The following is a 53,225-nucleotide window of genomic DNA, read 5'->3' as shown; positions in this document are numbered from 1 at the left end:
GCGGCGGCCACCGTCAGGCCCAGTTCGGCGAGTTCCGCGGTGTGTTTCGGCAGGAGCGCCTCGCGCATGACCGAGGCGATGCGCTGTTCCGCCGCGGCCTGCTGGCGCAGCCGTTCCGTCTCGTGCTGGGTCTCCGCCAGACGGCGCCGACTGCGCATCTGGGGTGTCAGGTCGCGTGCCACGAGGTGCAGGCCCCACGGGCGCCCGTCGGTTCCCGCGACGGGCCTGCCGAGCAGGTCCAGGGTGCGTACTTCACCGAAGACACGGAAACGGATGCGCGTCCAGGAGGGTTCCTCGCCGGCGAGGACGGAGGTGATCAGCTCGGCGAGCGCCGGCACTTCACCGGGGAGCACCGCGTCGCAGAGTTCCGTCAGCGACCACGGCATCTGCGGATCGGTGCGGAAGATGCGGTGCAGCCCCTCCGACCAGTCGACGGCGCCGGAGAGCAGATCCCAGTGCCCCCATCCCATCGAGGCGATGTGCTGGGCGTCGAGGGTCAGGATCTCCGTATGACTGCGGGCGGGAACCCAGGTGATCAGCATCTGGCCGTCGCAGGCAGCGGCGTGGTACAGGAGCGGGGCGCGGTGCAGCCGACCGTGCCGCTCCTCCGTGTAGTCCACGGTCAGCCCCTTGAGAGCGCGCCCCGATGTGAACGCCGCGGTCAGCGCCGCCAGCAGTCCGCTCGCCGCGGCCCCGGGACGGGCCTCCAGGAACCGCTGCCCCACCTGGCAGGCCGGCGCTTCGAGCCATTGCGCCGAGCGGACGTGGTTACCGGCGCGGATGACGAAGTCCGTGATCTCGCCGGTCTCGTCCTGGACCGGAGCCAGGAGCGCCGCCGAGACGGGGATGGCCGACAGGCCGGCGTACAGGCCGGCCCAGGGGTCGCCACCGGGCATGTCGCACGGGCGGCCGTCGCCGTCGTCACCGCCCGGGGCCTCACTCGGCCCGGGACCGCCGGAGATGAAGGTCTCCAGGGACCGGTCGCCGAGGGACAGGGCGTGGGCGGGGGAGTTGGCGAGGACCGGGGACATCTCCATCCTGCGCCGTACGTCCGTCCGCAACGCGGCGATCTCGCGTTCGATGAGTGCCTTCAGGCTCTCCACGTCGTCCGGCGGGTCCGGCAGACCGGGCAGGTCGGGCAGGTCGGGCAGGTCGGGCAGGTCGGGCAGGGGGAAGCTCACCAGACCGTCACCGCCCTGCCGCACGGGACGTTCACGATGATGACCTCCCGGTGTCGCACGCCAAGATCCGCCTTCCTCGATCGTAGGTTCCCCCTAGGACACGCGCGAACGCTCACCGCCGTCCTGCCGAGGCCATGACTCGCGAAGGTGGCGAAGGCCCCTGCCGGACGGGACTTCCGTCCCGCGTCACTCGCATTCCCGACGGAAACACCCGGAAGAGGACGATGGCACCCCGCACCGCACCGGACGGCCCGGCCGCTGCCGCGGGAGCACGGAAGGACGAGTATGCGCTGGATCGCGCTGGCCAGAGCTCAACTGAAGCGGGCGACCGACGCGTTGTTCCCTCCCCGCACCTCGTCGGCGCCGGCCTCGGACGGGTTGCTCGTACGGGCACCCGCCGGGGGCGAGTGCTGGAACTGCGTCGAGCGACGGCAGATCAGCTGGCGCATCACGGGGGGCCTCGACTATCCGTGCAATGTCCTGCTGGAGCGCAGGACCGGGCAGGGGCAGTGGTCCCCGGCCGCGGTGCTGGCCTCGCAGGTCGATCCGCGCGCGCTCGGGACGTCCGTCGTGGTGCCGGAGCTGCCCTCGGGGCCGTACCGCGTACGCATCACCTCGCCCGAGCTGCCGTACGACGCCTGCAGTCCGCCCCTGACCATCCGTACGGTCTGGAAAGAGACCTCTGCTCCGGCATCTCACGACACCGTGAGGGAAACACCGCCAGGACCGCGCCTGCCACCGATGCCACCGCCGCCACCGCCACCGCCGGGACCCGACGCCTGCTGAACGGGTGCTGCGCCCGCTCAGCGGGCCCGCGTCCTCTTCCTGCTCCTACGGCGCCGGTGTCTCCTTGAGCTGGTACGGCTCGGGCAGCGAAACCTTGACCGGCTCTTGCGTGGTCCGCGCGATCACGACGACCACGGGCTCGTCCGGGCCCGTATCGAGGAGGCCGAGGCCGAGTTCCGCGCACAGATCGACGCACAGATCGACGCGGTGACCGGCGCCGGGCTGACGCCGTCCCCTCTGGACTGGCACTGCCTGGCCGACGGCGGACGCGACGACATCTTCGACCTGACCGTGGCGCCGGCCGGGGAGTACGGCCTGGCGGTGCGGTCCTGGCTCGGGCCCGGACTCCAGAAGCTGCGACAGCGGGGCCATCCGGTCGTCGGCCACGACTTCCTGGACAGTTTCAGCCTCGGCAGCGACGGCGAGTCCGCCCGGTACGCACAGCCGTCGCGCGACCTGCCGGCCGGGCTCAGCGAGTGGGCGGTGCGTCCCGCCCTGGGCGACGGGGGTCACGGGCGGCCGACCCGGACGGCCGGCGCGTGCGCCGGGCCGACTACGCGTTCCTGACCTCGCCGGAGGCCCGCGGACTCCTCCGGCGGGAAGGGAACGTGGTGACCGACTACCGGGTTGTTCAACAGGTCTGCGCATCCCACGTTCGCGGACCGCCGCCGCCAGTTCGCCGATCACGTCTCGCGTCGACTGCCATCGTTTTTTGCGCGGGTTGGGGTGCGCGCTGGGCCACAGCAGGAAGCCGTCCTCCGTCTTGGCGGTGAGTACGACGTAACCGGCGCCGGCCCGCTCGAACAGGTCGGCCCACGGCTGTGGATCCCAACGGCGGACGGACGACGCGCGGGACGGCTCGACGAAGTCGTCGTAGGGGCGGTTTCCGTAACGCTCCGCGTGGAAGCGGCTCGTCTCGCTCCCGGGTACGGCCACCGTGTTCTGGTACATCTCCGCGTAGGGCAGCGTCCGCCAGATCTGTTCCTGCTGCCACTTGGGCAGGCCGGCTCCGTCGCCCGCGTGGAGATCGCTCAGCAGGTGGACGGGGACGAAGGCGGGGATCGCGGCCGCGTTCCAGTGGATGAAGATGCCGAGCTTGACCTCGTCGGACCAGCCGGGAACCGGCCTCGGGGGCGCGGCCGGGGCAGTCTCCTCCTCCCCCACGGCGCCGGCCTGCGCCTCCTGGGCCCGGGCCGGGCCGAGGACGGCGGGGCCGAACGCACCCGCTGTCGCGGCGCCGAGGAATCTGCGACGGCCGGCCCGGCCCGGAGGCGGCGCTTGCCGCGCGGTACCAAATCCGCCGTCGTACCCGGCGTCATGTCCGGCGTCGTACCCGCCGGTGGAGGGCGAGGCCATGGGTGTTCCCCCGGTCGAGGCAAGGAGCGCGGGTCGCCGACCGCCGGCCGCACAGCAACCAGGACACCCCCACCATGACCCGGGTCGAGCCGCCGGACGCCTATCGCGCCCGATGCCACGCCGGAGATCCGGCCGGCACGCACCGGTGCGCCGCGTCCCTCTCCCCCTTGCAGGAGAACCACTGTTCTCCTAAGCTCCCCGGACAGGGGAGAATGATCGTTCTCTCAAGTGTGGAGGGGAGAGTCATGTCCGACAAGAGGCCGCCGTTCCCGCCGTTCACCACCGAGACCGCCCAGCAGAAGGTCAGAGCGGCCGAGGACGCGTGGAACAGCCGGGACCCCGAGCGGGTGTCCCTCGCCTATACCGAGGACTCCGAGTGGCGCAACCGCGACACGTTCCTCCGGGGACGCGCGGAGATCGTGGAGTTCCTGCGCGGCAAGTGGGAGCGCGAGCAGGACTACCGCCTGCGCAAGGAACTGTGGGCCTTCACGGACAACCGCATAGCCGTCTGTTTCGAGTACGAGTGGCACAACGACGAAGACCAGTGGTTCCGCAGCTACGGCAACGAGAACTGGGAGTTCGACGAGAACGGCCTGATGCGCCGCCGCTACGCGAGCATCGACGACCTCCCCATCTCCGCGGACGAACGACGCATAGCCCTCTGACCCGGCCGGCCCCCGGCCGGGAGCGCCCCCGGCCGGGCAGGGGTCAGCCGGGCCACGTTCCGGTCAGGCGCCGCACGACGGTGGCGCCGCCGCGGTCGACCATCGCCTTGACCGCGGCGAAGATCGCGCCCTGCAGGGTGGCCGCGATCACGATTTCCCGCCAGCCGCGCTCCTCGTCGGTGGCGTCCGGGGCGTCCTCGTCGTGGCCGGCGACTTTCCACACCTGCTTGAAGACCGCGCCGGCGAGGGCACCGCTCATGGCGCCCAGGACCAGGCCGACCGGCTTGTAGGCAATCTTGGACGCTTTCATCAGCACCTCCTGCTGCGTCGCACGACGACGATCATGGCGAGCGCGGCCACACCGACACCGGCGAGCACGAGCAGGTTGCGGGTGGCATGCGCGCCTGCGCCCTCCGGCCGGCCTTCCCGCGCACCGGCCTGCGGGATCTTGTCGTGGATCTTCCGCCCCAGGGTGTGGGCCGTCCCGGTCAGCTGCTCATTGGCGGAGGCGGCCCTGTCGTGCACCAAGCCCTTGGCCTTCGCCGCCTTCTGCCGCGCCTGTGCCTTCACATCGGCCTTGGCGGCCAGCGCTTCGACCGTCCGGCCGAGCTCCTCGCGGGTCCGTTCCACCTGTGCCCGCAGTTCGTCGGGGTCGGGCGTGGAGCCGTTGTCCCGTGCCTCGTCCGTCATCGCCGCGCCCTCTCCCTGATCTCGGCCACGTCGGCCTTGACACTGTGGATGGCCTGCTCGGGAGCGGCGGGCGTGGCCCGGCCGACCTGTTTCTTGCCGACGGCGGCGAGTACGGCCGCCACCACGAGCAGGACGACGGTGACGACCAAGGCGGCGAGCCACAGCGGCCAGACCAGGTCCAGGGCTATGACCGCGGTGGCCGCCACTGCCTGCAGCGCGACGAAACCGAACACACCGGCTCCGCCCAGCAGACCGCCACCGAGCCCGAACCGCTTGCCCTTCTGCTGCATTTCGACCTGTGCCAGCCGCAACTCCTGCCGCATCAGCCGGGAGATCTGCTCCGACGCCTGTTTCACCAGCTCACCGACCGACAGCTCACCGACCGATTCTCCGGTGTCCCTGGGGGGCGGGTAGTCAGCTGACGTGCTCATCGTCGTGACCTGCCTTTCGCTGCTCGGGCTTCCGGGTCCTGTCCACACAAGCGGTAGTTACAAGTGGTAGTTCTTACTGCGCCTACCCGCCAGTCGACAGCTGATCCGGTGATACGGCGATACGGCGATCCAGCCATGCGCCGACCACACGCGCACCCATGGTGTCGGCGCACTCCAACAAGGCACGCGGCAGGCGCGGCGCATGATGCACCAGCACGGCACTGCCCGCACCTGTGGCGGCGCCGGCCACGACGTCGCTGGGGTAATGAGCACCGGTGTGGAGGCGTTCCAGGGCCACCCTCGCGGTGGGAACCGCGGCGGCCGCTCCCCGCCCCGGCGAGGTGAAGGCCACCGCGGCGATGAAGCCAACGGCGGCCCCGGTGGGTCCGGACGGGAAGGAAGAACTGTCCGGCCGGCCCTCGACATCGTCGTGCGGGATCATCTCCACGGGGGCCTGCGCCGGTCGTAGAGCTGCTTGCACACCGCATTCGTGATCAGCTGCGCGGTGAGCATGCCGGCCAGGCCCGCCGCTGCGGCTCTGCGCTCCGAGCGCCCTCCGACGGCGGTCATGGCCAGGGCCGCACCCCACCACAGTCTGGTCTTCTCGGCCGCGGACTCCACGGCCGGCAGCGCCTGCCGCGCCCAGAGCGAGTCCAGGAGGCGATCCGGCTCGTCAGCCGCCGGTCGACGCGACGCGCGTCATCGAGGAGTCGCAGGACCGCCCGCTTGGGCCGCGCGGTACGGACTTTCCGGTTCGCATGCCCCGGTGTGGTCATTCACTGCCCATCTGCTTGCGGTCCTGATCACTCCACTTGCGGGTGTCCCGCGGTTCGACGTAGGGCTCCTCATCGGCGGGGTGACCACCGATGATGGCGCGTTGGCGGAACATTTCCGCATCGAACTCCAGGCCGAGCAGGATCGCCAGGTTCGTGATCCACAGCCACACCAGAAAGATGATCACTCCGGCGAGGGTGCCGTATGTCTTGTTGTACGAACCGAAGTTCGCCACGTACAGCGCGAAACCCGCCGAGGCGATCATCCAGATCACGAGGGCGAGGAAACTGCCGGGGGTGACCCACTTGAAACCGCGGCCCCTGGCGTTCGGCGACGCCCAGTACAGGAGCGCGATCATGATGGTGACCAGCAGGACCAGAACCGGCCACTTGGCGATCGACCAGACGGTCAAGGCGGTGTCTCCGACCCCCAGGGCCGTACCCAACTGCCGGGCGAGTCCGCCGGTGAACACCACGATCAGCGCGCTGACACAGGCAAGGAGCATCAGGATCAGCGTCAGGGCCAGCCGCAACGGCGTGACCTTCCACGCCGGGCGGCCTTCGGGGATGTCGTAGACGGCGTTGGAGCTGCGGATGAAGGCGGCCACGTAGCCGGAGGCCGACCACAGCGCGCCCACCAGGCCGACGATCGCCAGGATGGACCCGGTGCCGCCGCTGGCCTGCAACTGCTCGACCGCGTTGGTGATGATGTCGCGGGCGGCGCCGGGCGTGAGCTTCGTAAGGTTGTCCAGGATGCTCTTCGTCGCCGACTCGCCTGCGATCCCCAGCAACGAGACCAGCACCAGCAGTGCGGGAAACAGGGCCAGGACCCCGTAGTAGGTCAGCGCCGCGGCGCGGTCGGCCAGCTCGTCGTCCTTGAACTCCGCCACCGTGCGGCGCAGGACCGCCCCCCACGACTTCTTGCCCATTCCGGTGGGCCCGTCCGGAGCCTCGTGCTCTGTCCGGGGGTCCGGCCCGGCGCGGTTGCCGGGCTCCGCGTCCGCCCCGGCACCTGTCGGCCGGTTCTGGTCGTCTCCATGCGTGGGCTGCCACTTCGATGCCATGACCTACGAGTAACCCCAAAACTCCTGTTGCGCACCTGGAGCCGAGCATGAGTATTCACAGTTTTAATCGAGATTGTCCCTTGCTGGGGCGTTTCCCCATACTTTCACCGGTTACTCGCGCCACTGACCACAGAGCGAAGCAGGAGGACCGAGATGATTACCCGAGAGCAGATCCCCGCGGTGCTGGACCACCCGGTCTACGACGCGCAGGGAAACAAGATCGGCGATGCCAAGCACGTGTTCCTCGACGATGCCACTCACCAGCCGGACTGGGTCAGCGTCAAGACCGGCCTGTTCGGCACCAGTGAGTCGTTCGTCCCCATCCATGACGCCACCATGGTCGAGGACCACCTGGAGGTCCCGTATCCCAAGGACAGGGTGAAAGACGCCCCCAACGTCGATGTCGACGCCGGCGGCCACCTGTCGGAGGACGAGGAACGCCGCCTGTACGAGCACTACGGCATCGCATGGGACGAAGCGTGGCAGCAGGCCAACCAGCCCGGCCGAGGTGGATGGGCCCACGCCGACCCGGACACCGGGACGGCCACCGGCACCGCCGGGTACGCCGACGCCGGAGCGGCCTCCGGTGACACCCGCGCCCGGCCGTCCGGCGACGAGGCGATGACGCGCTCCGAAGAGGAAATGCACGTCGGCATCGAGCGCCGCGAAGCGGGTCGGGCGCGACTCCGTAAGTACGTGGTGACCGAAGAACAGCAGCAGACCGTCCCCGTGCGTCACGAGGAGGTCCGCGTGGAACGGGAGCCGATCACCGAAGCCAACCGGGACCAGGCCCTGTCCGGGCCGGAGATCTCCGAGGCCGAACACGAGGTCACCCTGCATGAGGAACGGCCCGTCATGGAGACCGAGACGGTACCGGTCGAGCGGGTCCGTCTCACGCCTGAGGAGCACACGACCCAGGAAACGGTCACGGGCAAGGTGCGCAAGGAGCGGATCGAGACCGAAGGCGACGACGAAGGCGACGACCGCCGGCTCTGACCGCTGCGACCGCACATCCACACACGCCCGCCTCTGGGCGCCCCGCCGGGAAAGACCCCGCACCCGCCCGGGCCTGCCGCAGCCCGCGCATGTCCCGGGCGGGCACACCCCTGACGCTTCAGGCCGCCGGGGCGCCGCCGGGACGAGCACATCAGCAGTAGCCCCTTTTCCCGCTCGTGTGCGTCCACGGACGAGCGGCCCCGGGTGCGCCCGAGGGCTCGACGGGACGCGAGGCAGGTCGCGATGTGAGGATGCGGGGACAGGGGGATGCGGCGGCACTGCGCAGAAGAATTCCCTTTGGCTTCCCCCTGTTTCATGATGATGATCCGGGTATGTCACACACCTTCGAGGAACTTGCGTCCGAGGCGGAGGCCGCCTCGGTGGACGGCTGGGACTTCTCCTGGCTGGAGGGCCGGGCTGCCGAGCAACGCCCCTCGTGGGGATACCAGCGCACGATGAGTGAGCACTTGGTCCGCGCGTCCGCCGCCCTCGACATCCAGACCGGCGGCGGGGAGGTCCTCGCCGGCGCGCCGAAACTGCCACCGACCATGGTGGCCACGGAGTCCTGGCCACCCAACGTCGCCAAGGCGACCAGGCTGCTGCATCCGCTCGGCGCAGTGGTGGTGGCCGACGACGACGAACCGCCGCTGCCCTTCGCCGACGCCGCCTTCGACCTGGTGACCAGCCGTCACCCGGTGACGGTGTGGTGGCAGGAGATCGCCCGCGTGCTCCAGGACGGCGGCACGTACCTGGCCCAGCACGTCGGCCACTCCAGCGTCTTCGAGCTGGTCGAGTGCTTCCTCGGGCCGCAGCCCGAGGAAGTCCGCCGCGGCCGCCACCCGGACGACGGACGCCGGGATGCCGAGGCCGCCGGCCTGGAGGTTGTCGACTTGCGGTTCGAGCGGCTGCGGACCGAGTTCTTCGACATCGGCGCGGTGATCTACTTCCTTCGGAAGGTGGTCTGGATGGTTCCCGGCTTCACCGTCGACCAGTACCGCGACCGGCTGCGGGAACTGCACGACAAGATCGAGAGCGAGGGGCCGTTCGTGGCCCACTCGACCCGTTTCCTCATCAAGGCCCGCAAGCCCGCCTGATGGTGCCGGTTACGTCCGATGCGGCGTCCGGCGGCACCAGGACCGGTACAGCACACCGGGCGGGCTCCGGGCCGGCGAGCACACGGCCGGCCTCAGGGCTTTTCTGTCACCCTTGCACCCTTGTCGCAGCTGTCATCCGCCGAACACACCGGCGCTGTGGAGATAGAGAGCCACTACCCCGGCCACGCAGGCAAGGACCACCCAGGAGCTGAAGCCCGTGTGCCTCCCGCTCGGCCGCGGCTTCCCGGACCGCCCGGACCGCCCGGAGCGACCGGCCCTTGAGGGATCCGGCGCTCGCGTCGCCGCATCGGCGGCGGTCTCGGCGAGCAGGCGACGGCAGGTCGCGGCGAGCCCACCCGTCCCGGCGGCAAGGGGCACGATCGCTTCCGAACGCGCCGGGGCCGTGGTGCCGCCGTCGAGGATGCGGCCCGCACGGACGAGGACCTCGCCCCGGCCCCCCGCGGGAGCAAGGCTGATCCAGCGCCGCACGTGCTCACCCCGGATCACTACGCCCCCGGCCCGGTCCCGGTACACGGTGCGTTCCCGCCACAGCACCTCGGCCAACTCATCGGCTATGTCCTTCAGTTGCCCATTCATTCTTCCCCCTTCGCCGCACGGCACTCGATCAAGGACCGCACTCTAGCGGCAGGTACACACCTACGTCCCGGGCCGGCCTTCGGCAGGGCGGGGCCCGGCCACGGTGTCGCCCAGAACCTGCGTGACCTCCTCGACGAGCGACTGCTCGGAGGCATCGCCCTGGAAGAGGCCGCGCGCCTGGTGCACGCCCACCCCACCCATCTCGTACGTGCCTTCAGTGGCGCCTTCGGCATTGCCCCGCACCAGTACGTGCTGTCCCGCCGCGTCGACCTGGCCCGTCGCCTGCTGCTCGACGGGCAGCCGCCGGGCGAGGTGGCGACCGCCGCGGGTTTCTACGACCAGTCCCACCTCACCCGGCACTTCAAGCGGGTCGTGGGCACCACCCCGGGCCGGTACGCCCGTACCGGGACCGCCGGCTGAACACGGGCCGCCCGCACCTGCTGCCGCGCCTGCTCCCCGGCGGCCGTCCCACCGGCCGCGCCGGGCAGGGCGGGTGCTCAGACGGTCATTCGTCCGACGCCGTGGAGGGCGGTTGCGGTCAGGGACAGGTGGGGCCAGTGGGCGACGTCGCGGCGCAGCTGCCGGTCGTGGGAGGCCATCACCACGGCGGCGGACGTGGCTTCCAGGGCGTGTGTGAGTTCGTCGACCAGGGCGACGGACAGGTGGTTGGCCGGTTCGTCCAGCAACAGGGCATGGGGCCGGGAGGCCGGCACCAGGGCCAGGTCCAGGCGGCGCTGTTGCCCCAGGGACAGCTGGCGCACCGGTTTGTCCAGGTCGCGGCGGGCCGGCAGCCCCAGCCCGTCGAGCGCCACCGTCCGGTTCTCGTCGAGGTGTCCGGCCGAGACGAGGGCCGCGAGGTGGGCCTCGTAGACCTCCCGCGCGCGGCGGTGGGCAGGATGCGCCGACTCCTGGCCCAGTAGTGCGATCCGGGCGTCGCGGGCGTGGTGCACCCGCCCCGCGTCCGGCTCCAGCCGTTCGGCCAGCACGGCGAGCAGGGTGGACTTGCCCGCACCGTTGGGCCCGGATACCACCAGCCGGGAGCCGGACTCCAGCGTCACCGTCGCCGGCCGGCGCAGGCGGCCGGCGACGGTGACGCTCTCGGCGCGCACAAGGGTGACCCCGGCACGGGTGGGCAGCTCGGGCATGTCCAGGCTCAGCGGCGGCTCGGGCAGGGACACCTCGTGCCGGGACAGGTCGTCCTGACGCTGGTGCACCGAGCGCACCAGCCCCGCGGCGCGGGTGGCGCGTTGATGTTTTCCGGTGCCTTTGCCGGGGCGCCGGCCGGTCACCAGCCGGCTCTGCGCCGCGGCGAGGCTGTCGGCCAGACGCACGTGTTCGGCCTGCTGCTGGGCGTACTCCTCCTCCCAGCGCAGGCGGCTCGCGCGACGGCCGGCCAGATATCCCTCGTAGCCGTTGCCGTAGACGGCCGGGCGGCCGCCCCGGCTGGGGTCGAGGTCCAGGATCGTGGTGGCGACGTCCCTCAGCAGGGCGCGGTCGTGGCTGACCACCACCACGCCGCCGTCCCACTCCCGCAGACGGCCGGTCAGGTAGTCCAGGCCGGCCTGGTCGAGGTGGTTGGCCGGCTCGTCGAGCAGCAGGAAGTCGTAGGCGGCGCCGAGGAGGCACGCCAGGCGCACCCGGTAGCGCTGCCCGACGGACAGGTGTGCCAGCAGTCGGCTCCGGTCGGTCACCGCGCAGACGCGCAGTGAACTCGCGTCGGCTCTGGCCCCGCTCCCGGAAGAGAGTGCGGGCACCACGTCCGCGATCGCCACCGCCGACGGACGGATCCGGCGGCGCGGCGCATGGCGGGTACCTCGGTTCCTCAAGGTCGAGTCCGCGTTCGGAAGGGTGCGGCTGGACCTGTCCCGGGCGGTCGTCGAGCATCCTGTGGTCGACATCGAGCTGCAACTCGGCACCGGTGGGGCCAGGATCACGGTCCCCCGCGACGCGATCGTCGACATCGAGGATCTGCGCAACGGCTGGAAGGACCCGCTCTACAGGATCCGGCGGCGCTCCCGTCCCGGCGGGCCGAGGATCCGGATCTCGGGGACCATGGGATTCGGACGGCTGAAGGTCCGCCACGCGTGGCGTTGAGGCCCTGTCCGGCACCAGGGCCAGCTGCCCGCACTTCTTCGTCCCCGTTCGACTGTTGATGCTGTGACCCCACGCGCAGGTTCGCCAGTGGGGTCGGGTTGCGGTCTTGAGGGGCCGTCCGTCCCGGCGGATGCGTTTCTCACTGCCGGTTCTCACTGCGGATGCGGGCGCGTTCCCGGCGTTCGACGGCGCGGACGCCGGAGCGCCGGGCCGGCCGGTCGGCCGTACGCCGTGCGGGGCGAACGCAGGCGTTCCGGTCTGTTCCGTCGACGTCTCCTCAGTCATCGAACGAGCCTCAGCCGTGGGCGGACAGCCCATGAGCCCCACAATCCCGTGATCGTCAAGAGGGCAGCTGATCGCAAGAGGACTTCCTGCGGCGCAGCCATGCGCGCAGGCTCCGGGACGTCTCCGGGACGAGAGGAGGCAGGGGGCGGCTGCTCTCCGGGCGCGGCGCGGGGCGGTGTTCGCGGGCCTCGTCCAGGAGCAGTGCGAGGCTCACCCGCTGCCAGAGGATCTCGTCGGGGCCGTCGGCCAGCAGCAGCCGGTCCATGGCCTCGCGCGTGGCGGGTGATTCACCGTGGCGTGCCACCAGCCCTGGCCGGAGTCTGTTGAGGTACGCGCGCTCGTAGGGGTCGTCGACGACCTCCGCGAACTGGACGGGGTCGAGGACGGAACCGGTGATCGCCGCCTGCCCCCAGGGGTCTTCCGTCTGCCGCGTCAGCAGACCGAGGCGCCGGCCCCGCCAGTTGCGGGCACGGCGGTCCTCCCCCGCGTCGAGCAGGGCGCGCATCGCCTGCGGTGACCTGCCGGTGAGCAGACCGGGCTCGCGGTCGGCGAGTTCCTTCAGTTCTTCGGCGAGGTACAGCCAGACGACCGCCCGGTAGCGGTTCAGGTAGAACTTGACGGGAGTGATGTATCCGGTGCGGGCGAGCTTGCCGAACCGGACGGGGCTGATGCCCATCAGCCGCGCACCCTCGGTGGTGCCTACGGTCCGTACCCGCTCACGCAGCGTTTCCCGGTGCAGGCCCGTCGCCCGGAGCCTGTCGATCTCCTCGCGGGCGACTCGGCGGTGGCTTCCGTCCGCGTCCACTGTGGTCCGGATGTGGCCCAGAAGGATCCCAAGGTCCAACTCGCTCCGCTTCAAGCCGAGTTCCCGGGCGGCCCGGGACGCGGACAACGGCCTGCCGGCCTGGGCCACGGCAGCGGTGCGGTGTGCTTCTCGTACGGCCATGATCGTCTCCCCGTGAGATGCGAATACTCTCGGTGACGACCGTAGCCCGGATGGCGCGTTGCCCGCCCAGCCTGTGGACAACTTCCGGGCCGGGCGCGTACGCGCAGGTCAGAGCTCGGTGTCTCTGGCGAGACCCGGCTGCCTCGCGGCAACCCCGAGGTGTTCGCCGACTCGATTGACGAGCAGCGTCATCTCGTACGCGACCTGTCCGATGTCGGCCTCGGCGGCACTCAGCACGCACAGGCAGCTGCCGTCGCCCGCCGCGGTGACGAAGAGGACCCCGTCGTCGAACTCGACCATCGTCTGGCGGACTCTGCCGGCCCGGAAGTGACGGCCCGACCCCTTGGCGAGGCTGTGCAGTCCCGAGGACACCGCGGCCAGATGTTCGGCGTCCTCCCGCGCCAGGCCGGCGCTCGCCCCGGTCACCAGGCCGTCGTTGGACAGCACCAGTGCGTGCCGCACGTGCTCGACCCGGTTCGCCAGGTCGTCCAGAAGCCAGTCGAGTCCTTTGTCCAGCGCCATGCTGCGGCCCTCCCCGTTCATTTGTTCCCCGTTGCCCCTGTTCGGGACAAGCCTTCCCCACTGACGTCATGGCGGCAAGCACGGGTTCCCTTCGGCGCTACGGGGAGCGGGCGCGGTGGGGACGCGGAGTGGTTCAGCCCACGGTGTCGGGCAGCCGGGCAGTGTGCATCCTCCCGGCGTACTCGACGAGGCGTACCGGAACCTCCTTTCCCGAACTCCCGAACCGCGGTCCCCCGCGTCGCACAGCACAACCGGTGTTCCACGGTCGAGATCGAGTGCGCGTGACACTTCGTGTGCGCCCGGACGCGGTGATGATCAGCCAGTTGCGGCGGGAGCGTCCGCTCGCGCCCAGCGCTCGTACGGTGCAGCGCAGCGCGGGGGCGGCGCCGACGGAGGCCATCGCGTACGACAGCACGGGTGTCAGCCAGCCGAAGGCGGCATGGTCCAGGCGTCCCCTGACCCAGGGACGCCTGGACCCGCAGAGGGCGCACGCAGGGAGCGCATTTCGGAAGCTGCCGGAATATGACAGAGATACGTTCCCGAACGACCGGCCCGAGCTCGAACATGCGCACCGCACATGCGTGGGAGTCACCGGAGTTCCGAAGAACCGAGGGCGATGGGAGACGATGTGCGTATGGGCGACGATTACACGCACGTTCAGGATTTCTTCACGGCCCGGGCCGCGGACTGGGACGCCCGCTTCCCGGACGACGGACCGGCCTACGCCGCCGCGGTGGCCCGCCTCGGGCTGCGGGCCGGTGACGCCGTGCTCGACGCCGGCTGCGGCACGGGGCGCGCGCTGCCGTTCCTGCGCGACGCCGTGGGCCCCGAGGGCTCGGTGCTGGGCGCCGATGTGACAGCGGCGATGCTGGAGGCGGCGGTGCGCGCGGGCCGCGATCGCGGCGCGCGGCTGCTGCTCGCCGATGTCGCCCGGCTGCCCGTACGGACAGGAGCCCTGGACGCCGTCTTCGCGGCCGGGCTGATCGCGCACCTCCCCCGCCCCTCGGAGAACCTGCGCGAGCTGGCCAGGACGGTGCGGCCCGGCGGCCTGCTGGCGCTGTTCCACCCCATCGGCCGGGCGGCCCTCGCGGCGCGTCAGGGACGGCAGATCACCCCGGACGACCTGCGGGCCGAGCCGAACCTGCGGCCGCTGCTGGAGCGTTCCGGCTGGCGGTTGACGTCGTACACCGACGAGAGCGACCGGTTCCTGGCGCTGGCCGTCCGCCGGGACTGAGCCAGGGACCCCGCCGCCCCGGCCGGGTCATTCGGCGGTGGCAGCCGGGCTCTCGGTGTGCGCAACCGGGCAGCCGCCTGTGCCGGGCGTCGGGAAAGTCCCCAGGTTCGCGACCGTGTAGCCGCCGGGGTAGCCCTTGATCTCGGGGTTCTGCCGGGCGTAGTGCGGTGTGCTGCGCGGTGGCATCAGGCGGACGGCGCGGGCGCGCAGCCGGAGGGCGCCCCTGACCAGCGCTCGCGCGGCGGGCGCCGGGGGGTCGTAACGGAAGGCCCGCAGGAGCGTGTCGTCGAGAAGGGCGAGGCTCGCGCCGCGCGCCAGCGACGCGAGGGGACGCGGATACCAGGACGCCATGAGGGCGAGGGTCGCGTCCGAGACCTTGCGCGCCCCCTCGTCCCAGCCGAAGTGCTGCGCCTCGTAGATGTCGAGGCAGTGCTCGTACTCCTCGTAGGACTGCGGGATGTCCTTGATGCCCATGTGCCGGCCGAGTGTGCGGTAGTAGGCGGCGGACGCCCGGAGCTCGTGGTCGGACAGCCGGCGCCAGCCGTAGGAGTCGATCCAGCGCTTCGGCATGACGACGAACGTGCACAGCACATAGCGCATGTCGTCGTTGCTGATGTCGTAGCTGCGGTGCATCTGGTTGATGCGGCGGATGGCGGTGCGGCCGTCCTCGGTGTCGAAGCCGTGCTCCACGACGGTGTCCAGGAGCAGCGCGGTGTCGTCGTAGCGCTTCTGCGGACGGTCGGTCAGCTCGGCCGTCTCGGCGAGGAGGCGGCCGATGCCGGGGACCGCGTAGGTGCGGTAGAGGGCCAGCTCCAGAGCGCGTGTGTAGTCCCAGGGGAACTCGTACGTCGCGGTGAGCCGGTAGATCGCCAGGAAGTCCTTCTCCGGATCGAGTCGCCGGATCTCCCGCAGTCGGTCGTAACGCTTCAACGCACCGTCCCCCTTCTGCCGCCCGGGCTCCAACTCTACGTTGGGAGAGCACACATGGATGATTCGTGATCGAACCCCTCGAGAAGAAGGTGGTCCGGATGCTGGACAGACTCCGGAAGCTCTTCGGGCCGCGTCGGGGCGGTGCGCCGCGGGCGCACCCGGAAACGCGGCAGCACAACATCTTCGAGGCCGCTGCGGCCTATGTGTCCGCGTGCGCGGACGACGACGAGCCGCGTATCGATGAGGCGGCGGGCTGGGTATCGCCGGAGGCGCTCTCCTTCGGCGTCAACGAACTGGCCTGCCGCGCGGTCATCGCGCTCGCGCGGGAGCGCGGCGAATCACCGCACACCGTGGCGCGTACGCTTCTCGGCCTCCCGGCGGCCTGACCGGGACGCCCGCGCGGTTCCCGAGCGTGCTCGGTGACGACTGTCCGGCGGCCTGCGCGGCGCTCGGTCTCGAACCGTACGCCGAGGGGTACGGACCGGTGCTCGGCCAGGACGGCACGGGCGCGCGGTGGACCGTCGTGATCGACGACGTGTCGCTGGTGACGGCCGCCGCCGCGTCCGGGGACTGCGGTATGGAGTACGGCCTCTCGCCCGGCGGGCGCACGATCGCCGCCGGCCTGCCGGGCGGGGCGCCTCCCCTCGCGGTGGCCGCCCCCGGTGTACCGGATCCGCACGGCCCCGCTCCCGGGAACAGGGGCGAAGGGCGAGAGCGGGCCGCGCCCTCCCGCACCGCCCGGAACCGGCAGACGGGACCCGCGCAGCGACGTCTCGGCGCCGACGGGATCGCGCTCCAGTGGACGGTCCGGCGCGGGCAGATCGATGAGGAGGAGACGTTCGTCGCTCCCGGTGACAGTGCGTACTCCGGTGTGCGGCGTGCGGCGTACGGTCGAGGAGCTGCACGGCTACGTGGACGCGGAGCCGCCGCCGGGGCGGGTGTGTGCGGCGTTCGCGTCCGGTGCGGCCCGCACCCTGCGTGCCGACGCAGAAGATCTGCCGCGCGGGGTCCGACCCGTCGTACGCCCCTGCCTGTCCCGGTTTACCGGCGGGTACGACGTTGCGCGGTGCCTTGGACACACTGCTGCCGAACGAACGGCTGCGGCCCGCCCTGCCCCGCTACCGCCACCGCTCCGCTTCCACGGCGCTCGTCGCGCGGGTGGAGGGCGGCGGCGCTCCGCCCGCGGACCGGACGACCGCCGGGCCCGCGGGCGGGGTGTGGTCAACTCCTGGGCGCTGAGCTGAGCCGGGCCGCGGCTCAGACACGCTCCAGGGGACGGTGCGGCTCCGCCGGCAGTACGACCTCGATCCGGTCGCCGGGCCGCACCACCCCGCCCGCCCTGACGACGCTCATGATTCCGGCCCTGCGCACGGTGTTGCCCTCTGCGTCCCGGCTGATCACCTGCTTCAGGAGACCGTCCTGGAAGGCGTCGATCTGCACGCAGGGGTTGCGCAGGCCGGTGATCTCGACGACCGCTTCCCCACCGATGTGCAGCAGGGTGCCTCGCGGGAGTCCCAAGAGGCCGATTCCGCTGGTGGTGATGTTCTCGCCGAGCTGGCCGGGCTCGACCGTGAAGCCTTCCTGGAGCAACTCGCCGAAGAGCTCCTCGTGTATGAGGTGCACCTGGCGCAGGTTGGGCTGGGTGGGGTCCTGGGCGACCCGGGAACGGTGCTTGACCGTCGTTCCCGCATGCACATCGCCTTCCACGCCGAGCCCGGCCAGCAGTGTGATGCTGGCGCGGTTCGGCTTGGTGAACGCGTACTCGCCGTTGCTGCTGACCGCCGTGACTGTGCCGCCCATGGTGCGGAACTCCCCTCTTCCGTGCCGGTACTCGGCCCTTCCGGGACCCGGTCCCGGCACAGTCCGGGGCCGGGTCAGCGGCCGATCTCCTTGCGTGAGACCCGGCGCAGCCTGCGGCGCTGCGAGTTGTCCAGCATGAGATACGCCGCAACGGGCACGCCGATCATAACCAGCAGAGCGGGCCAGAACCCGATCACCCAGATCAGGGCGACTCCCACCACCACGCCACCGGTGGCGACCTTCGCGCTCTTCGACATCTCCGACGCCTCCTTCGCGGCTGTTGCCGCTCATGTTCCGGTAACGTGCGCGCCCGCGCCACAGTTCCGCCACGCGACCGTTAAACAGCGCCGCCGGTCCTGTCGGTCCTGTCGGTCCTGTCGGTCCTGAGAGGTTCGCCGACCTCGTGCATGTGCGTCAGCGCCTGCCGGTACGAGTCGATCAGTCCTGTCTCCGTGTACGGCATACCCAGCGCCCGGCAGTGCGCACGCACCAGCGGCTGGACGAGCCGCAGATTCGGGCGCGCCATGCTCGGGAAGAGGTGGTGCTCTATCTGGTAGTTCAGGCCGCCCAGGAACCAGTCGGTGAGTATCCCGCCGCGCACGTTGCGTGAGGTGACCACCTGTCGGCGCAGGTGGCCCCAGCGCTCGCCGCCGGGGTCGGGCATTTCCATCCCCTTGTGGTTGGGCGCGAAGGCCATGCCCAGGTGGAGGCCGAACAGCGCGTGGTGCACCAGCGCGAAGACAACCGCCTTGCCGGGCGACATGACGGTGAACAGAAGCGCGAAGTAGCCGACGAGGTGGGCCACGAGCAGCAGGCCCTCCACCATGCGCTCGCGCACCGGCTGGCGGCGCAGGTACGGGAAACCGTAGATCTTCAGCGCGATACCTTCGAGCAGCAGCATCGGGAAGAACAGGCGCGCCTGGTTGCGGGTGAGCCAGCGGGCGAAACCTTCGCGCTGCTCTGCTTGTTTCTGGGTCCAGACCAGGGCCCCCACGCCGACGTCCGGGTCCTTGTCGATGTGGTTCGGGTTGGCGTGGTGGCGTGCGTGCTTGTCGTTCCACCATGCCTGGTTCATACCGAGCAGCAGATTGCTGTGGACAAGGCTGATCACCAGGCTCACCCTGCGGTTTCCGGTTATCTGGGCGTGTCCGGCGTCGTGACCGACGAAGGCGGTACGGGCCCACAGCACTGTCAGGGGAAGGGCGAGCGGGAGCGTCCACCAGGAGTCACCGATGAGCACGACGCCGGTGACGACAGCGGCCAGGGCGAGCAGGTTGGCCGCGATTCCCAGCGCGTACCAGCCGGCGCGGCGCTCCAGGAGCCCCTGTTCCCTGGCTGTTCGCAGGAGCGGGGCGAAATCGCTCCCGGAGGTGCCTGTCGTGGATTCCGCGACGGCGGCGGCCTGGGGCATGGGGGTCTCCGGTCTGTAGGACCTGGCTCTGACCTCACGAAACTACGCACCGGACCTCTTGACGACCATGGTGTGAGCCCCCCTGTCCCGCTGGTGCGGGCCCCAGCTCACGGCAGTGGTGCTGGGTACACCGCCGGAGGGCGGATGCGGTGCCCGCGGCGGCTTCGGACCCGACTGGTCGAATGCGGGGGATACGGCATCGCTGTGCACCGGCCTCCCGCGGCAACGCTCTCCGAGATCTCCGGACTCACCCGATGCCCGGTGGTCTTCCTGCCCGCGGACCTGGCACGCGTCCGTCGGCAAGGTCGCCTTCTGGCGCTCCGACGGCAGCGGTCCCCCTTCCCTCCCCGGTACCGCCGGTGCACCGACCGTCGCGACGTCACCGACGGCGTCACCCCACGGACCGTACGGGCCCTTGTGCTGCCGGTACGGGACGCTCTGCCGGTACTGACCCGGGCGCGCGTCCGCGCCTGCCCCGCGCCACCGGCCACCCGGCTCCCACGAAGAACCCGGTGGGCGGGGTGGTACTTCCCGGAATCCGGTCCACGGGGCTTCACCGGATGCGTCCGCTCAGGGCGCGAGGCTGTGGTCCACCGGCCTCTCGGGGGGCTGTCCGGCCGCGGCGAGGGCGATGTTGCGGGCCATGCCGCCGAAGACGACGGCGTGGAACGGCGAGACGCTCCACCAGTACGCGTGGCCGAGCAGACCGCGAGGGTGGAACAGAGCCCGCTGGCGGTAGCGGGTGCGGCCGGCCTCGTCCTCGTCGGCGTACATCTCCAGCCAGGCAAGGCCCGGCAGCCGCATCTCCGCCCGCAACCGCAGCAGACGTCCCCGCTCGATCTCCTCGACGCGCCAGAAGTCCAGCGAGTCGCCGACCCGCAGCCGGTGCGCGTCCCGGCGGCCGCGCCGCAGCCCCACCCCGCCGACCAGGCGGTCCGCCCAGCCCCGCACCGCCCACGCGAGGGGGAAGGAGTACCAGCCGTTCTCGCCCCCGATGCCCTCGATCACCCGCCACAGGGCCTGCGGTGTGGCCTCGACAGCCAGTTCCCGCCGGTCGGTGTAGAGGCTGCCGCCGGACCAGTCGGGGTCCGTGGGCAGGGGGTCGCTGGGGGCGCCGGGCACGGACGCGGAGGACCAGCGGGTGGTGACCTGGGCGTCCTGGACCCGCTGGAGCGCCAGAGACAGTGCCGTGTCGACGCCGATCGGGGAGCCCGGCGGATCGGGTACGTAGGAGGCGATGTCGTGTTCGTGGCAGACGACTTCGTGGCGCAGCGATTCGGCGAGCGGCCGGGCGATCGCGTGCGGTACTGGCGTGACCAGGCCGACCCAGTGGCTCGAGAGCCGGGGTGTCAGGACCGGCACGGGGACGATGAGGCGCCGGGGCAGCCCCGCCACCGCCGCGTATCTGCGCATCATGTCGCGGTAGGTGACGACGTCGGTGCCGCCGATGTCGAAGGCACGGTTCACGTCGGCGGGCATGGAGGTGCTGCCGACGAGGTAGCGCAGGACGTCCCGTACGGCGATCGGCTGGATACGGGTACGCACCCAGCTGGGCGTGATCATGACCGGCAGCCGCTCGGTGAGGTAGCGGAGCATCTCGAAGGACGCGGAGCCGGAGCCGATGATGACGGCGGCGCGCAGTACGGTCGTCGCCACCCCGGAGTTCAGCAGGATCTCGCCCACCTCGGCGCGCGAGCGCAGATGCGGCGACAGTTCCCGGTCCGGCACGCCGTGCGGGGTGAGCCCGCCGAGATAGACGATGCGGCGGACGCCCGCGGCGCGGGCCTGCTCGCCGAAGATCCTGGCGGCCAGCCGGTCGGTGCGTTCGAAGCCGGGTCCCGTACCGAGCGCGTGGACCAGGTAGTACGCGACGTCGATGCCGCGCATCGCCTCGCGCACCGACTCCTCGTCGGTGACGTCGCCGCTCACCACTTCGGCACGGCCGGCCCAGGGGTGGTCGCGCAGTCTGCCCGGGGAACGGGCCAGACAGCGCACCTGGTGGCCGGCGGCGAGCAGTTCGGGGACCAGCCGGCCGCCGATGTAACCGGTGGCCCCGGTGACCAGGCACCGAAGAGCGGGTGCGTCGTTCTCGTGTGTCATTGCCTTCCGCCTGTTCAGTGGTCCGTGGATGTGCCGTCGGGCTTCTATAGGCTGTTCGTGTGGCCAGTACAGGTGAGCGGGAGTCCGGTGACGGTGGCATTGCCCCGAGCGGTCCGGCGGATCTTCAGGCGTTCGCGGTTCAGCTGCGCCGCATGAACGGCGAGATCAGCCGTCTTGTCCACGGTTTCGCACTCGGCCAGGGACTGCACGCCACGGACATCCAGGCGCTGGCGGTGATCCTCGACAGCACGGAGCCGGTGACGCCGGGCCTGCTGCGTGAGCATCTGGGTCTGACCTCGGGGGCCGTCACCGCCTGCCTGGACCGCCTGGAGCGGGCCGGGCATGTCAGGCGCTCGCGCGAGAGCGCGGACCGCAGGGTGGTTCATGTCCATTATGTGGAGGGAGCGCGGGCGGCGGCGCGTTCGTACTTCATGCCGCTCGCCACCGCCACCGACCGTGCTCGCCGGCGCTTCAGCGAGGAGGAGCTGTCGGTGGTCCTGAGGTTCCTCACCGCCATGAACGAGGAGCTGGGCGGGTTGCGCGTACCGCGCCGCTGAAAATCCTCCGGACGGCGTGGGCCCGGAGGGTTTGTCGGCTTGCTCAGGGGCTACTTTTATCTCAATCATTGAGATTGTTTTTCATTGAGGTACTTTCCACGTCCCAGGAGTTCTCATGTCCACCACCCCACGGCGGATCCGCTGGCTGCTTCCCGCCGTTCTGATCGTCGCCTGGCTGGCCGTCGGCGGCATGCTCGGCCCGTACGCCGGGAAGCTCGGCGAAGTCGCCACCAACGACCAGGCCGCCTTCCTTCCCCGCAGCGCGGAATCGACGAAGGTCGTCGATGCCCAGAAGGCCTTCCGTCAGGGCGAGACGCTCCCGGTGGTCGTCGTGTGGACCTCGGACGACGCGGGCGGCGCGGGCGGGCGGCTGAGCCAGGAGCAGCGGGGTGCGGCGACCCGGGCCCTGGCCACGCTCGCCGACAGCGCCGGGGTGGCGGGCGAGGTGTCCCCCGCCGTTCCGTCCCGGGACGGTCAGGCGCTGCAAGGGGTCGTGCAGCTGAGGCCCGGTCTCGGTGAGGAGCTGCCCGGCGTACTGGAACGGATCACCGGGGCCGCCGAGTCCGTACCCGGCACCACCGTGCAGCTCGCCGGTCCCGCGGCGAGCCAGGCGGACCTCTCCGACGCCTTCGCGGGCATCGACGGCCTGCTGCTCGGTGTGGCCCTGGTGACCGTGCTGCTGATCCTGCTGCTCGTCTACCGCAGTGCGCTCCTTCCGCTGGTGATCATCGCGGGGGCGGTCTTCTCGCTGGGCCTGGCGTGCGCTGTCGTGTACGTCCTCGCCGACCACGACGTGGTCCGGGTGGACGGCCAGGTGCAGGGCATCCTGTCGATCCTCGTGATCGGCGCCGCCACCGACTACGCGCTGCTGCTCACCGCCCGCTTCCGTGAGGAACTGGCCGCGGGCGCCGACCGGATCGCGGCCATGCGCGCCGCGCTGAGGCAGTCCTTCGGTCCGATCACGGCGAGCGCCGCCACCGTCGCGCTCGGCCTGCTCGCCCTGCTCCTGAGCGACCTGACCAACAACCGGGCCCTGGGGCCGGTCGGCGCGATCGGCATCGTCTGCGCCGTGCTGAGCGCCCTGACGTTCCTGCCCGCCGCCCTGGTCGTCCTCGGCCGCGCCGCCTACTGGCCGGCGAAGCCCCGGCCCGCCGGGGACGGGAGCGGCGGTCACGGCGTCTGGACGCGGATCGCGGCCCTGGTGGACCGCGCGCCGCGCAAGGTGTGGGCGGTCACCCTCGCGGCCCTGCTCGCCTGTGCCGCCTTCGCCCCGACCCTGGACTCCAAGGGCGTGCCCCTGGACGAGATCTTCGTCAACGACGCCCCGTCCGTCGCCGCCCAGGAGACGCTGGGCGAGCACTTCCCCGGCGGGTCCGGGAACCCGGCCGTCGTCATCGCCGGCGCCGGGGCCCTGCGGCAGGTGACGGCCGCCGTCGAAGACACCGAGGGGGTGGCATCGGCCGCCCCGGCGACGGCCTCCGGACGCCCGGGAGGCGGCGAGCCGCTCGTCGTCGACGGCAGGGTACGCATCGACGCCGTCCTCGCGGACGCGGCGGACACCGACGCCGCCAAGGAGACCGTCGCGCGGCTGCGCGACGCCGTGCGCGCCGTGCCGGACGCCGACGCCCTGGTCGGCGGCTACACCGCGCAGCAGTACGACACCCGGCGCACGGCGGAGCACGACCGCTCCCTCATCGTGCCGGTGGTGCTCGCGATCATCCTGGTCATCCTGGTCGGCCTGCTGCGCTCGCTGCTGATGCCCGTCCTGCTCGTCGCGACGGTGGCCCTGAACTTCCTCGCCACTCTGGGTGTTTCCTCGCTGGTCTTCCAGCACCTGCTCGGCTTCAGCGGCACCGACTCGTCCGTTCCGCTGTACGGGTTCGTGTTCCTGGTGGCCCTGGGCGTGGACTACAACATCTTCCTGATGTCCCGGGTCCGCGAGGAGTCGCTGCGGCACGGCACCCGGGAAGGTGTTCTGCGCGGACTGACCGCCACCGGTGGCGTCATCACCTCCGCGGGCGTCGTCCTCGCGGCCACCTTCGCCGCGCTCGGCGTCATCCCCCTGGCCTTCCTGCTGCAGATCGCCTTCATCGTCGCCTTCGGCGTCCTGCTCGACACCCTCGTCGTCCGCTCCCTGCTCGTTCCGGCCCTGGTCCGCGACATCGGCCGCACCGCCTGGTGGCCGGGGTCGCTCGGCCGCAGGCGCGACTAGGGCCCGGTGACGCGTGGGCGGTGGTCAGGGCCTGAGGCCGCCGACCACTTCGGCGGTGGCGGCGACCCCGTTCTGGATGGTCGGCCCCATGCTCGTACCGGCCAGGAAGAAGCCGAGCAGGACGCAGACCAGCGCGTGCGAGACCTTCAGCCCCCCGTTGCGCAGGAAGATCACCGCGAGAATCAGCAGAAGCAGCACCAACGAGATCGAAATGGCCATGGTCAACCTCCTCCGCCGCGCCTGGATTGCGGCATTCGGCCGTCAGTCTGGCGCAGCGGAGGGTCCATTCGGGCGGAAGACGTGTCCGCCGTACGGGTGTTGACTGGCGGTGACGGCCGACTACGCGCCGCGCGTACGGTCGCGCGTACGGTCATGCGCACGGAGGAAACGCTCCAGGCCCGCGAGGTCGTCGGTGTTGACGTGGTCCACGTCGGCGGCGAGGAGTTCGGTCCAGACGGCGTCCCGCGCCGGTCCCGGCAGGTCGGGTGTGGCCCAGAAGCGGACGCGCTGCCCGCGCCGGTGGGCGGTGGAGACGGCGGCGTGCAGCTTCGCGCGTTCGGCCGCGGGGAACGGGCCGGTGCCCTGCCAGGTGAAGCTGTACGTCCAGTTGCTGCTGATCAGGGGGATGAAGGAGGCGGGGGCCGGGTCCGCGCCGCCGGGACCGACCAGGTCGTCGAGGCGCCCGTCGTAGAAGGCATGGCGGACGCGCTGCGCCTCCATCGGGGCGCGGGCGGCGCGGTGGCCGGAGATGACGGGGGTCACCGCGCCGAGGTGGACGCGGCCGTACGCGTACGTGCTCAGCATCCGGCGGTACCGGCGCAGTTGGCGGTGGAGTTCGGGATAGGTGGCGGCGCCGTCGGTCTTGATGTCGATCAGCAGCTGCACGGGACGGCGGTATCCGCGGTGCACGGAGCCGTGGTCGGCCCCGACCCTGGCCGCCAGGGGGGCCAGGTAGAGCGATTCCAGGGTGCGCGACGGATCGAGGCCGGCCGGGTCGTGGGCGACGAGGAGCTGTCCGTCGACGAGGTGGATGTCCGCCTCCACGCTGGTGAAGCCGTGGGAGAGGGCGTCCAGGAGGGGGCGCGGGTGCTCGTAGTCGTTGTGCGCGTGCGCGCGGCGCAGGGGTCTGTGGCCTGGCTTCTGCTCGGCGGCCCGGGCGTACGAGGGTACGGCGACGGCTCCCGCGAGGGCGGCGGTGAGAGTGGTGACGGCTCTGCGGCGGGTGGGCGCGGTGACGGCCATGGTGCCTCCGGAGGCGTACGGGGCGTTGGGGACTCCGGCGAGTATCCGCCCCGTACAGCCTCAAGGGGCAGGCCCTTCACAGGAGTTCGGCCGATCGTCGCCCCCGGTTCAGACCGCCGCGGCGACGTCCTCCCAGCGGACCGTGCGGTCGCACCAGCGCTCCAGGAGGACACGGTCGTGGCCGACGGCCAGCAGGCCGGCGCCGTGTTCGCGCCGGTACTGCTCGACCACCGCGACCAGGGCCGCCGTCGTCGACGCGTCCAGCATCGCCGTCATCTCGTCGCAGACCAGCCAGCGCGGGCGCAGCACCAGGGCGCGGGCCAGACAGGCGCGTTGCAGCTGGCCGTCGCTCACCTCGTGCGGGCGCCGGGTGAGGAGGTCGTCGCCGAGCCCCACCGCCTGGGCCAGCTCACCGACGGCGGTGGCCGCTTCGTCGCGCCGCCCGGTGGCGCGCAGTGGTTCCGCGATCAGGTCGCGCAGGCGCAGGCGGGGGTCGGCGGACAGCCTGGGCTGCTGGAAGACCACGCCGATCGCCGTGCGCTGTTCGCGCGGGGCGCGGTGGCGCCAGCCGGTGACCGTGCGGCCGTCGAGGGTGACGGTGCCGGTGTCCGGGCGGTGGAGCAGGGCGGCGACCCGGGCGAGCGTCGACTTGCCGCAGCCGCTCGGTCCGAGCAGGCCGACCGCTTCACCGGGTTCGACGGCGAGGTGCGCGTCCCGTACGACGGGCTTCCCGCGTTCGTAGCCGGCGGTGATCGCTTCGAGTTCAAGCACGTGCGCTCTCCTGGGCCGACGGGTGGTGGCAGGCGACGCCGTCCGTGAAGTCGAAGTCCGGCCGCAGGGCGCAGACTTCGGTGGCGTACGCGCAGCGGGCGGCGAAGGCGCACCCCGGGGGCAGGTCTCCGAGCTCGGGCGGCATGCCGGGGATCGGCGCGAACGCGCGCTCCGGAAGGGCGTTCAGCAGGCCCCGGGCGTACGGGTGCCGAGGGCCCGTTCCCCGGAAGAAGCGCGTGGCGTCGGCGAGTTCCACGATGCGTCCCGCGTACATCACGGCGACGCGGTCGGCGATGCGCTCTGCGGCCGCGAGGTCATGGGTGATCATCAGCAGCGCGTGGCCGTCGTCGACGTGCCGGCGGAGCTCGTCGACGGTGCGGTCGACGAGGTCGCGGTCGAGGCCGGTGGTCGGCTCGTCCGCGAGCAGCAGGGGCGCGTCGCCGACGAGTGCGAGGGCGGTCGCGGCGCGCTGCGCGAGTCCGCCGGACAGTTCGTGCGGGTAGCGGTCGAGGTGGTCCACCGGGAACGCGGCCCGCTCGGCCGCCGCGCGGGCCGCCTCACGCACGTCCTGCTTCCGCGTGCCGGTCAGCTCGCGCAGCGTCTCTCCGAGCTGCGCTCCGACGGTCCGTACGGGCGTGAGGTGGGCGGCGGGACTCTGCGGTACGAGTCCGACACGGCGTCCCCGCACCGTACGCGCCAGGGTGCGTTCGTCGGTGGTGAGCAGATCGACGTCTCCCAGGAGCGCGGACCCCGCGGTCTGGGCGTTGCCGGGGAGCAGTCCGAGCAGCGCGGAGGCGAGCACGGACTTGCCGCAGCCGCTCTCACCGACGAGGGCCAGGCACTCCCCCTGAGCGAGGTCGAAGCCGGCGTCGGCGACGGCGGCGATGTGCCGCCCTCCGCGCATCCGGAACCGCACGGAGAGTCCCCGCACGGACAGCAGGGGCGGTCGACGCTGCGCGGGACGGTCCGCCTTCGCGTCGCTTCCCGTGTCGGCGTCCGGCGCGGAACGGGCCGCGTTGCGAACGTTCCCCGGAACAGGTTCGTGAACGTTCCCCGGAACAGAGTGATGAACGTTCCCCGGAACGGACGGGGGCGCCACGAGGGAACGCTCCGAAACCGCTTCGGCGTCGTGCGGGCCGGCCGCGGCCGGGGTCTGCGCGGCCGTGGGAACCGGCTTCGCGTTCTGGGGCGGTGTCACAGCATCAGCTCCGATCGGCGGCGCGGGTTGATCCGCTCCCGCCAGGAGCCGGCCAGGCCCGCGATGGCGAGGGTCGGGATGATCAGGAGGAGACCGGGGAAGAGCGTCGGCCACCAGTCACCGGCCAGCAGCGAGCTGCGGGCCGACTGGACCAGGTTGCCCAGGCTCGCCTGGTGCGTCGGCAGGCCGAGGCCCAGGAACGAGAGGGCCGACTCGTGCCACATCGCGTGCGGGACCATCAGGACCGCCGCGAGCCCCGCCTGCGGCAGTACGCCCGGCAGAAGATGCCGCACCGCGACCCGCCACCGCGACGCGCCGCCCGAGACCGCCGCGTCGATGTACGGGCGCGAGCGCAGCGAGAGGACCTCGGAGCGGACGATGCGGGCCGTGGACAGCCAGTGTGTCAGGGCCACCGACACGATCACCGGCCACACCCCCGGCCGGAACATCGCGACGATGAAGATGCCCAGCAGCAGGTGCGGGATGGACGAGAAGGTGTCGACGAGCCGCATCACCACACGGTCCGTCCAGCCGCCGAACGCCGCGGCCGCCGCCCCCACCGCCGTACCGATGAACGTGGCGACGAGCGCCGCGACCAGGCCGACCATGAGGGAGACGCGCAGTCCGTACACGCAGCGCAGCAGCAGATCGCGCCCGACGTCGTCCGTCCCGAACGGGTGGGCCAAGGACGGCGGCTGGAGCTTCATCGACAAGTCGACGGCCTGCTGGTCGAGGTTGGCCAGCGGCGGTACGACGAGAACGGCGAGCACCACCGCCACCACGATCACGACGGAGGTGCGGACGCGGACCGTGCGCGTCGAGCGGCGGGTGCGCCCGTGCGAGCGCCACACCGCGAACTCGGAGACGGGTCCGGAAGCGGGTCCGGAAGCGGGTCCGGAAGCGGGTCCGGAAGCGAGTTCAGCCATCGAAGCCCACCCTCGGGTCCGCGAGTCCGTACAGCAGGTCGGAAAGCAGGTTCCCGGCCAGGACCGCCGCCGTGGCGAGCACCGTCAGCGCCGCCAGCAGCGGGAAGTCCACCGAGGTCGCCGCCTGCACGGTCGCCGCCGCGATGCCCGGCCAGCTGAAGACCGTCTCGACGAGCAGCGCACCGGTGATGAGTTCGGGCACGCGCGAGCCGATGAGGGTGAGCGTCGGCAGCATCCCGGAGCGCAGGGCGTGTCCGAGCAGCACGGTACGTTCGTTCAGCCCGCGCGCGCGGGCGCCGCGCACCGGGTCCTCCTCCAGCGCGTCGGCGACACCCTGGCGTACGTAGAGGAAGAACCAGGGAAGCTGCGAAACACCGAGAACGGCCGCCGGCAGCACCAGGTGCGTGGCGACCTGCCCGAGGGTGACCACGTCGCTGTCGGTGTCGGTCAGACCGCCGGCCGGCAGCACTCCCAGCCTGAGCGCGAAGAACCACATGGCGAGCAGGCCCAGCCAGAAGGCGGGCGCCGCTTCCAGGGTGTACGCCGCCGAGCTGACGGCCCGGTCCAGCCAGCCGCCCTGCCGGCGCGCGGCCAGCACGCCCAGCGACGTGCCGAGCAGGATCGCGACGAGGAACGCGGTGACGGCGAGCAGCACCGACCAGCCGAGGCGTTCGGCGATGACGTCGATGACGGGCTGGCGCATCACGCTGGAGTCGCCGAGGTCCCCGGTGACCGCCGAGGCCAGCCAGTGCCACCAGCGTTCGACGAGCGGCTGGTCGACGCCGAGGTTGGCGCGGAGCTGGTCGAGGTTCTCCTGCGAGGCGGTGAGGCCCGCGGTGCCCGCGTAGGCCTTGACGGGGTCGAAGGGCGAGGCGGCGGCGACGGCGAAGACGCCGAAGGTCACCACCAGCAGGACGGGGGCGGCGAACAGGAGCCGCCGCCCCGCCATCCTCGCCATCGGCCTCCAGGGGAGCTTCCGGCTCGGGTGTGTCACTTCTTCGGAGTCCAGTCCTCGACGTTCCACCACGGTCCGGAGGCCAGCCCGTGATCGTGCGGCTCGATCTGCGTCGTCAGCCCGGACCACTTGTCGTCGACGACGTACAGGTGGTCGATGTGGGTGAGGAAGGTGTAGCCGGGGTTCTTCACGAGCTCGCGCTGGACGGTGTCGTACGCGGCCTTGCGGTCGGCCTTCTCGCCGCTCTCGCGGCCGGCCTTGAGCGCCTTGTCGACGGCCGGGTTGTCGTACCAGGCCATGTTGTTGAAGGCGTCGCCCGCCAGCGAGGACTTGAGGAGCGTGTACTGGTCGAAGTCGGGGTCGCCGGGCGAGCCGCCGCCCGCGAGCACCGCGTCGTGCTTCATGCGCGGCATGATGACCTCCCAGGTGCCGGCCTGGGTCTTGATGTCGATGCCGGCCTTCTTCGCGTCGGACGCGTAGGCGAGGGCGTGGTCCTGGCGGAGCTTGTCGCCGGAGAGGTACCAGAGCGGGAACTGGGCGCGTACGCCGTCCTTGACGCGGATGCCGTCGGCGCCGGGCTTCCAGCCCGCCTCGTCGAGGATCTTCTCCGCCTTCGCGAGGTCGTGGACGCGCTCGGTGCCCTTGGCGAACCAGGGGCTGTCGGTCGGGACGGGACCGTAGGCCGGCTTGCCCGCGCCTTCGAGGATCCTGTCGATCATGGCCTGGCGGTCGACGGCCACGTCGAGGGCGCGGCGTATGCCGGTGTCGCCCGTGACCTTGTTGTGGGTCGGCAGGGTCACGGTGCGGTAGTCGAAGGACTTGGCGGCGTACGTCGTCCTGCCGGCCTCGTCCTTGAAGGTCTTGGCGAGGTTGGGCGGCAGGATGGCGCCGTCGAGGTCGCCGGTGCGCAGCCGGGTGGCGCGCACGTCGTCGTCCTTGATGATCGCCATGGTGAACTTCTTCACCTTCGGCGCGCCGCCCCAGTAACCGGGGTTGGCCTTGAAGCTGAGCTTCTCGCCCTTGGACCAGCCGGTGAGGACGTACGGTCCCGTGCCGACCGGCTTCGTCGTGAAGGGGCCGCTGTTGACGTCCTGTTCGCCCGCGACGTGCTCGGGAGCGATCGGAAGGACGGTGCGCTCGGCGAACGGCGCGTACGGGTACTTGAGTGTGAAGACGACCTTGTGGTCACCGTCGGCCCGGACGTCCTCGACCGCGTCGAGTTCGGTCTTGGAGGCGTTGTTGGTCTTCTTGTCGAGGATGGTCTCGTAGGTGAAGACCACGTCCTTCGACGTGAAGGGCCTGCCGTCGCTGAACTTCACGCCCTGACGCAGGGTGTACGTGTACGTACGGCCGTCGTCGGTGACTTCGGGCAGCTCGGCGGCGAGCGCCGGCCGGAGCTTCATCTCGTCGTCGAAGGTGAGCAGCCCGTCGAATATCTTGGAGTTGCCGTCCTTGCCGTAGCCGAGGAGCGGGCTGAGCGTCTCGGGCTCGTACGCGATGCCGACGACCGCGGAGTCCTTGGAACCGCCGGATCCGGATCCGGCCCCGGACGCGCCCGGCTTCGAGCAGGCCGCCGCGGTGATGGCCAGTGTTCCGGCCAGCGTCGCGGCGGCCGCCCCACGTATCGATCGGGACAGCATGGCTCTCCACACCCCTAATAAAGATCAACTGTTATTGCGAACCGGTCGCAATTAAACCGTATGTAAAGGGGTGCGTGCTCCACTGCCCCTTACCGGGGCAGGCAGGGGCCCGCGCCGCTCCGGCGCGGGCCCCGTGCTACTCGGGCGCGGGCAGGCCGACGAGCCGCGCCACCGCCTCCGTGTGCCGGCCGGGCGCGCCCAGCGCGATCGAGTCCGCCTTGGCCCGCTTGAGGTAGAGATGCGCGGGGTGCTCCCAGGTCATGCCGATGCCGCCGTGCAGCTGTACGCACTCCTCGGCCGCGTGCACCGCGACCCGGGAGCAGTACGTCTGAGCGACCGCCACCGCGAGGGGCGCGTCCGCGCTGCCCGTGGCCAGGGCGTCGGCGGCGTTGCGGGCGGCCGCCCGCGCCGAGACGACTTCCAGCCACAGCTGCGCCATGCGGTGCTTGAGCGCCTGGAAGGAACCGACCGGGCGGTTGAACTGCTTGCGCTCACGCGTGTAGCGGACGGACTCCTCCAGGCACCACTCGGCGAGCCCCAGCTGCTCGGAGGCGAGCAGCCCGGCCCCGGCGAGCAGTCCGCGCCGCACCGGGGCCTCGGCCGAGCCGGCGAGCCGGCGGCCGCGGGCCCCGTCGAGGGTGACGGTGGCGAGCGGCCGGGTCAGGTCGAGCGGGGTCAGCGACTCGACGGTGACGCCGGGCGCTCCTGTCTCCACCGCGTACAGCCCGTCCTCGGCCGGTACGAGCAGGACCGCGGCGGCGGCCGCGTCCGCGACGCCGGTGACGCGTCCGCCGAGCGAGCCGTCACCGTCCGCCCGTACCGCGCCGGAAAGTCCGCTCCCGGGAGCGGCGGACAGCGGGACGGCGAGCGCCACGACCGTACCGCCGCCGGCGAGCGCGCCGAGGAGCTCCCCGACCGCCCCGTCCTCGGTGTCGCACCCCAGCAGGGTCTCGGCGGCGATGACCGCTCCGGTGAGGTACGGCACCGGGGCGACGCTGCGGCCCAGCTCCTCCAGCACCACCGCGGCCTCGCGGTGGGTGGCGCCCTGGCCGCCGAGCTTCTCGGGCACGAGAAGCCCGGCCAGGCCCATTTCGGTGGCCAGCGATCCCCACAGCCGCGGGTCGTACGGCGTGTCCGACTCCGCGCGGGTGAGGACGGCCGCGTGGTCGCAGCGGTCGGCGAGGAGGGAGCGTACGGCCGCGCGCAGGTCGTCCTCGGCCTCGGAGTACAGCAGGTCGGGCTGAGCAGTCCGTGCGGTCATCGGGCGAGGTCCTTCCAGGCGATGTCCTTGTCGCTGCGCGGCTCGGACGGCAGGCCGAGTACGCGCTCCGCGACGATGTTGAGCAGCACCTCGCTCGTACCGCCTTCGATGCTGTTGCCCTTGGAGCGCAGGTAGCGGTAGCCGGCGTCGCGGCCGGTGAAGTCGACGCGTTCGGGGCGGTGCATGGTCCAGTCGTCGTACAGCAGCCCTTCCTCGCCGCGCAGTTCCACCTCCAGGCCGCTGATCTCCTGGTTGAGGCGGGCGAAGGCCAGCTTCATGCCCGAGCCCTCGGGGCCCGGCTGGCCCGCGACGAGCTGCTGGCGCAGCCGCTCGCCGGCGAGGCGGGCGACCTCGGCCTCGACCCAGAGGCCGAGCAGGCGCTGGTGCAGGTCGTGGGTGCGCAGTTCGGGGCGTTCGCGCCAGGTTCCGGCGACCGGGCCGATCATGCCGCCCTCGCGCGGGATGCGGGAGCCGCCGATCGAGACGCGCTCGTTCATGAGGGTGGTCTGCGCGACCTTCCAGCCCTCGCCGACGGCGCCGAGGCGCCGGCTGTCGGGGATGCGTACGCCGGTGAGGAAGACCTCGTTGAACTCGGCCTCACCGGTGATCTGGCGCAGCGGCCTGACCTCGACCCCGGGATCGGTCATGTCGCACACGAAGTACGTGATGCCCTGGTGCTTGGGCAGATCAGGGTCCGTACGGGCGATGAGGATCGCCCAGCGGGCCACATGGGCGCTGGACGTCCACACCTTCTGCCCGTCGACGACCCAGTCCTCACCGTCGCGCACCGCGCGTGTGCCGAGTGCCGCGAGGTCGGAGCCCGCGCCCGGCTCGCTGAACAGCTGGCACCACACCTCCTCACCCACCCACAGGGGCCGCAGCAGGCTCTGCTTCTGCTCGTCCGTACCGAAGCGCAGGATGGTCGGCGCGGCCATGCCGAGGCCGATGCCGATCCGCCGCGGGTCGTTGTCGGGCGCGCCGGCCGCCGCCAGTTCCGCGTCCACGACGGCCTGGAGGGAGCGGGGCACGCCGAGTCCGCCGAGACCGACGGGGTAGTGCACCCAGGCGAGTCCGGCGTCGAAACGGGCCTTGAGGAAATCCGTACGGTCCGTAGTGGCCGGCGGGTGCGCGGCGAGCAACTCCTGGGTCAGCCTTCGCACTTCGGCTGCGTCGGTCATCGGGTCGTCCCCTCCGGTACGACGACCACGCGTCCCGTGGTCGTGCCGTCCGCGACGCGCTGGACGGCGTCCGCCGCGTCCTTCATGGCCACGCGCTCGCTGACCAGGGGCCTGATGGCTCCCTCGGCGGCCAGCCGGGTGAGCTCCTGGTGACAGGCGAGGACCGCGGCCGGGTCCATGGTGTTGTAGAGGCCCCAGTGCAGGCCGACGATCGAGTAGTTCTTCACCAGGGCGTGGTTGAGCCCCGGTGAGGGGATCGTGCCGCTCGCGAAGCCGACCACGACGATGCGGCCCTCGAAGGCGACGCACTTCACCGACTTGGCGTACGCGTCACCGCCCACCGGGTCGTAGACGACGTCGGCACCGCGCCCGCCGGTGGCCTCCTTGACCTTGGCGACGATGTCCTCGCCGCGCCGGTCGATGACGAGGTCGCAGCCCAGCTCCCGGGCGGTGCGGGCCTTCCCGGGGCCGCCGACGACACCGATGACGGTGGCGCCGGCCGCCTTGCCCAGCTGCACGGCGGCGCTGCCGACGCCGCCCGCCGCCGCGTGCACCAGCAGGGTCTCCCCCGCCTTCAGGTGCGCCCGGCGGTGCAGCCCGAACCAGCCCGTCTGGTAACCGATGTGCAGGGCGGCCGCCTCGGCGTCGTCCAGCGGTTCGGGTGCGGGCAGCACGCCGGCCGCGTCGACGACGACGTACTCGGCGAAACCGCCGTGCGGCAGCGCCGGGGTGGCGATCACGCGGCGGCCGTCCTCCGTCTCGCCGCAGATCTCGACGCCCGGGGTGAAGGGCAGGGGCGGCCGTACCTGGTACTGGCCGCGGCAGAGCAGGGCGTCGGGGAAGTTGATGTTCGCGGCACGCACCTTCAGCAGGAGCTGCCCTTCGCCCGGCGTGGGTGTGCCGACCTCGTCGAGGCGCATCACCTCGCCCGGCTCGCCGTTCTCGTGCACTCGCCATGCCTGCATCCGAGTTCCTCCACCACACCGTAGGCAGTACCGCGCTCGGCGCATACTAAGCGGTCGCTTGCACCGATGGGAACAGCTTCGGCGCCATCATCCCGACTTCGGCCTGGCCCGTACGTGCATCCGCTCCCCCTGGGGACCGAAGAGGCTCAGGATCTCCACGGGCTCCTCCCCCGCCGGGCCGAACCAGTGCGGTACCCGCGTGTCGAACTCCGCCGCCTCGCCGGGGCCGATCTCCAGATCGTGCGGACCCAGCACCACCCGCAGCCTGCCCGACAGGACGTACAGCCACTCGTAGCCCTCGTGCGTGCGCGGCTCGGGGTCCCTGCGCTTCTGCCGGTAGACCACCTTGTAGGCCTGGAGGCCGCCGGGCTGCCGGGTCAGCGGCAGATACGTCTGCCCGTCCCGCTCGATCGACTTCATCCGCACCCGGGGGTCCCCGACCGGAGGCGCGCCCACCAGCTCGTCGAGCGGCACCTGGTGGGCGCGGGCGATCGGCAGCAGCAGCTCCAGGCTCGGTTTGCGGCCGCCGGACTCCAGCCGGGACAAGGTGCTCACCGAGATCCCGGTCGCCTCGGAGAGTGCGGTCAGGGTGGCTCCGCGTTCCTTGCGCAGTGCGCGCAGGCGCGCGCCCACACCGTTCAGTACGCCGACCAGGTCCTTCTCTCCATCCATGAGGACATTGCAGGATCGGCAAACCGCTTTGTCAAGGAGTGGCGGCCTCTTCTGCCGCCGCCGGGCCGACGAGCTCTTCCAGTACGTCCTCCATGGTGACGAAACCGATCACGGTGCCCTTGTCACCGGTGACGGCGGCCAGGTGCGTACCCGCGGCCCGCATGGCGGTCATGGTGTCGTCGAGCGGCGTGTCGATCTCGACCCGGATCACCGGGTGCAGCGCGGAGCGCGGGAACGGCCGGGTGCGCTCGGTGACGCCGAGCCCGTCCTTGATGTGCAGGTAGCCCAGCACCTCGTCGCCCGGTCCGGTGACCGGCAGCCGCGAGAACCCCCAGACCGCCGCCGCCCGCTCCAGTTGCTGCGGGGTGGTGGTGTGGTCGACGGTGACGATCCTGCTGAGCGGCACCATCACCTCGCCCACCGGCCGGTTGCCCAGCTCCAGGGCGTCGCGCAGGCGCTCGCCGTCGGCCGGCGCCAGCAGCCCCGCCTCGCTGGAGTCCTTGACCAGGCGGACGAGTTCGTCGTCGGTGAAGACGGAGGCGACCTCGCCCTTCGGCTCGACCCTGAGCAGGCGCAGCAGCGCGTTGGCGAACGCGTTGACGCCGAAGACGACCGGCCGCAGGGCATGGGTGAGGGCCACCAGTGCCGGCGCCAGCGCCAGCGCGGACGGGACCGGAGCGGCGAGCGCGATGTTCTTCGGCACCATCTCGCCGACCAGCATGTGCAGGTACGTCGCCAGCGTCAGCGCGATCACGAACGCGATCGGGTGGATCAGCGCTTCCGGTACGCCGACGGCTTCGAAGGGCGGCTCCAGAAGGTGGGCGATGGCCGGTTCGGCGACCGCGCCCAGGACGAGCGAGGAGAGGGTGATGCCGAGCTGGGCGGTGGCCATCACGGCGGACAGGTGCTCGATCCCCCAGAGGGTGCTCCTGGCGCGACGGCTGCCGCTGACGGCCTGCGGTTCGATCTGGCTGCGCCGTACGGAGACGAGGGCGAACTCGGCTCCGACGAAGAACGCGTTGGTGACGAGGGTGAGCGCGCCGATGGCGAGCTGGAGAGCGGTCACCGGACTTCCTCCGCGGTCTGCGCCGCGGAGGCGGACGCGGGAACGCTCGAGGGAACGCCGGCCGGCGCCGGCACGGGCGCGATGATGCGGACCCGGTCCGCCCGGTGGTGCGCGACATCGAGGACGGCGAGCTTCCAGTCGTCCACGTCGAGCCGGTCGGCCGGGGCCGGAATGCGCTCCAGACGCGTCGCGATGAGACCGGCGAGCGTCTCGTACGGACCGTCGGGCGCGCGGAAGCCGATCTCCTGGAGCTGGTCCAGGCGGACGCTGCCGTCCGCCTCCCAGACCGGGTGGCCGTCGTCCGACGGCTCGCCGGCGGCGAGGCCGGGGCGTTCGTCCGGATCGTGCTCGTCGCGCACCTCCCCCACGACTTCTTCGACGATGTCCTCGACGGTGGCCACTCCCGCCGTACCGCCGTACTCGTCGATCACCACGGCCATGGTGCGGCTGCGGCGCAGCTGCTGGAGCATCCGGTCCACCGGGAGGGAGTCGGGGACCAGCAGGGCCTCGGTGGCGAGGTCGGTGACCGGGGTCCTGCCCCGCTCCGCCTCGTCCAGGGCGAGGACGTCACGGATGTGGACGGTGCCGATCACCTCGTCCAGGGTGTCGCGGTAGACGGGAAACCGGGACAGGCCGGTGGCCAGGGTGAGGTTGGCGGCGTCGGCGGCGGTGGCGCGGGCCTCCAGCGCCTGGACGTCCACGCGCGGCGTCATGACGTTCTGCGCGGTCAGTTCGCCCAGATGCAGGGTACGGACGAACAGTTCGGCGGAGTCCTGCTCGATCGCGCCCTCGCGGGCGGAGTGCTGCGCCAGCGCGACCAGTTCCCGCGGGGTACGGGCGGACGCCAGTTCCTCGGCGGGTTCCAGGCCGAAGCGCCGCACCAGGCGGTTCGCCGTGTTGTTGAGGTGGTGGATCAGGGGCCCGAAGGCGGCGGTGAAGGCGCGTTGCGGGCCGGCCACGACCTTGGCGACGGCCAGCGGGCTGGAGATCGCCCAGTTCTTCGGGACCAGCTCGCCGACCACCATCAGCACCACGGTGGACACGGCGACTCCGAGGAACGTCGCGACGGCGGACACGGCCCCGGCGGGCAGCCCGGCCGCTTCCAGGGGGCCGCGCAGCAGCACGGCCAGGGACGGCTCCGCGAGCATGCCGATGACCAGAGAGGTCACGGTGATGCCCAGCTGGGCGCCCGAGAGCTGGAAGGTGAGGCGCTTGGCGGCCTTCAGGGCGCTCACCGCGCCCCGTTCACCGGCCCGCGCGGCCCGCTCCAGTTCGCCGCGCTCGATCGTGGTCAGGGAGAACTCGGCCGCGACGAACACCGCGCACGCCAGCGTGAGTGCGAGGGCGAGGAGCAGAAGGAGGACTTCGGTCACCGTGTCACCTCCGCCCCATGGTCCGACGGGACGGAAACGACATGGCTCGTACGGGGAGGCTCACCCATTGCGGGACCGCGGCTCCTTCTTCGGTCGGGTGATCATTCGGTCAGATGATCCGATGTTCCGGGCGGGGCGGAAAGCCACCCCTCACAGCCTTCAATAGTAAAGGGGGAGCAAAGCAATGTCAGGTGACGGCGACCGCGGCCACCGGAAAAGGCAGACACGACGCGGCCCCCGGACCGGCGGCGGATTCCAGGGGCCGCGTCACCACCGCCTTCCCTACCGCACGATCACCTCGGCCACCTGCGGCGCGCTCCCGCCCCCGCTCCAGCGCAGGCGTACGGCCGAGGCCAGTTCGTAGTCCACGGTGAACTCCTCGTAGCCGCCGTCGGCCCGGCCGACCGTGAGCCAGGCGCCGTCGGCCTCGCGTACCTGCACAGCGGCCCGCGCGGAGCTGCCCTCCGGCTGGAGGACGGTCACGGACGTCACCACCGACGTCCCGCCCAGGTCCACCTGGAGCGCCTCGCCCGGCTCCGGCGCGCGCGCCGCGCGGTAGACGCGGCCGACGTCTCCGTCGGCCGCCGCAGCCAGGCTGCTGCCGGCCGCCGCCGGTGGTCCGCCGGTCACGGCCGCGTCCTTGGTCTCCACGGCGAACTCCCGCACGACGAGCCAGTTCGTCTGCCCCGCCGTGGCCCGCGCCCGTACGTAACGGGCCTCGGCGGCGGCCGGGGCCGTCGCCGTCACGACCGGCTGGCCGGAGAACACCGCGAGCTGTTTCCAGGAAGTGCCGTCGGACGAGTACTCCAGCACTCCTTGGCGCATGTAGTCGTTCGCGCTGCCCGGCTTGCCCATGGCGAGCGAGACACCGCCGATCTCGCGTTCCTTGCGCAGGTCGACCGTCACCTGGTCACCGGCGGCGGCGGCACGGCTGCTCCAGAAGAACGTGCTGTCGTCGCCGTCGACCATCCGGGCGACCGTGTTGCCCTGGTAGGCGGGCAGGCTGGTCAGGCCCCTGATTCCACCGGTGACACCGAGCAGCCGGTCGTGCTCGGCGGCCGCGTCCTCGGTGAACTTGTCGAGCACTCCTTCGCCCACGGCCACCGGGATCTTGCGTCCCTCCAGGTCGGTGTACGTGAAGGACTTCGCCGCGGCGACGAGCCCGGGCAGCCGTTGCCGCTGTTCCCACGCGCGCTCGCCGTCTCCGTCGCGGGCCAGTGCGACCATCCGCAGTGCGGCGCGCGTCGCGACGCCCCACGCCTCGGCGGCGTCGAGCCACGGTTCGCTGTCGCCGATGAATTCCCGCTCGGGGAGACGGTCGCGCAGGACGTCCGGCGACTTCTGGAGGTCCGCCAGCGCGCCGTCCAGGCTGCGCTCGTCCTCGGACTCCCAGAACCGCTCGATCTCGGCGGCCAGGTCGGGAGCCTGCTGGGCGTTGATGCGGGAGCTGTAGTTGACGTCGGAGAAGACCCGCAGGGCCTTCTGCGCCTTCGCGTCGCCGCCCGCGTACTCGGAGATCGCCGTCTGCCAGGAGGTGCGCGGATCGTAGGCCGCGTCGTTCCACGCGTAGTCGGCGATGGTGATCAGCGGGATCTTCGAGGCGTACGCCTGGTTCATCGGGTTGGCGGTGATGCCGGAGCCGAGCTCCGCGGGCATCCCCTCCTCCCGGCCGTTGTAGGGGCCGAGCAGCAGCCGGTTGGTGACGTAGTCGTTCACCGGGTAGTTGTCCCAGAGCAGGATCGGGTGCGCGAAGACGTCACGCGCGGCCCTCGCCTGGGCCACCGTGATCACCGGCGCGATGACGCCGACGCCGGTCCACTCGACCACCACGTCGTCGTCGAGCTGCTCGGCGAGCGCCTTCTTGTACGGGGACGGAGTGACGTTGTAGTACTCCGTCGGCACCATCTGCAGCGGCGCGGCGCCCGGGTGGGCGGCGATGAAGTCCTGGTTGACCCGGTTGAGGAGGTACGCCTGGGCGGCGCCGGCGGCGGCGGCTCCCGTCCCCCACTTGTCCTGGTCGGCCTGGCAGTTCCACCTGGTGTAGCTGATGTCGTCGAGCGGCACGGCGTAGGTGCGGACACCGAGGTCCCAGACCGTCTCGAACTTGTCGGTCAGCGCCTTGATGTCGGCCTCGGAGCTGTAGCAGACGCTCAGACCGGGCGACAGCGCGTAGGTGAACTCCACGTGCCGGGCGCGGGCCCGGCCGACGAGCTCCTCGATCTTCGCGAGCTGGGCGGCGGGATAGGGCTCGCGCCACCTCTCGCGCAGATACGGGTCGTCCTTGGGCGAGTAGACGTAGATGTTCATCTTGTGCTCGCCGTAGAAGTCGAGCTGGTCGAGACGGGCGGCGTGGGTCCACGGGATGCCGTAGAAGCCCTCGATGACGCCGCGGACCGCGGTGCCGGGCCAGTCACGGACCTCGACGCCCGCGACCTTCGCCCCGGGGCCGCTGCGCTCGGGGAGCAGCAGGCGCAGTGACTGGGCCGCGTAGTACGTACCGGCCGCGTCCTTGCCGGAGAGCGCGACAAGGTCCTCTCCGACACCCAGGACGTAGCCCTCGGCGGGGAGTCCGTCAGGGCCCTCGATGCCGAGGTCGGCGAGCGCCTCGGCGGTCTGCGGGGTCTCCCCCGGGCCGCCGACGTAGACGGTGAGCCGGCTCCTGACGGGGCGCTCGCCTCGTACGACCTGGTGCGCACCGGCGTCGAGGAGTGCTTGCCGGGCCACCTCCAGCGCGGCGGCGTCGGCCTTGTCGCCCGCGACGATCGTCACCGTCGGGGTGATGGTGGCCCGGTCGTAACGCTCTTCGACGTCCCGCGGTGTCGGGGTGATGGCGGAGGCTGATCTTCGGGCGCTGCCACTCGGCGGGTCGGTGGCCGAGGGGGTGGCGGCCGAGGGGGTGGCGGCCGAGGGGGTGGCGGCCGAGGGGGTGGCGGCCGTCGGGTCGGCGGCAGGCGGGTCGGCGGCTGCCCCGACGGCCGGGACTCCGAGCACCAGGGCGAGAGCGGCAGCGAGCATGGCGAGCGGGCGCAGGCGGAGCGTCACACGTCCTCCAGAGGTCCCGGCGAAAACTGTGGGCAATCACGCATCACAACGCCACAGAATCCCCCCGGAGCCTGACAGGCTGTCAATGGCGCGCACGTCTCATCCAGACGATTCCGCAAGTCGCCCGTGACCATTCATCTTTGAGCCGGATAGCCGTATCGGTCCTGAGACGCTGCCGCCCGGCACACCCGGAGCCGGCACGGCGCCCGCGGCCGGCTTCGCCGCGTACGCCTTCACCGGGGTTCAGCGGCTGAAGACCTCGAAGGTGACCGCGGGCTTCCCGCCGAAGCTCTCCGCCGCGCGCTGCGCGTTCCGGGTGAGGAACGTGCGGCAGTACGTCTCGGGGTCCTCGTCCGTCAACGCCTCGATGTAGCTCCGGTGTTCGAGCAGGGACCGTACGGAGCGCTCCAGACCGGGCGCCGCCTCCACGGCATGGGTGGGCGTCGCCGAACCCGCGACGGCGACCCACCGCACTCCGTCCCAGGGCGCGAGCCCCTGTTCGGTGAGCTCGGGAAAGATCCAGCGGTTCCCGGCGTCGCCCGCCGCGTCCAGGGTGGCCCGGCCCACCGCCCGGTGGTCGGGCGTGTTCCAGGCGACGCCGCCCCAGGTGTCGCGGTGGTTGAGGGTGATGACGAGTTCGGGGCGGTGCTTGCGGATGGCGGCGGTGATGTCCCGGCGCAGCCCGGTCCCGTACTCGATCACGCCGTCCTCGTAGTCCAGGAACTCCACCGCGGTGACCCCCACCACCGCCGCGCCGGCCCGCTGCTCCTGTTCCCGCAGCGGGCCGCACTTGTCCGGTTCCAGGGTGTCGATCCCGGCCTCGCCCCGGGTGGCGAGCAGGTACGCCACTTCGCGGCCGCCGTCGGTCCATCCCGCCACGGCTCCGGCGCACCCGTACTCGAGATCGTCCGGATGCGCCACCACGGCGAGGGCGCGCTGCCAGTCCGAAGGCATCGGCCGGAGCTGCTGGGACTGCTGGGACTGCTGTGTCGGCTCGGTCGTCATGCGCGCAGAATAAGCGGCGCATCATTCGTTCCGGTTCGGGCCGGGGCTGTTGCGGCGTCATACGCAGCCGCACGCGCCCCTGGGTCGCGGCGGAGAAGGCGCTTACCGAGGAGCTTCCGTGGGGACCGGACGCGAAGGGCTGCCCGGCGGCGTCGGTGTCTCGCTGCTGAGGGTGTACGACTGGCCGGCCGCCGACGGACCGTGCGGCGGCACGCCCCACCTCCGTCCCACCTGCTCCGAGGGGGTCACGGAGCACGCGACCGATATGCATGGCGTGACCCTGGTCAACTTCGCGTTGTTCGACCTGGTGGGCATGCAGCTGTCGCCGCGCATCCGGGACCTGAGGAAGATCACCCTGTACCGGATGGCCCCGCAGCGGGACGTCAACCGCCTCTGGCCAGCGGCGGGGCCCCTGCTCACCCAGAAGATCAACATTGGGCTGACCGAGGAGAACTGGGATGACTTGCTCCGCCTGGCGGGGTCGATCAAGTTCGGGCACGCCACCGCCTCGCTGATCGTCGGCAAGCTGTCCGCCTCCTCCCGGCAGAACACCCTTGCCGCGGCGCTGAAGGAGTATGGGGCTTCGCCGTACGGTCTACGCCGCCCGCTATCTGGCGGACGAGACCTACCGCAGGAAGATCACCCGGCAGCTCGACAAGGGCGAATCCCTGCACTCCCTGCGCCGCAGCCTGCTCTACGCGCACGAGGGTGCGATCCGGCACCGCCACCTGGCCGCGCAGACCGAGCAGGCATGGTGCCTGACGCTGCTGACCAACTCGGTGGTGACCTCGACGACGGAGCACTACGGACTGGACGTCGCCCAGATGCGCGCCGAGGGCCGCGCGGTCGACGACGAACTGTTGGCCCGTATCTCCCCAGCCCACTCGGAGAACGTGAACTTCTTCGGCACGATCTCCGTGGAAGTCGACACCGAACTCGCCGAGCTCGACCCGACCGGCTACCGCCCGCTGCGGCCCCGCCGCCCGGAACGGTCCTGAAGGCGCCCACTGATCACATCCGTCCCAAGGAGCTGAGCGATCCTCTGACACCAGTTGCGGCTGAGGCCTCGTACCCGGCGCAACGCCCGCTACCGGGGCTGACCGCCCCCGTTGTCCTCGAACAGGTCTCGGGTACGGCGCAGCAGCGCCTCCCGTATGCGGTCCGGTGACAGGACCCGTAGCGTGGCGCCCAGGCTGAGGAGGTAGGTGGCGAGCTGGTCGACGTCGTTGCCGCCGATTTCGACGATGGTGGCATCGGGGCCGTCCGGGTGATGGGTGCCGATCGTGGGCGGGACCAGCCGTAGCGCCTGGTCCATGGGGTGCGCCAGCCGGACTGTGACATAGAGCGGGTACACGACGCCCGCGATGGATCGAGAGACGAGGAGCGCCGGGTCGGGCGGGTCGACGAGTTCGACGGTATGTCCGGTCGGCTGTACTTGTACCACCCGGTCGGCCCGGAATGTCCGCCACTGGTCCCGGGCCACGTCCCGGGCGACGAAGTACCAGCGGCGGCCTGTGTGTACCAGGCGGTAGGGGTCGATGTCCCGGACAGTGGTCTTCCCCGCATGGTCGCGGTACGACATACGGGTGCGCTCGCCACGGCGGCAGGCGGCGGCCAGTTCCAGCAGCATGCCGGGCGAGATCTGACGTCCCTCGGGCCTGGGAGTGTGTACGAAGGTCGCATCCATCTCGCTCAGCCGGTCCGCGATCCGGGGCGGTAGGACCTGCCGTAGTTTCAACAGCGCCGACAGCGCGGCCTGGTCGCTGCCCAGGACGCCGCTGAGCGAGGCCTCTCGCAGTGCGACGGCCACGGCAAGCGCCTCCTCGTCGTCGAGGATCAGCGGTGGCACCCGGGTGCCACCGCCGAGGCGGTAGCCGCCCCAGGGTCCGGGGTCGGACTCGATGCCGTAGCCGAGTTCCCGCAGCCGGGCGATGTCCCGCCGGACCGTGCGGTCGGTGACCGCCATCCGCTCGGCCAGCTCGCGGCAGGTCCACGTCGGTCGAGTGGACAGCAGCGAGACCAGTCGCAGCAGGCGGGCGGAGGTGCTGATCACATCCCGAAGTGTTCCCCATGACCAGGACCGGAACTGTCCTGGTCCCGTCATAGCGTCCTCCCCATGAGTACCGAACCCACATCCGGACCCGCGATCCGCTTGCTGTCCGTCGACTTCGATTGCCCGGACCCCGCCGAGCTGGCCCGTTTCTACGGCGACACGCTCGGCTTGCCCGTCGTCTACTCCAGCGACGACTTCATCCTGCTCGGCCGGGAGGGTTCACCTGGACTGGGCTTCATCCGGGTGGCCGACTACCGGCGTCCGACCTGGCCGGACCCGTCCCAGGGCAAGCAGGCTCACATCGAACTGGGCGTCGACGATCTGGACGCCGCCCACGCACGGATGCTGGCACTGGGCGCCATGGAACCCCCGGTTCAACCACACCCCGACCAGCGGAGGGTCCTGCTGGACCCCGCAGGCCACCCCTTCTGCATCTCCACGCAGGACTGAGCATCGTCGGCCGGCCGATGACCATGAGCGCACCCGGCAGGGTGACGAACTCACCGTCGTCCTCATGAGGCTGTGGAGAGGCCGCGCGACTTCGCGAGTTGTGAGATCCATCTGATCAGCCAGGAACGGAGCCAACCCGGGCACGGCGCGCATCACGGAGTCTGGGGTGGGCGGGACGACACCACCGCGCAGGCCGCCCTCGCCGCCGTCCTTGGCCCTGCTGTAGGCCTCGCAGTACCAAACCGGCCTCACTGTCCTGGCCGGAGTAGGCCTGCCGGTCGATGGCCGCCCCTGATGAAACGAGCCACCAAGGCAGGGGCATGGTCCTCAGACAGGGACCATGCCCCTGCCCGGAGCGTCACGTGAGGGGCGAGCCGCTCATCTCCTTCGGGCAGCGGTCGAGATCGCCCGAACACGGGTGCCGGAGCATTCCACTCGGCTGTCTCACAAGCATGGTTCTGACACGGGGACGTCATCACTTGGTGGTGATCGGGACCCCGCAGGTCGGCCAGTGTCAGAAGCTAGTGTCACAACGATGTGTCAGAAGCCTTGTCCCGGCGTCAGGTTATGGGGCAGTGGCCCGCATGGATCTCGCCTACTGCAGGGTCAGTACCACCGCCCAGGACCTCCCCCGGCAGATCGACGCGATGCGCGCCACCGGAGTCGCCGAGGAGCACATCTATGTCGACAAGCGAACCGGCGCGAATATGGACCGAGACGGCCTGACCGCGCTGCTCGGCTTCGCGCGGCCCGGTGACCGGATCAACCTACTGACGCTGGACCGGCTGGGCCGGAACATGCGCGAGACGCTGAACCTCGTCCACGATCTCACCCAGCGCGGCATCCTCCTACGCACACTCGGTGACAAGCTCGCCGTGGACACCAGCGACCCCGGGCCCGGCACCGACATGGCCATCGCGCTACTGGTGATGTCCGCTCAGACGGAACGGATCTACATGCTGGAGCGCGCCGCCGGCGCCCGTGCCGCCAAGGAAGCCCGCGGCCTGCCTACCGGACGCCCCGCTAAATTGAACGCGACCACCCGAGCCGGAGCCGCCCAGCGGATCAAGGACGGCGCGATCCCCGAGCAGGTCGCCGCCGAACTCGGCGTCAGCCGCTCCACGCTGTATCGGGAGCTGCGCAAGCACCGCGAGGGTGCCATCGTCGAACAAGTCGGACGGGAAGGGTGATCAGCGGTCCAGGCCAGATCCCCGCAGGTCATCCGTATCCGTTGCTTTTGCGGCGATTACTACGGGGATCCCCGTGCCGGTATGAACTTCGAATCCAGCCGGGTGAAGCCCGGCATCTCACGCTACCGATGGGGCCGGGCCGGGTCCGCCCTGTGCGCTGTCGCCGCCTCGGCGGTACTGGTGAGCGGATGCGGGGACGGCAACGGCGGTGGAGGGGAGGCATCCCCCGGCACCACCGCCGGGAACACGACGGCGTCGAGTCCGGCGCGGACGGACAGCCCGACGGACACCGGGGGCTCACCGAGGACCAGGCCGAACGCAAGGCCCTGCTCCCGTCCGCCCAAGTCAGCTACGACAAGGCTGCCAGTACGGCGGTGGGGGAGGTTCCGGGAGGCAAGCTGACCGGGATCGAGCTGAAGAGCGGTCCGGAATGGACTGCCGAGGTCACCGCGGAGGACGGCACCGCGCACAGCGTCCGCATCGACGCCGTCTCGGGCAAGGTGACCCGGTCCGGTGCGGAGGCCGACCAGGACGCCGACGACAGGCGTGAACTGGCCGATCGGCTGGCCGGGGCCAAGCAGACCTGGCAGCAGGCGGCCAGAACCGCCACGGAGAAGAAGAGTGGCACGGTCAGCTCCGTCCAGCTCGACGGCAACGACGGCGGGACCCTCATCTGGTCCGTCGATGTCGTGACCACCGACGACTGGGACAAGACCACGTTCGACATCGACGCGGCGAGCGGAAAGATCGTGCGCGAGCACGTCGACCGCGACTGATGCGGCAATCGCCGCTTTGCTGCTCCCCGCCACGGGATGCCCCGGGCCCTCGCGTGTCCGCCGGCCCGGCCGACACCGGGCCACGAGCCGGCGGCGGGGCTACGGCCGACGGCGAGGTTTGCCGCGCTTGCCGCCTTTGGGGCCGCTGGAACCACTGGAACCGCTCCGGGCGGAACCGCTCCGCGGGTTCTTCCCGGCCGCCTTGCCGGCCGTTTTGCCAGTCGGCTTGGCGGCCGGCTTGCTCTTGCCCTTGGGCTGGGGCGGGGTCGGCGGTCGGCCGCGGGTGCTGTTGACGGTGCGCCCGCGGACGATGCCGATGAACTGCTCCACCAGGTCCGTGGTCGCGTCCTCGGGCCACGACAGCGCGATGCGCGACTCGGGCGTGCCCGTCACGGGCCGGTAGGTGAGGTCCTTGCGGTGGTGCAGGCGGGCGAGCGACTGCGGGACGACCAGCACGCCCACGCCCGCCGCCACCAGCTCGACGGCGTCCACCGTCGTGGCGGGCCGCTCGATCGCGGGCCGTCCGGGCGGACGCTCCCAGTCGAGGACGTCGTCGAGGGGGTGCAGCACGATCTCGTCGGCGAGATCCTCGGCGGACACCTCGTCGACCGCCGCCATGAGGTGGTCCTTGGGGACCACGACGACCGTCGTCTCCGTATAGAGGGGGATCGCGCTGAGATCCGTACGGTCGACCGGCAGCCGTACGAAACCTGCGTCGGCTCCGCGGGCCCGCAGCACGTCGAACGCTTCGGCGGCGGAGACCGCGACGAGGTTCAGGGGGACGTCGGGCAGCCGCTCGTTCCAGATCCGCACCCACTTCGTGGGGGTCACCCCGGGGACGTAGGCGAGCCGAAACGAAGGAGGTACTTCCGAGCCTGTCACTCCCCCAGGTTACCGGCCGTGGTCGGAGGTAGCGCACATGCTCGATACCCTTGACACCATGACGTCGCACCAGAACACCCAGACCATGAAGCCCGCGACCGCGGCGAAGAAGCTGGGTGTGTACCTCGAGGCCACCCCCGCCGAGTTCCAGGAGGGTGTCGTCTCGCGCACCGAACTGAACGCGCTGCAGGCCGATCCGCCCGAGTGGCTCCAGGAACTGCGGCGCAACGGCCCGCACCCCCGGCCGGTGGTCGCGGCGAAGCTGGGCATCTCCATCTCCGGTCTCGCCCGTGGCGGGGTCACTGACGCCCTCACCACGGAGCAGATCGACGCGCTGAAGAACGAGAACCCCGAGTGGCTCCAGAAGGAGCGCGCCACCCAGGCGGAGGTCCGCAAGGAAGCGGTGCGTATCAAGGAGAAGAACGCGGAGTGAGGTGAGCGGCCCCGGTTCCCGGAAGCGCGCCTCGAATCCGCCTGTGCATTTCGGCCCGATGAGACGCTCCCCTCAGGGGAGCACCGGGGCACACAAGCCGTAATCTCGATACGTGGATGCGACGCGGGTCTCTCGTCGCATGAGCGCTCCGTGTCCGGCTGTCCACCGCGCGCTTGTCGACGCAGTCGCAATCGCGGAGTGGAGAGTTCCAAACGGTATGAGCAGCCACGTGCATGGGCTTGTCTCCCGCGAAGGCGGCTCATTCCGAATTTCCCTCACGTTCGAGGCGCCGAACGGAATCGGAAAGTCGGCGGCACTGATGTCCCCGTCGTGCACGAAGGAATTCCCGACAGCGTTCCCGCCACCGGCAACGAGACCGGTACGCGAAGGGCACCGGCGTATCCCGCCAAGCTCGTTGAGACCGGCTGGCGCATGGCTCACAGCCACTCGTTGACAGCTGCGACCAGCCGCCCCGCTGCCTCCTGTCTCCTGCCCCCTGTGGCGGAAGTGCCGGCCACAGGGTCCACAGGTGGCGATGTGAGCGGGTGGTACCTTCCGGAGCCATGAACGACAGCGTGTACGTGGGCAATGCGGGCAAGGACGCAGCGCTGGACCGGGGGTGGCTGCTCGGGCACTTCAAGGACGTCTCCGACCCTCGGCACAGCGAGACCGTCGAGATCAAATGGGGCGTCCACCCGCAGGGCGACGAACGGGCGCAGTGGGTGACCGGCGAGAAGCGTACGGCCCTGTTGGTCCTCATCAGCGGTCGTTTCCGGGTGGAACTTCCCGGGCGCAGTGTTCTGCTGGCCCAGCAGGGGGACTACGTCGTGTGGGGCCGGGGCGTCGACCATTCCTGGTACGCGGAGGAAGAATCCGTCGTACTGACGGTTCGCTGGCCGTCTGTCCCCGGCTACAAGGTGACTGATGAAGAGGACCGTGCCGGAGTGCTTGCCTGACACCGTGGTGAGTGCCGGGCCCAGCCACTGGTACGTGTGGATGGCTGTCAGACCAGGCTTGGCCGGCAGGACGGGAAAGCGCGCGAACAGGGTCGGCAGAGGATCGGTGCCAGGCGGGCATCGCCCCCCTTTCATGCCTCTTTTCCGTGCCTCCTTCCGTGACCGCCGTCCGAGCGGATGGCACCAGCCCGATGTCTCCCGGACCGCACGCGGGGATACGGCTCGGGCCGGACGCGCGCCCGGCCCGTGACCAGGGCCCCGTTTTCCCGTTTCCCGAAAAGCGCCCGAAAGGCGTTCGCATGCGTCCCTCCGGTCAGGCGCTGGATGCGGTGGCGCGGGAGTGCGAGGGGCACCGTGGGGCGGGGGGCTCCGGTGGTGCCGGCCGACGTCACGGACTCCGGGGCTGTCGGGGACCTCGCCCAGTGAGCGGTGCGGTGGTTCGGCCGCACTGACGTGTGGGCCGACGCTGCGGCCGTGACCGTGTCCGGTCCCTTCCACGGGGTGCCTCCGGAGGACTTCCGCAAGGTCATGGACGTCGATGTCATGGGGTACGCGCACGGCGCCCGGGCTGCCCTTCGGGTGATGCGCGAGCAGGGCCGGGGAACGCTGGTGAACGTCTCGTCCGCCGTGGGCGTGGTGAAGTCAGCCGCACACCCACGCTTACGGCATGTCGAAGCACGCCGTCCGGGCCTTGAGCGCGAGCCTGCGTCAGGAGCCGCGGCTGGAGGGGGCCGAGCACGTCCACGTGTGCACGGTGCTGCCCGCCACGATCGACACACCGCTGTTCGGGCACGCCGCGCACTGCACGGGCCGCAGGCCGGTTGCCACGCCTCCGGTCTACAGTCCCCAGCGCTTCGCCAGGGCCGTGGTGGACCTGGCGAGGGTGCCCCGGCGTGAAGCAGTGGTCGGGCCGCCGGGCCGTTCCCTGGTGCCGCAGTCGAGGCCGCGCCGGGGCCGACGGAACGGATGACGGCCCGTCAGTTGGGCAAGACCCACCTGTCCCGCGAGGAGCCCGCTCCCGCCGGTCACAGCACCCCGCACGTACCGGCGCCGGGCCGGGAGCCGTCCATGGCGGGTGGGGCGGACGGGGCGGGCGGCGGCGCACCACGATGCGCCGGGTCCGGACCCGCTGAGCGGCTGGTACGCACACGAGTTCACCGCTGCGGCCGGCACCCGCGTACCTGCTGCCGTCCTGGGGCCCGCAGGTGTTCCCGAGGTAGTGTGCGTACACGGTTTTGGCTGCTCCTGCCGCTACTTGGTTCGGGGAAGTCACCGGGTCGCTTCCGCAGGGCCGGCCGGCGGAAGCACTTCGCGCCGGACACGGGCCGAACCGCTGAAGGCATCCCACCGGACCGGGTGCGCCCTGTGCGACCGGAGGGCCGGCCCCCTTCGCCCTCGTCGCCGTGAAGCAATCATTTCCGTGCCCTGGGCGTCGGCCTGGTGGCGTGGCGGCTGTTCTGTGTCAAGGAGGGGGTGCCGGTGCGAAAGCTCTCGGGCAGCGCGGGGCCGGACGTGGCCGTACTCGTCGGACTGCAGGCTTCCGGGAAGTCCACCTTCTACGAGCAGCGCCTCGCCGGCCGTTACACGCTGGTGAGCAAGGACCTGTTTCCTCGCGCCGCGCGGAACAAGCAGCAGCGGCAGATGCGTCTGGTGGAAGAGGCGCTGACCGCCGGGGAATCGGTGGCGGTCGACAACACCAACCCGTCGCCGCAGGAGTGGGAGCCCTTGGTGGCCCTGGGCCACACCCGGGGTGCGACGGTGACGGCGTACTGGTTTCCCCCGGACGTCCCGGGCTCGCTCCGGCGCAACGCCGCACGGGAGGGACGAGACCGCGTCCCCGACGTGGGCGTCCATGCCACGTTCAAGCGGTTGGGCAAGCCGTCGCTGTCGGACGGGTTCGACACCGTGCTGGAGGTGCGGTTCGACGGCCACGGCGGGTTCGAGGTACGGCGGGACCCTGACGCCGGGTGACTGGCTGCCTCGGGACAGCGCACCGGGCCGGGCGCCCGAATCGGCGCCCGGCCCGGCCGCGCTCCGGGTGCCCACGAGGTGGGTGCCCGGAGCGCACAGGAATCATCTATTCCGGAACGATGTTCTCCGCCTGCGGGCCCTTCTGGCCTTGCGTGACGTCGAAGGACACCCTCTGCCCCTCCTGGAGCTCACGAAAGCCCTGGGCGGCGATGTTCGAGTAGTGCGCGAAGACGTCGGGACCGCCGCCGTCCTGCTCGATGAAGCCGAAACCCTTCTCGCTGTTGAACCACTTCACGGTGCCCGTAGCCATACCGGTCTCCTGGAATCAAAGGGGCGGATACCGCACAGCACGGCACCCGGAGGTGATCGCCGGGCCCATGAAGACTCTGAACAGCATAAGGAACTGTGATCGCGATCACAGGCGAACAGGGTTCGGAACCACGACTGCTATGACATCGACCGTACCCGAGCAGTGCTCGCACCGCTATGCACCGCGACGCAGAATCCCCACCTGCACCGTAATGGGGTAAGGCTCCGCGAGATTCGCCCCCACCGGGAAACCCGTGCGCGGTGGCACCGAATAGCCGCGGACGGCCGGCTCCCCCGTCACGGAATTCAAAATGTTGAACGAGTAACCGGTCGTTCGCTTGGACGGCAGCGTCAGTAATGGTTTCCGCATGAATGCGATCACCGTGAAGGCTGCCACCCACACCGGACTCCCCTCGGGCGGGTTGGCGCACCGGGCGGCCGGCGAAGGTCATCCGCCGACCGCCCCCTCGGGCAGGGTCGGCGGATGTGCCCGCGGGCCTTCTCTCCGTCGGCAGTTCGGCCGGTCAGTGGGCGTCGCTCTGCATGGCCGAGCCGAATGCGGACATGCAGGGGTAGCAGTAGCGTTCGGCGGCTGCCTCACCGGGCGGAGCTGCGAGGGGCGGAGCGAGGCGACTTCCGCAGAGAGTGCTGGCGGGCGCATCCTTGGCAATGACATGCCAGACCAGTTCGCCTCTGTCCACGGTGGGCTCGGCGCGCATCTCGTACATCGGCGTGCCTTTCTTCATTGCGGGGAGGGAGGGGGGACCGGTCCGCTGTCCATCAGAGCCCCTGACGGCCGAAAGGGCCAACGGACGTAGGCCGACAGAAGGAATCCGGGATGCCGGAGGTTTACCGGCACGCGTCCGTCAGCCGGACGGCGCTCAGCCCAGGCGCCCACGGCCGAACCGCGAGAAGACGTGGCGGGACAGGCACAGGGCGCGGGCCCGGAGGCCCGCAGCCTTACTCGGCCTCCGGGCTCTCGACTCGGTACGTCTTGGTCCAGGCGGCCCCGCACCGGCAACCGAACTCCTCGACCAGTTCACCCTCTTCCGAGACTGCCATGCCCCGGTTGAGACGGACGTGTACATGCTGTTTGCTCATAGTGACCACTCTTCGTTGCGGGCGGATTCCTGGCGGGAACGTTCCCAGGGTGGACATATGCCGTCCGTTGCACCAATGACCCAGGTCACACCCTCCTTTTCGTCATCCCGCAGCGGAAGGGCCCGAGAAAGGAGGAAACCCTGAGACATGAGGAATCCGCTCCCCGCGTGCGGATGCGGGGAGTGCGCCCACCAGGACAAGGTCGTGCAGGTCACAGCCGTTGCACTGCGGGTTCTCGCTCACCTCATTACACCGGGCGAGGTCATGGGGCCGGATTTCTCCGCCCTCCGAAGGCGCGGACCTGTTCGGAGAACCCGACCCCAGCGACTAAATGCTTTTGTACGCCTTTAACAGCTCGGTGACAGCGCGATTGCGGAACGGCCCCTGGGCGCTTCCGGTGGTCGGGGCCGGGCGTTGGAACGGACATGGAGCTTTTCAGCAGCAAGCCGGTCACGGCGCCCGATCCTCCGCTGCGCGGCGCGTACCGGCCCGACTCGCCGCTGCACGCACGGGAAGGCTGCGTGCAGTGCGGGCGGATGCGCAAGGCCGAAGCCCGGAACACGTACGCCGCCGGGGCAGCCGGGCCGGGTACGTCCCGGCTGTCGGCCCACCGCACTGAGCCAGGCGCATGGCCGGAGTCCGCGGTCGACCGGCTGGCGGGACCGGCGCGGACGGTGATACTCGCCGTCGCCGTGTGCACGATTCTCTCGGCGATGCTCGCCGTCTCGCTGGTGTGACGCCGCTCGCAGGGCCCACGACCGGGTTCCCTCCCGGCTGTTCCCGGCCTTCTTCGCTTCCGGCAGCTCATTCGGACCACCTGCGGTGGTGGCGGACGGCGTTCTGACCACACGGTGAGTGAAGGGTCGCGAACCGGCGACATCCGAAGCACTTCGAAGGAGCCCTCCCATGTCGGAACGCAACACCGTCCTGCGCAGCCTTCACGACGTGGGCCTGGCCGCCTGGTTCGGCGGCGCGCTCATGGGAGCGGTCGGGTTGAACGGCGCGGCCGGGGACGAGGGCGGCACCGAAGCGACCACTGCCCGCATCGCCAGTTCCGGCTGGTCGAAATGGACACCCGTCAACGCGGCCGCGATCGCCGTGCACCTGGTCGGCGGCAGCGGCCTGCTGACGGCCAACGCCGCCCGTGTCGCCGGTCAGCGAGGGGTGGCAGCCTCCACCCTGGCCAAGACCGTCCTCACCGGCGCGGCTCTGGCCGCCACCGCCTACGCCCGGGCGCTGGGCAAAAAGGTGGAGTCCGCGTCCTCGCCCCAGCCCGAGTCCGAGGACGGACACAGGGTCTCCAGGCATCCGGCCGACATGGAGAAGGTGAATCAGCGGTTGACGTGCATGCAGTGGGCGGTGCCCGCACTGACCGGCGGCCTGATCGTTCTCAACGCCCTGCACGGCGAGCAGCAGCGTCCCGAGCAGCAGGCGGAGGGCATGTGGCACCGTGCCATGGCCCCGCTGCCCCGGCACTGCTGAGCGCACGAGTGGCAGGCCGAAACGGGCGGGACCAGGCAGGACGGGCCCGGTCAGCCGTCCGCGGCGGCCAGCCGCGCGCGGGCCACAGTCAGTGCCTGATCGGGGTGACGCGTTCCAGTGATGACGCACAGCGTGTAGGCCGTGTCCTCCAGCCTGCGCTTCAGCTCGGCCGAGGCGGACGAGCCCTCTGTGGCCGTACGCAGGGCTTCGTATCGCGACACAAGCTCGTGAAGGACAGTTGAGTGGGCCATCAGCATGAACGTTTCCGCCTTCCCGCTCGCCAACGGATGGTGGGAGGGCGGTTCGACCTCCCTGAGGCCGGGGTCCACAGACCCCGGGCCGGGACCGCCCGTCCCGAAGTAGGTGTGCCCCGCGCTCGGCTGCGCACACACCACCGTGATGCAACCGTGACGCGGTTCGCGGTCCGTCCTGTACGGACCCGGAGCACCGTGCGGCCTCCGGCCGCTTCTCCCCCTGGTTCGTGAGAAGTGGTAGGGGGTAGTCACGGGACATGATCACTGTGGGTGTCGAGGAGGAGTACCTGCTGCTCGATCCGGGCACGGGCCTGCCGGTGCCGCTGGCCGAGGAGGTGCGGGGGTCGTCG

General features: G+C 71.0%; 57 protein-coding genes and 8 pseudogenes (1 of these 65 running past the window's edge). 25 read left to right on the top strand and 40 right to left on the bottom strand.

The features are described from left to right. Positions 1-1,181: the 5' portion of a PP2C family protein-serine/threonine phosphatase gene (locus tag ACWDZ4_RS26485; protein WP_451510882.1), read on the bottom strand. It extends 622 nt beyond the left edge of the window; 1,181 of the gene's 1,803 nt are visible here — the first part of the coding sequence; its start codon is at positions 1,179-1,181; its stop codon lies off the left edge, out of view. Between the two features lie 285 nt (positions 1,182-1,466). On the opposite strand from ACWDZ4_RS26485, the gene ACWDZ4_RS26480 reads away from it, so the two are divergent. Further along, on the top strand, positions 1,467-1,967 hold the full coding sequence (locus ACWDZ4_RS26480) for a hypothetical protein (RefSeq protein WP_451510881.1): 501 nt from the start codon (positions 1,467-1,469) through the stop codon (positions 1,965-1,967). Between the two features lie 45 nt (positions 1,968-2,012). Here ACWDZ4_RS26480 and ACWDZ4_RS26475 read toward each other — a convergent pair whose 3' ends face one another. Then, positions 2,013-3,323: an alpha-L-fucosidase gene (locus tag ACWDZ4_RS26475; protein ID WP_451510880.1), complete on the bottom strand. Its 1,311-nt coding sequence runs from the start codon at positions 3,321-3,323 to the stop codon at positions 2,013-2,015. Between the two features lie 245 nt (positions 3,324-3,568). Between ACWDZ4_RS26475 and ACWDZ4_RS26470 the strand changes: the two genes are divergently transcribed. After that, the gene (locus tag ACWDZ4_RS26470) at positions 3,569-3,988 is read left to right on the top strand and encodes a nuclear transport factor 2 family protein (RefSeq protein ID WP_451510879.1); all 420 of its coding nucleotides are present in this window, start codon (positions 3,569-3,571) and stop codon (positions 3,986-3,988) included. Positions 3,989-4,031: 43 nt separating this feature from the next. Here the strand turns inward: ACWDZ4_RS26470 and ACWDZ4_RS26465 are convergent, their stop codons facing one another. The 6 genes from ACWDZ4_RS26465 to ACWDZ4_RS26440 form a co-directional block, all read right to left on the bottom strand. Next, the gene (locus tag ACWDZ4_RS26465) at positions 4,032-4,298 is read right to left on the bottom strand and encodes a DUF4235 domain-containing protein (protein WP_451510878.1); all 267 of its coding nucleotides are present in this window, start codon (positions 4,296-4,298) and stop codon (positions 4,032-4,034) included. Next, on the bottom strand, positions 4,298-4,678 hold the full coding sequence (locus ACWDZ4_RS26460) for a DUF3618 domain-containing protein (protein WP_451510877.1): 381 nt from the start codon (positions 4,676-4,678) through the stop codon (positions 4,298-4,300). Before ACWDZ4_RS26460 ends, ACWDZ4_RS26465 begins: the two co-directional genes overlap by 1 nt. Further along, the gene (locus tag ACWDZ4_RS26455; RefSeq protein WP_451510876.1) at positions 4,675-5,109 is read right to left on the bottom strand and encodes a phage holin family protein; all 435 of its coding nucleotides are present in this window, start codon (positions 5,107-5,109) and stop codon (positions 4,675-4,677) included. Before ACWDZ4_RS26455 ends, ACWDZ4_RS26460 begins: the two co-directional genes overlap by 4 nt. An 82-nt stretch (positions 5,110-5,191) precedes the next feature. Beyond that, positions 5,192-5,551, bottom strand: a complete 360-nt coding sequence (locus tag ACWDZ4_RS26450; RefSeq protein WP_451510875.1) for a phosphatase PAP2 family protein — start codon at positions 5,549-5,551, stop codon at positions 5,192-5,194. After that, on the bottom strand, positions 5,548-5,730 hold the full coding sequence (locus ACWDZ4_RS26445; RefSeq protein WP_451510874.1) for a hypothetical protein: 183 nt from the start codon (positions 5,728-5,730) through the stop codon (positions 5,548-5,550). The genes ACWDZ4_RS26450 and ACWDZ4_RS26445 overlap by 4 nt, the downstream gene beginning before the upstream one ends. 151 nt (positions 5,731-5,881) lie before the next feature. Further along, positions 5,882-6,946 carry a YihY/virulence factor BrkB family protein gene (locus ACWDZ4_RS26440; RefSeq protein WP_451510873.1) on the bottom strand — a complete coding sequence of 355 codons (1,065 nt, stop codon included), beginning with the start codon at positions 6,944-6,946 and terminating at the stop codon, positions 5,882-5,884. A 153-nt stretch (positions 6,947-7,099) separates the two neighbouring features. Between ACWDZ4_RS26440 and ACWDZ4_RS26435 the strand changes: the two genes are divergently transcribed. Beyond that, entirely contained in the window at positions 7,100-7,942 is an 843-nt protein-coding gene (locus tag ACWDZ4_RS26435) for a DUF2382 domain-containing protein (protein WP_451510872.1), read from the top strand. A 332-nt stretch (positions 7,943-8,274) separates the two neighbouring features. Further along, entirely contained in the window at positions 8,275-9,036 is a 762-nt protein-coding gene (locus ACWDZ4_RS26430) for a class I SAM-dependent methyltransferase (RefSeq protein WP_451510871.1), read from the top strand. A gap of 132 nt (positions 9,037-9,168) precedes the next feature. On the opposite strand, the gene ACWDZ4_RS26425 is transcribed toward ACWDZ4_RS26430, so the two are convergent. Beyond that, positions 9,169-9,633 carry a hypothetical protein gene (locus tag ACWDZ4_RS26425; RefSeq protein WP_451510870.1) on the bottom strand — a complete coding sequence of 155 codons (465 nt, stop codon included), beginning with the start codon at positions 9,631-9,633 and terminating at the stop codon, positions 9,169-9,171. A 57-nt stretch (positions 9,634-9,690) separates the two neighbouring features. Between ACWDZ4_RS26425 and ACWDZ4_RS26420 the strand changes: the two are divergent. Further along, positions 9,691-10,053 (top strand): annotated as a pseudogene (locus tag ACWDZ4_RS26420) (helix-turn-helix transcriptional regulator); the annotation flags it as partial. A gap of 77 nt (positions 10,054-10,130) precedes the next feature. On the opposite strand, the gene ACWDZ4_RS26415 reads toward ACWDZ4_RS26420, so the two are convergent. Further along, positions 10,131-10,778, bottom strand: coding sequence for an ATP-binding cassette domain-containing protein (locus ACWDZ4_RS26415; protein ID WP_451510916.1), 648 nt, complete (start codon positions 10,776-10,778; stop codon positions 10,131-10,133). 541 nt (positions 10,779-11,319) lie between these two features. Here ACWDZ4_RS26415 and ACWDZ4_RS26410 point away from each other — a divergent pair. Beyond that, positions 11,320-11,727: pseudogene (locus ACWDZ4_RS26410) on the top strand (hypothetical protein); the annotation flags it as partial. Positions 11,728-12,067: 340 nt separating this feature from the next. On the opposite strand, the gene ACWDZ4_RS26405 reads toward ACWDZ4_RS26410, so the two are convergent. From ACWDZ4_RS26405 to ACWDZ4_RS26390, 4 genes and pseudogenes are all read right to left on the bottom strand, one after another. Next, a complete protein-coding gene (locus ACWDZ4_RS26405; RefSeq protein ID WP_451510869.1) occupies positions 12,068-12,958 on the bottom strand; it encodes a DUF6397 family protein in 891 nt (296 codons plus the stop codon). A gap of 108 nt (positions 12,959-13,066) precedes the next feature. Beyond that, positions 13,067-13,480, bottom strand: a complete 414-nt coding sequence (locus tag ACWDZ4_RS26400) for a roadblock/LC7 domain-containing protein (protein ID WP_451510868.1) — start codon at positions 13,478-13,480, stop codon at positions 13,067-13,069. 133 nt (positions 13,481-13,613) lie between these two features. Beyond that, positions 13,614-13,780, bottom strand: a pseudogene (locus tag ACWDZ4_RS26395) (ATP-binding protein); the annotation flags it as partial. 1 nt (position 13,781) lies between these two features. Beyond that, a pseudogene (locus ACWDZ4_RS26390) lies at positions 13,782-13,928 on the bottom strand (MHYT domain-containing protein); the annotation flags it as partial. A 186-nt stretch (positions 13,929-14,114) separates the two neighbouring features. On the opposite strand from ACWDZ4_RS26390, the gene ACWDZ4_RS26385 reads away from it, so the two are divergent. Next, entirely contained in the window at positions 14,115-14,714 is a 600-nt protein-coding gene (locus ACWDZ4_RS26385; protein WP_451510867.1) for a class I SAM-dependent methyltransferase, read from the top strand. Positions 14,715-14,741: 27 nt separating this feature from the next. Here the strand turns inward: ACWDZ4_RS26385 and ACWDZ4_RS26380 are convergent, their stop codons facing one another. After that, positions 14,742-15,644 carry an oxygenase MpaB family protein gene (locus tag ACWDZ4_RS26380; protein WP_451510866.1) on the bottom strand — a complete coding sequence of 301 codons (903 nt, stop codon included), beginning with the start codon at positions 15,642-15,644 and terminating at the stop codon, positions 14,742-14,744. Positions 15,645-15,742: 98 nt separating this feature from the next. Between ACWDZ4_RS26380 and ACWDZ4_RS26375 the strand changes: the two genes are divergently transcribed. The 3 genes and pseudogenes from ACWDZ4_RS26375 to ACWDZ4_RS26365 all read left to right on the top strand — a co-directional run bounded on the left by ACWDZ4_RS26375 (position 15,743) and on the right by ACWDZ4_RS26365 (position 16,883). Then, on the top strand, positions 15,743-16,030 hold the full coding sequence (locus ACWDZ4_RS26375; RefSeq protein ID WP_451510915.1) for a hypothetical protein: 288 nt from the start codon (positions 15,743-15,745) through the stop codon (positions 16,028-16,030). Beyond that, positions 15,982-16,630: pseudogene (locus ACWDZ4_RS26370) on the top strand (hypothetical protein); the annotation flags it as partial. The gene ACWDZ4_RS26375 and the pseudogene ACWDZ4_RS26370, both read left to right, overlap by 49 nt. 85 nt (positions 16,631-16,715) lie before the next feature. Continuing rightward, complete coding sequence (locus tag ACWDZ4_RS26365; protein WP_451510921.1) at positions 16,716-16,883, top strand: hypothetical protein; 168 nt, start codon at positions 16,716-16,718, stop codon at positions 16,881-16,883. Between the two features lie 18 nt (positions 16,884-16,901). Here ACWDZ4_RS26365 and ACWDZ4_RS26360 read toward each other — a convergent pair whose 3' ends face one another. From ACWDZ4_RS26360 to ACWDZ4_RS26345, 4 genes are all read right to left on the bottom strand, one after another. After that, positions 16,902-17,444 carry an MOSC domain-containing protein gene (locus ACWDZ4_RS26360; protein WP_451510865.1) on the bottom strand — a complete coding sequence of 181 codons (543 nt, stop codon included), beginning with the start codon at positions 17,442-17,444 and terminating at the stop codon, positions 16,902-16,904. A 74-nt stretch (positions 17,445-17,518) separates the two neighbouring features. After that, positions 17,519-17,701 carry a hypothetical protein gene (locus ACWDZ4_RS26355; RefSeq protein ID WP_344494029.1) on the bottom strand — a complete coding sequence of 61 codons (183 nt, stop codon included), beginning with the start codon at positions 17,699-17,701 and terminating at the stop codon, positions 17,519-17,521. 80 nt (positions 17,702-17,781) lie between these two features. Then, complete coding sequence (locus ACWDZ4_RS26350) at positions 17,782-18,855, bottom strand: fatty acid desaturase family protein (protein WP_451510864.1); 1,074 nt, start codon at positions 18,853-18,855, stop codon at positions 17,782-17,784. Between the two features lie 570 nt (positions 18,856-19,425). Beyond that, positions 19,426-20,955 carry an SDR family oxidoreductase gene (locus ACWDZ4_RS26345; RefSeq protein ID WP_451510863.1) on the bottom strand — a complete coding sequence of 510 codons (1,530 nt, stop codon included), beginning with the start codon at positions 20,953-20,955 and terminating at the stop codon, positions 19,426-19,428. 59 nt (positions 20,956-21,014) lie between these two features. On the opposite strand from ACWDZ4_RS26345, the gene ACWDZ4_RS26340 reads away from it, so the two are divergent. Then, the gene (locus ACWDZ4_RS26340) at positions 21,015-21,512 is read left to right on the top strand and encodes a MarR family winged helix-turn-helix transcriptional regulator (protein WP_451510862.1); all 498 of its coding nucleotides are present in this window, start codon (positions 21,015-21,017) and stop codon (positions 21,510-21,512) included. 115 nt (positions 21,513-21,627) lie between these two features. Beyond that, positions 21,628-23,724: an MMPL family transporter gene (locus ACWDZ4_RS26335; RefSeq protein WP_451510861.1), complete on the top strand. Its 2,097-nt coding sequence runs from the start codon at positions 21,628-21,630 to the stop codon at positions 23,722-23,724. Positions 23,725-23,748: 24 nt separating this feature from the next. On the opposite strand, the gene ACWDZ4_RS26330 is transcribed toward ACWDZ4_RS26335, so the two are convergent. The 15 genes from ACWDZ4_RS26330 to ACWDZ4_RS26260 all read right to left on the bottom strand — a co-directional run bounded on the left by ACWDZ4_RS26330 (position 23,749) and on the right by ACWDZ4_RS26260 (position 41,018). Further along, a complete protein-coding gene (locus tag ACWDZ4_RS26330; protein ID WP_344494007.1) occupies positions 23,749-23,943 on the bottom strand; it encodes a hypothetical protein in 195 nt (64 codons plus the stop codon). Between the two features lie 120 nt (positions 23,944-24,063). Beyond that, positions 24,064-24,966 (bottom strand): phosphatidylinositol-specific phospholipase C/glycerophosphodiester phosphodiesterase family protein, encoded by a 903-nt coding sequence (locus tag ACWDZ4_RS26325; protein ID WP_451510860.1) that lies wholly within the window; start codon positions 24,964-24,966, stop codon positions 24,064-24,066. 108 nt (positions 24,967-25,074) lie between these two features. Next, entirely contained in the window at positions 25,075-25,737 is a 663-nt protein-coding gene (locus tag ACWDZ4_RS26320; protein WP_451510859.1) for an ABC transporter ATP-binding protein, read from the bottom strand. Next, positions 25,730-26,641 (bottom strand): ABC transporter ATP-binding protein, encoded by a 912-nt coding sequence (locus tag ACWDZ4_RS26315; protein ID WP_451510914.1) that lies wholly within the window; start codon positions 26,639-26,641, stop codon positions 25,730-25,732. The genes ACWDZ4_RS26320 and ACWDZ4_RS26315 overlap by 8 nt, the downstream gene beginning before the upstream one ends. Positions 26,642-26,931: 290 nt before the next feature. Beyond that, the gene (locus tag ACWDZ4_RS26310; protein ID WP_451510858.1) at positions 26,932-27,861 is read right to left on the bottom strand and encodes an ABC transporter permease; all 930 of its coding nucleotides are present in this window, start codon (positions 27,859-27,861) and stop codon (positions 26,932-26,934) included. After that, positions 27,854-28,819, bottom strand: a complete 966-nt coding sequence (locus ACWDZ4_RS26305) for an ABC transporter permease (protein WP_451510857.1) — start codon at positions 28,817-28,819, stop codon at positions 27,854-27,856. Before ACWDZ4_RS26305 ends, ACWDZ4_RS26310 begins: the two co-directional genes overlap by 8 nt. A gap of 32 nt (positions 28,820-28,851) precedes the next feature. Continuing rightward, on the bottom strand, positions 28,852-30,456 hold the full coding sequence (locus tag ACWDZ4_RS26300; protein WP_451510856.1) for an ABC transporter substrate-binding protein: 1,605 nt from the start codon (positions 30,454-30,456) through the stop codon (positions 28,852-28,854). A gap of 136 nt (positions 30,457-30,592) precedes the next feature. Continuing rightward, a complete protein-coding gene (locus tag ACWDZ4_RS26295; RefSeq protein ID WP_451510855.1) occupies positions 30,593-31,717 on the bottom strand; it encodes an acyl-CoA dehydrogenase family protein in 1,125 nt (374 codons plus the stop codon). Continuing rightward, positions 31,714-32,895 (bottom strand): acyl-CoA dehydrogenase family protein, encoded by a 1,182-nt coding sequence (locus ACWDZ4_RS26290; RefSeq protein WP_451510854.1) that lies wholly within the window; start codon positions 32,893-32,895, stop codon positions 31,714-31,716. Before ACWDZ4_RS26290 ends, ACWDZ4_RS26295 begins: the two co-directional genes overlap by 4 nt. Further along, positions 32,892-33,860: an NADPH:quinone oxidoreductase family protein gene (locus tag ACWDZ4_RS26285; protein WP_451510853.1), complete on the bottom strand. Its 969-nt coding sequence runs from the start codon at positions 33,858-33,860 to the stop codon at positions 32,892-32,894. Before ACWDZ4_RS26285 ends, ACWDZ4_RS26290 begins: the two co-directional genes overlap by 4 nt. A gap of 87 nt (positions 33,861-33,947) precedes the next feature. After that, the gene (locus ACWDZ4_RS26280; protein WP_451510852.1) at positions 33,948-34,532 is read right to left on the bottom strand and encodes a helix-turn-helix domain-containing protein; all 585 of its coding nucleotides are present in this window, start codon (positions 34,530-34,532) and stop codon (positions 33,948-33,950) included. A gap of 31 nt (positions 34,533-34,563) precedes the next feature. Then, positions 34,564-35,598, bottom strand: a complete 1,035-nt coding sequence (locus ACWDZ4_RS26275; RefSeq protein WP_451510851.1) for a hemolysin family protein — start codon at positions 35,596-35,598, stop codon at positions 34,564-34,566. Next, positions 35,595-36,971: a hemolysin family protein gene (locus ACWDZ4_RS26270; protein WP_451510850.1), complete on the bottom strand. Its 1,377-nt coding sequence runs from the start codon at positions 36,969-36,971 to the stop codon at positions 35,595-35,597. Before ACWDZ4_RS26270 ends, ACWDZ4_RS26275 begins: the two co-directional genes overlap by 4 nt. A 282-nt stretch (positions 36,972-37,253) precedes the next feature. After that, the gene (locus ACWDZ4_RS26265; RefSeq protein WP_451510913.1) at positions 37,254-39,986 is read right to left on the bottom strand and encodes a beta-N-acetylglucosaminidase domain-containing protein; all 2,733 of its coding nucleotides are present in this window, start codon (positions 39,984-39,986) and stop codon (positions 37,254-37,256) included. Between the two features lie 270 nt (positions 39,987-40,256). Then, on the bottom strand, positions 40,257-41,018 hold the full coding sequence (locus tag ACWDZ4_RS26260; RefSeq protein WP_451510849.1) for a PIG-L deacetylase family protein: 762 nt from the start codon (positions 41,016-41,018) through the stop codon (positions 40,257-40,259). Between the two features lie 118 nt (positions 41,019-41,136). Here ACWDZ4_RS26260 and ACWDZ4_RS26255 point away from each other — a divergent pair. From ACWDZ4_RS26255 to ACWDZ4_RS26245, 3 genes and pseudogenes are all read left to right on the top strand, one after another. Further along, positions 41,137-41,262, top strand: a pseudogene (locus ACWDZ4_RS26255) (cupin); the annotation flags it as partial. 21 nt (positions 41,263-41,283) lie between these two features. Further along, a pseudogene (locus ACWDZ4_RS26250) lies at positions 41,284-41,538 on the top strand (Tn3 family transposase); the annotation flags it as partial. Between the two features lie 55 nt (positions 41,539-41,593). Beyond that, on the top strand, positions 41,594-42,016 hold the full coding sequence (locus ACWDZ4_RS26245) for a Tn3 family transposase (RefSeq protein ID WP_451510848.1): 423 nt from the start codon (positions 41,594-41,596) through the stop codon (positions 42,014-42,016). Between the two features lie 89 nt (positions 42,017-42,105). On the opposite strand, the gene ACWDZ4_RS26240 is transcribed toward ACWDZ4_RS26245, so the two are convergent. Continuing rightward, complete coding sequence (locus tag ACWDZ4_RS26240) at positions 42,106-43,071, bottom strand: helix-turn-helix transcriptional regulator (RefSeq protein ID WP_451510847.1); 966 nt, start codon at positions 43,069-43,071, stop codon at positions 42,106-42,108. Between the two features lie 63 nt (positions 43,072-43,134). Here ACWDZ4_RS26240 and ACWDZ4_RS26235 point away from each other — a divergent pair, with 63 nt between their 5' ends. The 3 genes from ACWDZ4_RS26235 to ACWDZ4_RS26225 all read left to right on the top strand — a co-directional run bounded on the left by ACWDZ4_RS26235 (position 43,135) and on the right by ACWDZ4_RS26225 (position 45,487). Beyond that, positions 43,135-43,521 carry a VOC family protein gene (locus tag ACWDZ4_RS26235; protein WP_451510846.1) on the top strand — a complete coding sequence of 129 codons (387 nt, stop codon included), beginning with the start codon at positions 43,135-43,137 and terminating at the stop codon, positions 43,519-43,521. Positions 43,522-44,105: 584 nt separating this feature from the next. After that, positions 44,106-44,711: a recombinase family protein gene (locus tag ACWDZ4_RS26230; protein ID WP_451510845.1), complete on the top strand. Its 606-nt coding sequence runs from the start codon at positions 44,106-44,108 to the stop codon at positions 44,709-44,711. A gap of 188 nt (positions 44,712-44,899) precedes the next feature. Next, positions 44,900-45,487 (top strand): PepSY domain-containing protein, encoded by a 588-nt coding sequence (locus tag ACWDZ4_RS26225; protein WP_451510844.1) that lies wholly within the window; start codon positions 44,900-44,902, stop codon positions 45,485-45,487. 99 nt (positions 45,488-45,586) lie between these two features. Here ACWDZ4_RS26225 and ACWDZ4_RS26220 read toward each other — a convergent pair whose 3' ends face one another. Next, complete coding sequence (locus tag ACWDZ4_RS26220) at positions 45,587-46,369, bottom strand: LysR substrate-binding domain-containing protein (protein ID WP_451510843.1); 783 nt, start codon at positions 46,367-46,369, stop codon at positions 45,587-45,589. A 58-nt stretch (positions 46,370-46,427) separates the two neighbouring features. On the opposite strand from ACWDZ4_RS26220, the gene ACWDZ4_RS26215 reads away from it, so the two are divergent. From ACWDZ4_RS26215 to ACWDZ4_RS26195, 5 genes and pseudogenes are all read left to right on the top strand, one after another. Beyond that, positions 46,428-46,802: a DUF5997 family protein gene (locus ACWDZ4_RS26215; protein WP_451510842.1), complete on the top strand. Its 375-nt coding sequence runs from the start codon at positions 46,428-46,430 to the stop codon at positions 46,800-46,802. A 563-nt stretch (positions 46,803-47,365) separates the two neighbouring features. Continuing rightward, positions 47,366-47,758 carry a signal peptidase I gene (locus tag ACWDZ4_RS26210; protein ID WP_451510841.1) on the top strand — a complete coding sequence of 131 codons (393 nt, stop codon included), beginning with the start codon at positions 47,366-47,368 and terminating at the stop codon, positions 47,756-47,758. Between the two features lie 429 nt (positions 47,759-48,187). Further along, positions 48,188-48,346: pseudogene (locus ACWDZ4_RS26205) on the top strand (SDR family oxidoreductase); the annotation flags it as partial. A 79-nt stretch (positions 48,347-48,425) separates the two neighbouring features. Then, positions 48,426-48,728: a hypothetical protein gene (locus ACWDZ4_RS26200; RefSeq protein WP_451510920.1), complete on the top strand. Its 303-nt coding sequence runs from the start codon at positions 48,426-48,428 to the stop codon at positions 48,726-48,728. 509 nt (positions 48,729-49,237) lie between these two features. Then, entirely contained in the window at positions 49,238-49,729 is a 492-nt protein-coding gene (locus ACWDZ4_RS26195) for an AAA family ATPase (protein ID WP_451510840.1), read from the top strand. 106 nt (positions 49,730-49,835) lie between these two features. Here ACWDZ4_RS26195 and ACWDZ4_RS26190 read toward each other — a convergent pair whose 3' ends face one another. From ACWDZ4_RS26190 to ACWDZ4_RS26180, 3 genes are all read right to left on the bottom strand, one after another. Continuing rightward, positions 49,836-50,039, bottom strand: a complete 204-nt coding sequence (locus ACWDZ4_RS26190; RefSeq protein WP_093797454.1) for a cold-shock protein — start codon at positions 50,037-50,039, stop codon at positions 49,836-49,838. A gap of 174 nt (positions 50,040-50,213) precedes the next feature. Further along, on the bottom strand, positions 50,214-50,435 hold the full coding sequence (locus ACWDZ4_RS26185; protein ID WP_451510839.1) for a hypothetical protein: 222 nt from the start codon (positions 50,433-50,435) through the stop codon (positions 50,214-50,216). A 563-nt stretch (positions 50,436-50,998) separates the two neighbouring features. Then, the gene (locus ACWDZ4_RS26180; RefSeq protein WP_451510838.1) at positions 50,999-51,139 is read right to left on the bottom strand and encodes a hypothetical protein; all 141 of its coding nucleotides are present in this window, start codon (positions 51,137-51,139) and stop codon (positions 50,999-51,001) included. Positions 51,140-51,564: 425 nt separating this feature from the next. Here ACWDZ4_RS26180 and ACWDZ4_RS26175 point away from each other — a divergent pair, with 425 nt between their 5' ends. Both ACWDZ4_RS26175 and ACWDZ4_RS26170 read left to right on the top strand, forming a co-directional pair. Next, entirely contained in the window at positions 51,565-51,876 is a 312-nt protein-coding gene (locus tag ACWDZ4_RS26175) for a hypothetical protein (RefSeq protein WP_451510837.1), read from the top strand. 169 nt (positions 51,877-52,045) lie between these two features. Continuing rightward, positions 52,046-52,621: a hypothetical protein gene (locus ACWDZ4_RS26170; protein WP_451510836.1), complete on the top strand. Its 576-nt coding sequence runs from the start codon at positions 52,046-52,048 to the stop codon at positions 52,619-52,621. A 50-nt stretch (positions 52,622-52,671) separates the two neighbouring features. Here the strand turns inward: ACWDZ4_RS26170 and ACWDZ4_RS26165 are convergent, their stop codons facing one another. Then, entirely contained in the window at positions 52,672-52,872 is a 201-nt protein-coding gene (locus ACWDZ4_RS26165; RefSeq protein ID WP_451510835.1) for a DUF5133 domain-containing protein, read from the bottom strand. Positions 52,873-53,225: the final 353 nt, after the last annotated feature.

The organism is Streptomyces sp. NPDC003016, from assembly GCF_053591455.1.
This window is presented reverse-complemented; position numbering and strand designations above follow the sequence as displayed.

Coding starts and splice junctions, on each gene's coding strand:
- ACWDZ4_RS26190 (WP_093797454.1), bottom strand. CDS start 50,039: ATGGCTACGGGCACCGTGAAGTGGTTCAACAGCGAGAAGGGTTTCGGC.
- ACWDZ4_RS26435 (WP_451510872.1), top strand. CDS start 7,100: ATGATTACCCGAGAGCAGATCCCCGCGGTGCTGGACCACCCGGTCTAC.
- ACWDZ4_RS26315 (WP_451510914.1), bottom strand. CDS start 26,641: ATGCGCGGAGGGCGGCACATCGCCGCCGTCGCCGACGCCGGCTTCGAC.
- ACWDZ4_RS26405 (WP_451510869.1), bottom strand. CDS start 12,958: ATGGCCGTACGAGAAGCACACCGCACCGCTGCCGTGGCCCAGGCCGGC.
- ACWDZ4_RS26350 (WP_451510864.1), bottom strand. CDS start 18,855: ATGCCCCAGGCCGCCGCCGTCGCGGAATCCACGACAGGCACCTCCGGG.
- ACWDZ4_RS26480 (WP_451510881.1), top strand. CDS start 1,467: ATGCGCTGGATCGCGCTGGCCAGAGCTCAACTGAAGCGGGCGACCGAC.
- ACWDZ4_RS26310 (WP_451510858.1), bottom strand. CDS start 27,861: ATGGCTGAACTCGCTTCCGGACCCGCTTCCGGACCCGCTTCCGGACCC.
- ACWDZ4_RS26260 (WP_451510849.1), bottom strand. CDS start 41,018: ATGACGACCGAGCCGACACAGCAGTCCCAGCAGTCCCAGCAGCTCCGG.
- ACWDZ4_RS26225 (WP_451510844.1), top strand. CDS start 44,900: ATGCGGGGACGGCAACGGCGGTGGAGGGGAGGCATCCCCCGGCACCAC.
- ACWDZ4_RS26400 (WP_451510868.1), bottom strand. CDS start 13,480: ATGGCGCTGGACAAAGGACTCGACTGGCTTCTGGACGACCTGGCGAAC.
- ACWDZ4_RS26305 (WP_451510857.1), bottom strand. CDS start 28,819: ATGGCGAGGATGGCGGGGCGGCGGCTCCTGTTCGCCGCCCCCGTCCTG.
- ACWDZ4_RS26430 (WP_451510871.1), top strand. CDS start 8,275: ATGTCACACACCTTCGAGGAACTTGCGTCCGAGGCGGAGGCCGCCTCG.
- ACWDZ4_RS26265 (WP_451510913.1), bottom strand. CDS start 39,986: ATGCTCGCTGCCGCTCTCGCCCTGGTGCTCGGAGTCCCGGCCGTCGGG.
- ACWDZ4_RS26215 (WP_451510842.1), top strand. CDS start 46,428: ATGACGTCGCACCAGAACACCCAGACCATGAAGCCCGCGACCGCGGCG.
- ACWDZ4_RS26335 (WP_451510861.1), top strand. CDS start 21,628: ATGTCCACCACCCCACGGCGGATCCGCTGGCTGCTTCCCGCCGTTCTG.
- ACWDZ4_RS26450 (WP_451510875.1), bottom strand. CDS start 5,551: ATGATCCCGCACGACGATGTCGAGGGCCGGCCGGACAGTTCTTCCTTC.
- ACWDZ4_RS26330 (WP_344494007.1), bottom strand. CDS start 23,943: ATGGCCATTTCGATCTCGTTGGTGCTGCTTCTGCTGATTCTCGCGGTG.
- ACWDZ4_RS26440 (WP_451510873.1), bottom strand. CDS start 6,946: ATGGCATCGAAGTGGCAGCCCACGCATGGAGACGACCAGAACCGGCCG.
- ACWDZ4_RS26345 (WP_451510863.1), bottom strand. CDS start 20,955: ATGACACACGAGAACGACGCACCCGCTCTTCGGTGCCTGGTCACCGGG.
- ACWDZ4_RS26360 (WP_451510865.1), bottom strand. CDS start 17,444: ATGGGCGGCACAGTCACGGCGGTCAGCAGCAACGGCGAGTACGCGTTC.
- ACWDZ4_RS26455 (WP_451510876.1), bottom strand. CDS start 5,109: ATGAGCACGTCAGCTGACTACCCGCCCCCCAGGGACACCGGAGAATCG.
- ACWDZ4_RS26355 (WP_344494029.1), bottom strand. CDS start 17,701: ATGTCGAAGAGCGCGAAGGTCGCCACCGGTGGCGTGGTGGTGGGAGTC.
- ACWDZ4_RS26290 (WP_451510854.1), bottom strand. CDS start 32,895: ATGACCGACGCAGCCGAAGTGCGAAGGCTGACCCAGGAGTTGCTCGCC.
- ACWDZ4_RS26230 (WP_451510845.1), top strand. CDS start 44,106: ATGGATCTCGCCTACTGCAGGGTCAGTACCACCGCCCAGGACCTCCCC.
- ACWDZ4_RS26210 (WP_451510841.1), top strand. CDS start 47,366: ATGAACGACAGCGTGTACGTGGGCAATGCGGGCAAGGACGCAGCGCTG.
- ACWDZ4_RS26200 (WP_451510920.1), top strand. CDS start 48,426: ATGTCGAAGCACGCCGTCCGGGCCTTGAGCGCGAGCCTGCGTCAGGAG.
- ACWDZ4_RS26475 (WP_451510880.1), bottom strand. CDS start 3,323: ATGGCCTCGCCCTCCACCGGCGGGTACGACGCCGGACATGACGCCGGG.
- ACWDZ4_RS26375 (WP_451510915.1), top strand. CDS start 15,743: ATGCTGGACAGACTCCGGAAGCTCTTCGGGCCGCGTCGGGGCGGTGCG.
- ACWDZ4_RS26280 (WP_451510852.1), bottom strand. CDS start 34,532: ATGGATGGAGAGAAGGACCTGGTCGGCGTACTGAACGGTGTGGGCGCG.
- ACWDZ4_RS26415 (WP_451510916.1), bottom strand. CDS start 10,778: ATGCCCGAGCTGCCCACCCGTGCCGGGGTCACCCTTGTGCGCGCCGAG.
- ACWDZ4_RS26165 (WP_451510835.1), bottom strand. CDS start 52,872: ATGGCCCACTCAACTGTCCTTCACGAGCTTGTGTCGCGATACGAAGCC.
- ACWDZ4_RS26180 (WP_451510838.1), bottom strand. CDS start 51,139: ATGAGCAAACAGCATGTACACGTCCGTCTCAACCGGGGCATGGCAGTC.
- ACWDZ4_RS26285 (WP_451510853.1), bottom strand. CDS start 33,860: ATGCAGGCATGGCGAGTGCACGAGAACGGCGAGCCGGGCGAGGTGATG.
- ACWDZ4_RS26175 (WP_451510837.1), top strand. CDS start 51,565: ATGGAGCTTTTCAGCAGCAAGCCGGTCACGGCGCCCGATCCTCCGCTG.
- ACWDZ4_RS26425 (WP_451510870.1), bottom strand. CDS start 9,633: ATGAATGGGCAACTGAAGGACATAGCCGATGAGTTGGCCGAGGTGCTG.
- ACWDZ4_RS26465 (WP_451510878.1), bottom strand. CDS start 4,298: ATGAAAGCGTCCAAGATTGCCTACAAGCCGGTCGGCCTGGTCCTGGGC.
- ACWDZ4_RS26300 (WP_451510856.1), bottom strand. CDS start 30,456: ATGCTGTCCCGATCGATACGTGGGGCGGCCGCCGCGACGCTGGCCGGA.
- ACWDZ4_RS26245 (WP_451510848.1), top strand. CDS start 41,594: ATGGGGCTTCGCCGTACGGTCTACGCCGCCCGCTATCTGGCGGACGAG.
- ACWDZ4_RS26460 (WP_451510877.1), bottom strand. CDS start 4,678: ATGACGGACGAGGCACGGGACAACGGCTCCACGCCCGACCCCGACGAA.
- ACWDZ4_RS26235 (WP_451510846.1), top strand. CDS start 43,135: ATGAGTACCGAACCCACATCCGGACCCGCGATCCGCTTGCTGTCCGTC.
- ACWDZ4_RS26385 (WP_451510867.1), top strand. CDS start 14,115: ATGGGCGACGATTACACGCACGTTCAGGATTTCTTCACGGCCCGGGCC.
- ACWDZ4_RS26325 (WP_451510860.1), bottom strand. CDS start 24,966: ATGGCCGTCACCGCGCCCACCCGCCGCAGAGCCGTCACCACTCTCACC.
- ACWDZ4_RS26295 (WP_451510855.1), bottom strand. CDS start 31,717: ATGACCGCACGGACTGCTCAGCCCGACCTGCTGTACTCCGAGGCCGAG.
- ACWDZ4_RS26170 (WP_451510836.1), top strand. CDS start 52,046: ATGTCGGAACGCAACACCGTCCTGCGCAGCCTTCACGACGTGGGCCTG.
- ACWDZ4_RS26470 (WP_451510879.1), top strand. CDS start 3,569: ATGTCCGACAAGAGGCCGCCGTTCCCGCCGTTCACCACCGAGACCGCC.